Annotated in this window: 64 protein-coding genes and 2 pseudogenes (1 of these 66 only partly in view); 25 read left to right on the forward strand and 41 right to left on the reverse strand. The window is 66.7% G+C overall.

The features are described from left to right. The 11 genes and pseudogenes from CHB74_RS10550 to rpsL form a co-directional block, all read right to left on the reverse strand. Positions 1-114: pseudogene (locus CHB74_RS10550) on the reverse strand (50S ribosomal protein L22); the annotation flags it as partial. Then, positions 80-388, reverse strand: a complete 309-nt coding sequence (rpsS, locus tag CHB74_RS10555) for a 30S ribosomal protein S19 (protein WP_089219614.1) — start codon at positions 386-388, stop codon at positions 80-82. The gene rpsS and the pseudogene CHB74_RS10550, both read right to left, overlap by 35 nt. Positions 389-391: 3 nt before the next feature. Then, entirely contained in the window at positions 392-1,228 is an 837-nt protein-coding gene (gene rplB / locus CHB74_RS10560; protein WP_089219615.1) for a 50S ribosomal protein L2, read from the reverse strand. 4 nt (positions 1,229-1,232) lie between these two features. Continuing rightward, complete coding sequence (locus CHB74_RS10565) at positions 1,233-1,547, reverse strand: 50S ribosomal protein L23 (protein WP_089219616.1); 315 nt, start codon at positions 1,545-1,547, stop codon at positions 1,233-1,235. Then, positions 1,540-2,166, reverse strand: a complete 627-nt coding sequence (rplD, locus tag CHB74_RS10570) for a 50S ribosomal protein L4 (RefSeq protein WP_089219617.1) — start codon at positions 2,164-2,166, stop codon at positions 1,540-1,542. Before rplD ends, CHB74_RS10565 begins: the two co-directional genes overlap by 8 nt. Before the next feature lie 2 nt (positions 2,167-2,168). Then, complete coding sequence (rplC, locus tag CHB74_RS10575) at positions 2,169-2,921, reverse strand: 50S ribosomal protein L3 (RefSeq protein WP_089219618.1); 753 nt, start codon at positions 2,919-2,921, stop codon at positions 2,169-2,171. Positions 2,922-3,198: 277 nt separating this feature from the next. Continuing rightward, positions 3,199-3,510, reverse strand: coding sequence for a 30S ribosomal protein S10 (rpsJ, locus tag CHB74_RS10580; RefSeq protein WP_011952197.1), 312 nt, complete (start codon positions 3,508-3,510; stop codon positions 3,199-3,201). Positions 3,511-3,629: 119 nt separating this feature from the next. Then, positions 3,630-4,820 (reverse strand): elongation factor Tu, encoded by a 1,191-nt coding sequence (tuf, locus tag CHB74_RS10585; protein ID WP_089219619.1) that lies wholly within the window; start codon positions 4,818-4,820, stop codon positions 3,630-3,632. Between the two features lie 77 nt (positions 4,821-4,897). Then, positions 4,898-6,865, reverse strand: a complete 1,968-nt coding sequence (gene fusA / locus CHB74_RS10590) for an elongation factor G (protein ID WP_089219620.1) — start codon at positions 6,863-6,865, stop codon at positions 4,898-4,900. 86 nt (positions 6,866-6,951) lie between these two features. Further along, complete coding sequence (rpsG, locus tag CHB74_RS10595) at positions 6,952-7,422, reverse strand: 30S ribosomal protein S7 (protein WP_089219621.1); 471 nt, start codon at positions 7,420-7,422, stop codon at positions 6,952-6,954. A gap of 76 nt (positions 7,423-7,498) precedes the next feature. Beyond that, the gene (rpsL, locus tag CHB74_RS10600; protein ID WP_089219738.1) at positions 7,499-7,870 is read right to left on the reverse strand and encodes a 30S ribosomal protein S12; all 372 of its coding nucleotides are present in this window, start codon (positions 7,868-7,870) and stop codon (positions 7,499-7,501) included. Positions 7,871-8,138: 268 nt separating this feature from the next. Here rpsL and CHB74_RS10605 point away from each other — a divergent pair, with 268 nt between their 5' ends. Further along, positions 8,139-8,969 carry a sialate O-acetylesterase gene (locus tag CHB74_RS10605; protein WP_089219622.1) on the forward strand — a complete coding sequence of 277 codons (831 nt, stop codon included), beginning with the start codon at positions 8,139-8,141 and terminating at the stop codon, positions 8,967-8,969. A gap of 19 nt (positions 8,970-8,988) precedes the next feature. Here the strand turns inward: CHB74_RS10605 and CHB74_RS10610 are convergent, their stop codons facing one another. The 5 genes from CHB74_RS10610 to CHB74_RS10630 form a co-directional block, all read right to left on the reverse strand. Next, positions 8,989-10,137 carry an acyltransferase family protein gene (locus tag CHB74_RS10610; protein ID WP_089219623.1) on the reverse strand — a complete coding sequence of 383 codons (1,149 nt, stop codon included), beginning with the start codon at positions 10,135-10,137 and terminating at the stop codon, positions 8,989-8,991. 88 nt (positions 10,138-10,225) lie between these two features. Next, a complete protein-coding gene (locus CHB74_RS10615) occupies positions 10,226-11,515 on the reverse strand; it encodes a Xaa-Pro dipeptidase (RefSeq protein ID WP_089219624.1) in 1,290 nt (429 codons plus the stop codon). Positions 11,516-11,557: 42 nt separating this feature from the next. Further along, entirely contained in the window at positions 11,558-12,010 is a 453-nt protein-coding gene (locus CHB74_RS10620; protein WP_245842822.1) for a phosphatase PAP2 family protein, read from the reverse strand. Positions 12,011-12,083: 73 nt separating this feature from the next. Then, positions 12,084-13,478 carry a dihydrolipoyl dehydrogenase gene (gene lpdA, locus CHB74_RS10625; protein ID WP_089219626.1) on the reverse strand — a complete coding sequence of 465 codons (1,395 nt, stop codon included), beginning with the start codon at positions 13,476-13,478 and terminating at the stop codon, positions 12,084-12,086. Between the two features lie 48 nt (positions 13,479-13,526). After that, positions 13,527-14,801, reverse strand: a complete 1,275-nt coding sequence (locus CHB74_RS10630; protein WP_089219627.1) for a pyruvate dehydrogenase complex dihydrolipoamide acetyltransferase — start codon at positions 14,799-14,801, stop codon at positions 13,527-13,529. 132 nt (positions 14,802-14,933) lie between these two features. Between CHB74_RS10630 and CHB74_RS10635 the strand changes: the two genes are divergently transcribed. Beyond that, the gene (locus tag CHB74_RS10635) at positions 14,934-15,389 is read left to right on the forward strand and encodes a universal stress protein (protein ID WP_089219628.1); all 456 of its coding nucleotides are present in this window, start codon (positions 14,934-14,936) and stop codon (positions 15,387-15,389) included. 6 nt (positions 15,390-15,395) lie between these two features. Here the strand turns inward: CHB74_RS10635 and CHB74_RS10640 are convergent, their stop codons facing one another. The 4 genes from CHB74_RS10640 to CHB74_RS10655 all read right to left on the reverse strand — a co-directional run bounded on the left by CHB74_RS10640 (position 15,396) and on the right by CHB74_RS10655 (position 17,500). Further along, entirely contained in the window at positions 15,396-15,881 is a 486-nt protein-coding gene (locus tag CHB74_RS10640; RefSeq protein WP_089219739.1) for a GAF domain-containing protein, read from the reverse strand. 65 nt (positions 15,882-15,946) lie between these two features. Continuing rightward, complete coding sequence (arfB, locus tag CHB74_RS10645) at positions 15,947-16,360, reverse strand: alternative ribosome rescue aminoacyl-tRNA hydrolase ArfB (RefSeq protein WP_089219740.1); 414 nt, start codon at positions 16,358-16,360, stop codon at positions 15,947-15,949. Then, positions 16,347-17,015, reverse strand: coding sequence for an RluA family pseudouridine synthase (locus CHB74_RS10650; protein ID WP_089219629.1), 669 nt, complete (start codon positions 17,013-17,015; stop codon positions 16,347-16,349). The genes arfB and CHB74_RS10650 overlap by 14 nt, the downstream gene beginning before the upstream one ends. 86 nt (positions 17,016-17,101) lie before the next feature. Further along, the gene (locus CHB74_RS10655) at positions 17,102-17,500 is read right to left on the reverse strand and encodes a hypothetical protein (RefSeq protein ID WP_089219630.1); all 399 of its coding nucleotides are present in this window, start codon (positions 17,498-17,500) and stop codon (positions 17,102-17,104) included. Positions 17,501-17,655: 155 nt separating this feature from the next. Between CHB74_RS10655 and CHB74_RS10660 the strand changes: the two genes are divergently transcribed. The 8 genes from CHB74_RS10660 (at position 17,656) to CHB74_RS10695 (ending at position 24,099) form a co-directional block, all read left to right on the forward strand. Beyond that, on the forward strand, positions 17,656-18,270 hold the full coding sequence (locus tag CHB74_RS10660) for a YqiJ family protein (RefSeq protein WP_089219631.1): 615 nt from the start codon (positions 17,656-17,658) through the stop codon (positions 18,268-18,270). Further along, positions 18,271-19,983 carry a flotillin family protein gene (locus CHB74_RS10665; RefSeq protein ID WP_089219632.1) on the forward strand — a complete coding sequence of 571 codons (1,713 nt, stop codon included), beginning with the start codon at positions 18,271-18,273 and terminating at the stop codon, positions 19,981-19,983. A 109-nt stretch (positions 19,984-20,092) separates the two neighbouring features. Next, complete coding sequence (gene argB, locus CHB74_RS10670) at positions 20,093-20,998, forward strand: acetylglutamate kinase (RefSeq protein ID WP_179220810.1); 906 nt, start codon at positions 20,093-20,095, stop codon at positions 20,996-20,998. Positions 20,999-21,220: 222 nt separating this feature from the next. Further along, a complete protein-coding gene (locus tag CHB74_RS10675; RefSeq protein ID WP_089219633.1) occupies positions 21,221-21,523 on the forward strand; it encodes a YggT family protein in 303 nt (100 codons plus the stop codon). Positions 21,524-21,567: 44 nt separating this feature from the next. Then, positions 21,568-21,852, forward strand: coding sequence for a DUF167 family protein (locus tag CHB74_RS10680; protein WP_089219634.1), 285 nt, complete (start codon positions 21,568-21,570; stop codon positions 21,850-21,852). Further along, positions 21,849-22,739 carry a bifunctional methylenetetrahydrofolate dehydrogenase/methenyltetrahydrofolate cyclohydrolase FolD gene (folD, locus tag CHB74_RS10685; protein ID WP_089219635.1) on the forward strand — a complete coding sequence of 297 codons (891 nt, stop codon included), beginning with the start codon at positions 21,849-21,851 and terminating at the stop codon, positions 22,737-22,739. Before CHB74_RS10680 ends, folD begins: the two co-directional genes overlap by 4 nt. Beyond that, entirely contained in the window at positions 22,736-23,485 is a 750-nt protein-coding gene (locus CHB74_RS10690) for a hypothetical protein (RefSeq protein ID WP_089219636.1), read from the forward strand. The genes folD and CHB74_RS10690 overlap by 4 nt, the downstream gene beginning before the upstream one ends. Continuing rightward, entirely contained in the window at positions 23,482-24,099 is a 618-nt protein-coding gene (locus CHB74_RS10695) for a MarC family protein (protein WP_089219637.1), read from the forward strand. The genes CHB74_RS10690 and CHB74_RS10695 overlap by 4 nt, the downstream gene beginning before the upstream one ends. A gap of 69 nt (positions 24,100-24,168) precedes the next feature. Here CHB74_RS10695 and CHB74_RS10700 read toward each other — a convergent pair whose 3' ends face one another. Further along, the gene (locus CHB74_RS10700; protein WP_089219638.1) at positions 24,169-25,941 is read right to left on the reverse strand and encodes a hypothetical protein; all 1,773 of its coding nucleotides are present in this window, start codon (positions 25,939-25,941) and stop codon (positions 24,169-24,171) included. Between the two features lie 50 nt (positions 25,942-25,991). Between CHB74_RS10700 and CHB74_RS10705 the strand changes: the two genes are divergently transcribed. Continuing rightward, on the forward strand, positions 25,992-26,408 hold the full coding sequence (locus tag CHB74_RS10705) for a GtrA family protein (protein ID WP_089219639.1): 417 nt from the start codon (positions 25,992-25,994) through the stop codon (positions 26,406-26,408). A gap of 24 nt (positions 26,409-26,432) precedes the next feature. Here CHB74_RS10705 and CHB74_RS10710 read toward each other — a convergent pair whose 3' ends face one another. Continuing rightward, on the reverse strand, positions 26,433-27,395 hold the full coding sequence (locus CHB74_RS10710) for a threonine ammonia-lyase (RefSeq protein WP_089219640.1): 963 nt from the start codon (positions 27,393-27,395) through the stop codon (positions 26,433-26,435). Between the two features lie 15 nt (positions 27,396-27,410). Continuing rightward, positions 27,411-27,725 carry a DMT family transporter gene (locus CHB74_RS10715; RefSeq protein ID WP_089219641.1) on the reverse strand — a complete coding sequence of 105 codons (315 nt, stop codon included), beginning with the start codon at positions 27,723-27,725 and terminating at the stop codon, positions 27,411-27,413. A gap of 44 nt (positions 27,726-27,769) precedes the next feature. Between CHB74_RS10715 and CHB74_RS10720 the strand changes: the two genes are divergently transcribed. Then, complete coding sequence (locus CHB74_RS10720; RefSeq protein WP_089219642.1) at positions 27,770-28,429, forward strand: DUF1345 domain-containing protein; 660 nt, start codon at positions 27,770-27,772, stop codon at positions 28,427-28,429. A 44-nt stretch (positions 28,430-28,473) separates the two neighbouring features. Here the strand turns inward: CHB74_RS10720 and CHB74_RS10725 are convergent, their stop codons facing one another. The 3 genes from CHB74_RS10725 to ispG all read right to left on the reverse strand — a co-directional run bounded on the left by CHB74_RS10725 (position 28,474) and on the right by ispG (position 31,133). Continuing rightward, the gene (locus CHB74_RS10725; protein ID WP_245842825.1) at positions 28,474-28,950 is read right to left on the reverse strand and encodes a GNAT family N-acetyltransferase; all 477 of its coding nucleotides are present in this window, start codon (positions 28,948-28,950) and stop codon (positions 28,474-28,476) included. Beyond that, entirely contained in the window at positions 28,947-29,843 is an 897-nt protein-coding gene (locus CHB74_RS10730; protein ID WP_089219643.1) for a DMT family transporter, read from the reverse strand. The genes CHB74_RS10725 and CHB74_RS10730 overlap by 4 nt, the downstream gene beginning before the upstream one ends. A 156-nt stretch (positions 29,844-29,999) precedes the next feature. Then, complete coding sequence (ispG, locus tag CHB74_RS10735) at positions 30,000-31,133, reverse strand: flavodoxin-dependent (E)-4-hydroxy-3-methylbut-2-enyl-diphosphate synthase (protein WP_089219644.1); 1,134 nt, start codon at positions 31,131-31,133, stop codon at positions 30,000-30,002. A 153-nt stretch (positions 31,134-31,286) separates the two neighbouring features. Here ispG and CHB74_RS10740 point away from each other — a divergent pair, with 153 nt between their 5' ends. The 3 genes from CHB74_RS10740 (at position 31,287) to CHB74_RS10750 (ending at position 34,031) form a co-directional block, all read left to right on the forward strand. Continuing rightward, positions 31,287-32,405: an acyltransferase family protein gene (locus tag CHB74_RS10740; protein WP_245842844.1), complete on the forward strand. Its 1,119-nt coding sequence runs from the start codon at positions 31,287-31,289 to the stop codon at positions 32,403-32,405. Then, entirely contained in the window at positions 32,402-33,340 is a 939-nt protein-coding gene (locus CHB74_RS10745) for an isoaspartyl peptidase/L-asparaginase family protein (RefSeq protein WP_089219646.1), read from the forward strand. The genes CHB74_RS10740 and CHB74_RS10745 overlap by 4 nt, the downstream gene beginning before the upstream one ends. A 172-nt stretch (positions 33,341-33,512) precedes the next feature. After that, a complete protein-coding gene (locus CHB74_RS10750; RefSeq protein ID WP_089219647.1) occupies positions 33,513-34,031 on the forward strand; it encodes a hypothetical protein in 519 nt (172 codons plus the stop codon). A 127-nt stretch (positions 34,032-34,158) separates the two neighbouring features. Here the strand turns inward: CHB74_RS10750 and CHB74_RS10755 are convergent, their stop codons facing one another. Together CHB74_RS10755 and CHB74_RS10760 are read right to left on the reverse strand one after the other, a co-directional pair. Further along, the gene (locus CHB74_RS10755; RefSeq protein WP_089219648.1) at positions 34,159-35,256 is read right to left on the reverse strand and encodes an aminotransferase class V-fold PLP-dependent enzyme; all 1,098 of its coding nucleotides are present in this window, start codon (positions 35,254-35,256) and stop codon (positions 34,159-34,161) included. Then, positions 35,253-36,017, reverse strand: coding sequence for a tryptophan 2,3-dioxygenase family protein (locus CHB74_RS10760; RefSeq protein WP_089219649.1), 765 nt, complete (start codon positions 36,015-36,017; stop codon positions 35,253-35,255). Before CHB74_RS10760 ends, CHB74_RS10755 begins: the two co-directional genes overlap by 4 nt. Positions 36,018-36,174: 157 nt before the next feature. Here CHB74_RS10760 and CHB74_RS10765 point away from each other — a divergent pair, with 157 nt between their 5' ends. Next, complete coding sequence (locus tag CHB74_RS10765) at positions 36,175-36,630, forward strand: Lrp/AsnC family transcriptional regulator (protein ID WP_089219650.1); 456 nt, start codon at positions 36,175-36,177, stop codon at positions 36,628-36,630. 25 nt (positions 36,631-36,655) lie between these two features. Here CHB74_RS10765 and CHB74_RS10770 read toward each other — a convergent pair whose 3' ends face one another. After that, positions 36,656-36,997, reverse strand: coding sequence for a hypothetical protein (locus tag CHB74_RS10770; RefSeq protein ID WP_089219651.1), 342 nt, complete (start codon positions 36,995-36,997; stop codon positions 36,656-36,658). Between the two features lie 225 nt (positions 36,998-37,222). On the opposite strand from CHB74_RS10770, the gene rpmG reads away from it, so the two are divergent. Continuing rightward, on the forward strand, positions 37,223-37,390 hold the full coding sequence (rpmG, locus tag CHB74_RS10775) for a 50S ribosomal protein L33 (RefSeq protein WP_015459131.1): 168 nt from the start codon (positions 37,223-37,225) through the stop codon (positions 37,388-37,390). Between the two features lie 178 nt (positions 37,391-37,568). Here rpmG and CHB74_RS10780 read toward each other — a convergent pair whose 3' ends face one another. Continuing rightward, entirely contained in the window at positions 37,569-37,931 is a 363-nt protein-coding gene (locus CHB74_RS10780) for a response regulator (protein ID WP_089219652.1), read from the reverse strand. 40 nt (positions 37,932-37,971) lie between these two features. Here CHB74_RS10780 and CHB74_RS10785 point away from each other — a divergent pair, with 40 nt between their 5' ends. Beyond that, positions 37,972-38,241, forward strand: a complete 270-nt coding sequence (locus CHB74_RS10785) for a DUF3572 family protein (protein WP_089219653.1) — start codon at positions 37,972-37,974, stop codon at positions 38,239-38,241. Further along, a complete protein-coding gene (locus CHB74_RS10790) occupies positions 38,238-38,861 on the forward strand; it encodes a hypothetical protein (RefSeq protein WP_089219654.1) in 624 nt (207 codons plus the stop codon). The genes CHB74_RS10785 and CHB74_RS10790 overlap by 4 nt, the downstream gene beginning before the upstream one ends. A gap of 61 nt (positions 38,862-38,922) precedes the next feature. Here CHB74_RS10790 and CHB74_RS10795 read toward each other — a convergent pair whose 3' ends face one another. From CHB74_RS10795 to CHB74_RS22435, 3 genes are all read right to left on the reverse strand, one after another. Continuing rightward, positions 38,923-39,624, reverse strand: coding sequence for a PEPxxWA-CTERM sorting domain-containing protein (locus tag CHB74_RS10795; RefSeq protein ID WP_144033769.1), 702 nt, complete (start codon positions 39,622-39,624; stop codon positions 38,923-38,925). Positions 39,625-39,725: 101 nt separating this feature from the next. Then, positions 39,726-40,478: a TorF family putative porin gene (locus CHB74_RS22430; protein ID WP_245842827.1), complete on the reverse strand. Its 753-nt coding sequence runs from the start codon at positions 40,476-40,478 to the stop codon at positions 39,726-39,728. Next, positions 40,475-40,900, reverse strand: coding sequence for a hypothetical protein (locus CHB74_RS22435; RefSeq protein ID WP_245842829.1), 426 nt, complete (start codon positions 40,898-40,900; stop codon positions 40,475-40,477). The genes CHB74_RS22430 and CHB74_RS22435 overlap by 4 nt, the downstream gene beginning before the upstream one ends. Before the next feature lie 283 nt (positions 40,901-41,183). Between CHB74_RS22435 and CHB74_RS10805 the strand changes: the two genes are divergently transcribed. The 4 genes from CHB74_RS10805 to CHB74_RS10820 are packed head-to-tail and all read left to right on the forward strand — an operon-like array spanning position 41,184 to position 44,452. Continuing rightward, positions 41,184-42,092 (forward strand): DMT family transporter, encoded by a 909-nt coding sequence (locus CHB74_RS10805; RefSeq protein ID WP_089219656.1) that lies wholly within the window; start codon positions 41,184-41,186, stop codon positions 42,090-42,092. Positions 42,093-42,124: 32 nt separating this feature from the next. After that, entirely contained in the window at positions 42,125-42,592 is a 468-nt protein-coding gene (locus tag CHB74_RS10810; protein ID WP_089219744.1) for a RidA family protein, read from the forward strand. Then, entirely contained in the window at positions 42,564-43,325 is a 762-nt protein-coding gene (locus CHB74_RS10815; RefSeq protein ID WP_425442265.1) for a glycerophosphodiester phosphodiesterase family protein, read from the forward strand. Before CHB74_RS10810 ends, CHB74_RS10815 begins: the two co-directional genes overlap by 29 nt. Further along, positions 43,322-44,452 (forward strand): GNAT family N-acetyltransferase, encoded by a 1,131-nt coding sequence (locus CHB74_RS10820; RefSeq protein WP_089219658.1) that lies wholly within the window; start codon positions 43,322-43,324, stop codon positions 44,450-44,452. Before CHB74_RS10815 ends, CHB74_RS10820 begins: the two co-directional genes overlap by 4 nt. Before the next feature lie 53 nt (positions 44,453-44,505). Here the strand turns inward: CHB74_RS10820 and pal are convergent, their stop codons facing one another. From pal to ruvB, 8 genes and pseudogenes are all read right to left on the reverse strand, one after another. Next, the gene (gene pal, locus CHB74_RS10825) at positions 44,506-45,033 is read right to left on the reverse strand and encodes a peptidoglycan-associated lipoprotein Pal (protein ID WP_089219659.1); all 528 of its coding nucleotides are present in this window, start codon (positions 45,031-45,033) and stop codon (positions 44,506-44,508) included. A 77-nt stretch (positions 45,034-45,110) separates the two neighbouring features. Further along, a pseudogene (tolB, locus tag CHB74_RS10830) lies at positions 45,111-46,409 on the reverse strand (Tol-Pal system beta propeller repeat protein TolB); the annotation flags it as partial. A 64-nt stretch (positions 46,410-46,473) separates the two neighbouring features. Next, a complete protein-coding gene (locus CHB74_RS10835) occupies positions 46,474-46,890 on the reverse strand; it encodes a hypothetical protein (protein WP_089219660.1) in 417 nt (138 codons plus the stop codon). Continuing rightward, a complete protein-coding gene (locus CHB74_RS10840; protein ID WP_089219661.1) occupies positions 46,887-47,729 on the reverse strand; it encodes a hypothetical protein in 843 nt (280 codons plus the stop codon). Before CHB74_RS10840 ends, CHB74_RS10835 begins: the two co-directional genes overlap by 4 nt. Next, on the reverse strand, positions 47,726-48,169 hold the full coding sequence (gene tolR, locus CHB74_RS10845) for a protein TolR (protein WP_089219662.1): 444 nt from the start codon (positions 48,167-48,169) through the stop codon (positions 47,726-47,728). The genes CHB74_RS10840 and tolR overlap by 4 nt, the downstream gene beginning before the upstream one ends. Positions 48,170-48,215: 46 nt before the next feature. Continuing rightward, entirely contained in the window at positions 48,216-48,902 is a 687-nt protein-coding gene (tolQ, locus tag CHB74_RS10850; RefSeq protein WP_089219663.1) for a protein TolQ, read from the reverse strand. Beyond that, a complete protein-coding gene (locus tag CHB74_RS10855; RefSeq protein ID WP_089219664.1) occupies positions 48,899-49,363 on the reverse strand; it encodes a YbgC/FadM family acyl-CoA thioesterase in 465 nt (154 codons plus the stop codon). Before CHB74_RS10855 ends, tolQ begins: the two co-directional genes overlap by 4 nt. A 60-nt stretch (positions 49,364-49,423) precedes the next feature. Continuing rightward, entirely contained in the window at positions 49,424-50,452 is a 1,029-nt protein-coding gene (ruvB, locus tag CHB74_RS10860) for a Holliday junction branch migration DNA helicase RuvB (protein WP_089219665.1), read from the reverse strand. 226 nt (positions 50,453-50,678) lie between these two features. Here ruvB and CHB74_RS10865 point away from each other — a divergent pair, with 226 nt between their 5' ends. Then, a complete protein-coding gene (locus CHB74_RS10865) occupies positions 50,679-51,803 on the forward strand; it encodes a dipeptidase (RefSeq protein ID WP_089219666.1) in 1,125 nt (374 codons plus the stop codon). 990 nt (positions 51,804-52,793) lie between these two features. Continuing rightward, positions 52,794-53,370, forward strand: the 5' portion of a protein-coding gene (locus CHB74_RS10870) for a 2-hydroxyacid dehydrogenase (RefSeq protein ID WP_245842831.1). It continues 338 nt past the right edge of the window; 577 of the gene's 915 nt are visible here — the first part of the coding sequence; the start codon lies at positions 52,794-52,796; the stop codon falls past the right edge of the window.

Consider the following 53,370-nt stretch of genomic DNA (forward strand, 5'->3'; position numbering starts at 1 on the left):
GTTGCGGATCAGCGCCGCAACCAGGTTCAGCTTCTGCGGCGAGCCGCGGACGGTGGTGGCCACCGCCAGCGCTTCCTTCTCACCGACCTTGCGGGGGGATGCAGGCTTCGACATCAGCGCTTGCCCTTCTTTCGGCGGCGTGGCCGGGGAAATAGCGCGTCGGCGCGAATTCACCCAGCTTGTGGCCGACCATGTCTTCATTCACCGACACCGGCACGAACTTGCGGCCGTTGTAGAGGTTGAAGGTCAGGCCGACGAACTGCGGCAGGATCGTGGAGCGGCGCGACCAGGTCTTGATCGGAGCGCGGGCGCCCGATTCCTGAGCCGATTCGGCCTTCTTCAGCAGATGCAGGTCGACAAACGGACCTTTCCAGACGGAGCGGGCCATCGCTTACCTCTTCTTCTTCGCGTGACGCGAACGGATGATGAACTTGTCCGTGGACTTGTTCGAACGGGTGCGGGCACCCTTGGTCGGCTTGCCCCACGGGGTGACCGGGTGACGGCCGCCCGAGGTGCGGCCTTCACCACCGCCGTGCGGGTGGTCGACCGGGTTCTTGGCAACGCCGCGGGTGAGCGGACGCTTGCCGAGCCAGCGGTTGCGGCCAGCCTTGGCAAGGTTCTGGTTGGCGTTGTCGGGGTTCGACACCGCGCCGACCGTGCACATGCAGTCCGAACGGATGTAGCGCTGTTCGCCCGAGTTCAGGCGAACCATCACCATGCCCTTGTCGCGGCCGACGATCTGCACATAGGTGCCCGCCGCACGCGCGATCTGACCGCCCTTGCCGGGCTTCATCTCGACGTTGTGGACGATCGTGCCGACCGGAGCCTGGCCGATTTCCATCGCGTTGCCCGGCTTGGTGTCGGTCTTCTTGCCCGCGACCACCACATCACCGGCAGCGAGACGCTGCGGCGCGAGAATGTAGGCGAGCTCGCCGTCCTCATACTTGACGAGGGCGATGAAGGCCGAACGGTTCGGGTCATATTCCAGACGCTCGACGGTCGCGGGCATGTCCCACTTCCGGCGCTTGAAATCGACGAAGCGATACTTCTGCTTGTGGCCGCCAGCGATGCCGCGCGCGGTGGCGTGGCCCTGGTTGTTGCGGCCACCGGACTTGCGCTTACCTTCGGTAAGCGCCTTGACCGGCTTGCCCTTCCACAGCGCCGACTTGTCGACGAGGATCAGGCCGCGGCGGGCCGGGCTCGTCGGGTTATAATGCTTGAGCGCCATGGCGTCAGATCCCCGTGGTCACGTCGATGGACTGGCCTTCGGCCAGCGTCACGATCGCCTTCTTCACGTCCGAACGGCGGTACGGAGCGCCCTTCCAGCGCTTCGTCTTGCCCTTCTGGACGATCGTGTTCACGCCCGTCACCGAGACATTGAACAGCGCTTCGACAGCGGCCTTGATTTCGGGCTTGCTGGCGTCGCCGGCGACCTTGAAGACAACCGCATTATGCTCGGAGAGCAGGGTCGTCTTTTCGGTGATGTGCGGCGCGAGCACGACGTCGTAATGACGCAGCGCCACCGCTTCGTTCTGCTTCTTAGCCATTGAGGCGCGCCTCCAGCTTTTCGACGGCGGCGCGGGTCAGCACCAGCGTGTCGTGCTTCAGAATGTCATAGACGTTCGCGCCGATCGCCGGCAGCAGGTTGACGCCCTTGAGGTTGCTCGAAGCCAGCGCGAAGCTGACATTGAGCGCGTCACCGTCGATGACCAGCGCCTTCGTGCCGAAACCGAGCTTGGCGAGCTGGCCCGCAAGCGTCTTGGTCTTGCCTTCGGCGACGTCGAGCGCATCGACGACGATCAGGTTGCCGTCCTTGGCCTTGGCCGACAGCGCCATCTTCAGGCCGAGCGCACGAACCTTCTTGTTCAGCGACGGGTTGAAGTCGCGAAGACGGGCACCGTGGGCCTTACCACCGCCGATGAAGACGGGGGCGCGGCGATCGCCGTGACGGGCCGTACCGCCGCCCTTCTGGCGACCGAACTTCTTGCCCGAACGCGCAACGTCCGAACGCTCGCGGGTCGCGCGGGCGGTGCCGCGGCGCTTCTCGAGCTGCCAGGTGACGACGCGATGCAGGATGTCCGCGCGCGGCTCCAGGCCGAACACTTCGTCCGCGAGATCGATGTCGCCCGACGCCTTCGCGTCGAGGGTCTGAACCTTGACCTTCATGCTCAGCCCTCCTGGCCTTCAGCGGCTTCGGCAGCGACTTCGGCCGGAGCCTCGGTCTGCGGAGCGCTATCGTTGCTGACGGCCTTCTTCACCGAGGCCGGATAGGGCGCATCGGCGTGACGCGCGACCTTCACCGAGTCCTTGACGATCAGCCAGGCGCCCTTGGAACCGGGCACCGAACCCTTCACGAACAGAAGCCCGCGCTCGACGTCGGTCGACACGATCTCGAGATTCTGCTGCGTGCGCTGGCGATCACCCATGTGACCGGCCATCTTCTTGTTCTTGAAGACCTTGCCCGGATCCTGGCGGTTACCGGTCGAACCGTGCGAACGGTGCGAGACCGAAACACCGTGGGAAGCGCGCAGACCGCCGAAGCCCCAACGCTTCATGGCGCCCGCGAAACCCTTACCCTGGGTCTGGCCAGCAATGTCGACCATCTGGCCCGGCACGAAATGGTCGGCGGCGATCTCCGCGCCAACCTCGAGCACGGCGTCATCGGCCACGCGGAATTCCACGAGGCGCGCCTTGGGCTCGACTTCAGCCTTGGCGAAATGCCCACGCTCGGGCTTCGAGATATTCTTGACCTTCGCGGTGCCCGCGCCGAGCTGCACGGCCACATAGCCGTCGCGCTCCTTGTCGCGGACCGAGACGACCTGATTCCCTTCCAGGGAAAGGACGGTAACCGGAACGTGCCGGCCGTCTTCCTGGAACAGGCGGGTCATCCCCATCTTCTTTGCGATCACGCCAGTGCGCATGATCCGTTCCTTCCAACAGAGGCTCCCGTTAGCGGGGAGCGTGCCAACGAAAAAGGCCCCGACGAAACCGCCGAAGCCCAGCCCAATGAACCCTTGCCCCCGTCAGGGCCATCATTTCCGCTTCGTCAAAAGCGAAAGACGGGGACTCGGTCGCCAGCGCGGAGGCTGGCCGGTATCCCTACTCTTCCGTCACGCGATGCCGGTGCCGAAACACCGGGGCCGAAACCAAATCGCGTGAGGCGCCGGAGCCGATTCGGCTCCAGCGGGAAGCGGCCTCTTAGGCCAGTTTGATCTCAACATCAACACCCGCGGCGAGATCGAGCTTCATCAGCGCGTCGACGGTCTGCGGGGTGGGCTGAACGATGTCCAGCAGGCGCTTGTAGGTGCGCACTTCGAACTGCTCGCGCGACTTCTTGTCGATGTGCGGGCCACGGTTGACCGTGAACTTTTCGATGCGCGTGGGAAGAGGAATGGGGCCGCGGATAAGCGCGCCGGTGCGTCGGGCGGTGTCGGCGATGTCGCCGGTGGCCTGATCGAGCACGCGATGGTCGAACGCCTTCAGGCGAATGCGGATGTTCTGCGTTTCCATTTCTCTACCGATGCGAAAGAGCCGTGTCCCTGGGCTTCAGCGAATCGTTCGGCCGAATCCGTCAGGACGAAAAAATACCGGCCGGCTCCCTAGTGGAGCCGGCCGGCTCATGCAAGCAATTACTTGGTGATCGTGCCGACGACGCCGGCGCCGACCGTACGGCCACCTTCGCGGATGGCGAAGCGGAGACCCTGGTCCATGGCGATCGGGGCGATCAGCTTCACGCCGAGCGACACGTTGTCGCCGGGCATCACCATCTCGGTGCCTTCCGGCAGAACCACTTCGCCCGTCACGTCGGTCGTGCGGAAGTAGAACTGCGGACGGTAGTTGGCGAAGAACGGCGTGTGACGGCCACCTTCGTCCTTCGACAGGACGTAGACTTCGGCGCTGAACTCGGTGTGCGGGGTGATCGTGCCCGGCTTCGCGAGCACCTGGCCACGCTCCACCTCTTCACGGCCGACGCCGCGGATCAGCGCACCGATGTTGTCGCCGGCCTGGCCCTGGTCGAGCAGCTTGCGGAACATTTCGACGCCCGTGACGGTGGTCTTGCGGGTGTCCTTGATGCCGACGATTTCGACTTCTTCGCCCACCTTGACGATGCCGGTCTCGACGCGGCCGGTCACCACGGTGCCGCGGCCCGAGATCGAGAACACGTCTTCGATCGGCATCAGGAACGACTTGTCGAGCGGACGCTCCGGCTGCGGGATCCAGCTGTCGACGGCGGCCATCAGCTTCATGACGGCGTCACGGCCGATTTCCGGGGTCTTGTCTTCGAGGGCGGCAACGGCCGAACCCGCGATGATCGGAATGTTGTCGCCGTCGAAGTCATACTTCGAGAGCAGCTCGCGGATTTCGAGCTCAACGAGTTCCAGGATTTCGGGATCGTCGACGAGGTCAACCTTGTTGAGGAAGACGACGAGCTGCGGCACGCCGACCTGACGGGCGAGCAGGATGTGCTCGCGGGTCTGCGGCATCGGGCCGTCGGTGGCCGAAACGACGAGGATCGCGCCGTCCATCTGGGCGGCACCGGTGATCATGTTCTTCACATAGTCGGCGTGGCCCGGGCAATCGACGTGCGCATAGTGGCGGTCGTTGGTCTCATACTCGACGTGGCTGGTCGAGATGGTGATGCCGCGCTCGCGCTCTTCCGGCGCCTTGTCGATGTTGTCGTAGCTGGTGAACGTGGCGCCGCCCGACTCGGCGAGCACCTTGGTGATCGCAGCCGTCAGCGAGGTCTTGCCGTGGTCGACGTGACCGATGGTGCCGATGTTGCAGTGCGGCTTCGTCCGCTCGAACTTAGCTTTCGCCATTGTATCCTACCTTCTTCTCAAACCGTTTTCCGGGCGCGCCGCCCAATGCGGACGCGCCCATAACCACAAATTCAGCTTTACGCCAGCTTCGCCTTGACCTCGTCCGCCACGTTCTGCGGAACTTCGTCATAATGCGAGAACTGCATCGTATACTGCGCACGCCCCTGCGTGAACGAGCGAAGCTGGTTCACGTAGCCGAACATGTTGGCGAGCGGCACCATCGCCTCGACAACCTGGGCATTGCCCCGGCTGTCGGTGCCCTGGATCTGGCCACGACGGCTGTTCATGTCGCCGATCATGATTTCGAACGCGAGCGCCGACGAGTCGACGTCGTGATAGGCACCGTCGGTCAGCGTCACGGTGAAGTCGATGATCGGGAAGCCGATCAGCGAACCCGTGGCCGCCACTTCGCGAACGCCCTTTTCCACCGACGGGATGTATTCGCGCGGAATGTTGCCGCCCTTCACCTCGTCGACGAAAATGATGCCCTGGCCGCGTTCACCCGGCTCGACCGTGATCTTCACGCGACCGAACTGGCCCGAACCGCCCGACTGCTTCTTGTGGGTATAGTCGATGTCGGCCTTGCGGGCGAGCGACTCGCGATACGCCACCTGCGGCGCACCGACATTCGCTTCGACCTTGAACTCGCGCTTCATGCGATCGACGAGAATCTCGAGGTGGAGTTCGCCCATCCCCTTGATGATCGTCTGGCCCGATTCGTGATCGGTCGACACGCGGAACGAGGGATCCTCGGCGGCCAGGCGGTTGAGCGCGATGCCCATCTTTTCCTGGTCGGCCTTGGTCTTCGGTTCCACCGACAGCTCGATCACCGGCTCCGGGAATTCCATGCGCTCGAGGATGATCGGCGCGGCCGGCGCGCACAGCGTGTCGCCGGTCGTGGTTTCCTTGAGGCCGGCGATGGCGACAATGTCACCCGCGAAGGCTTCTTCGATGTCTTCACGGCTGTTCGCATGCATCAGCAGCATGCGGCCGATCTTTTCCTTCTTGTCCTTCACCGAGTTCAGGACCGAGCCCTTTTCGAGCTTACCCGAATAGATGCGCGCGAAGGTGAGCGAGCCGACGAACGGATCGTTCATGATCTTGAACGCAAGCGCGGACATCGGCGCGGCGTCGTCGGCCGGGCGCTCGTCCGGGGTTTCGCCGTCGAGCTTGACGCCCTGCACGGCCGGAATGTCCAGCGGCGACGGCAGATAGTCGACGATCGCGTCGAGCAGCGGCTGCACGCCCTTGTTCTTGAACGACGAGCCGCACAGCACCGGCACGAACGAGAAGTTCAGGGTGCCCTTGCGGATCAGCGCCTTCAGCGTGTCGGCGTCGGGCTCATTGCCCTCCAGATACGCTTCCATCGCGGCGTCGTCCTGCTCGACCGCCATTTCGATCAGTTCCGAACGGAACTGCGCGGCGTCGTCGGCATATTCGGCCGGAATGTCCTGATATTCGAACTTCGCGCCCAGCGACTCATCGAGCCAGATGATCGCGCGGTTGTTGACCAGATCGACGAGGCCCTTGAAGCCGCCTTCGATGCCGATCGGGATATAAAGAACGGCCGGACGCGAACCCAGGCGATCCTTGATCATTTCCACGCAGCGCAGGAAGTTCGCGCCGGTGCGGTCAAGCTTGTTGACGTAGCACATCCGCGGAACCTTGTACTTTTCCGCCTGGCGCCACACGGTTTCCGACTGCGGCTCAACGCCGGCAACGCCGTCAAACGCGGCAACCGCGCCGTCGAGCACGCGCAGCGAACGCTCCACCTCGATGGTGAAGTCGACGTGGCCGGGCGTGTCGATGATGTTGATGCGGTGGTCGTTCCAGAAACAGGTCGTCGCGGCCGACGTGATCGTGATGCCGCGCTCCTGCTCCTGCTCCATCCAGTCCATCGTGGCGGTGCCTTCATGCACTTCGCCGATCTTGTAGGACTTGCCGGTGTAATAAAGAATACGCTCGGTCGTGGTGGTCTTGCCGGCGTCGATGTGCGCCATAATACCGATATTGCGATATTTGGCGAGCGGGTGGCTGCGGGCCATGGTCTAGTCTCCGATGTCGGGGATCGGAGCGTCCGCTCCGTCCCCGACGATATGGGAAGGTTATGTGACTCTTTCGAGTCTGCCTTTTACCAGCGGTAGTGCGAGAAGGCGCGGTTCGCTTCCGCCATGCGGTGCGTGTCTTCGCGCTTCTTGACGGCGTTGCCGCGGTTGCTGGCGGCGTCGAGCAGTTCGCCCGACAGACGCGCCGACATCGTGTTCTCGCTGCGCGCACGGGCGGCCGAGATCAGCCAGCGGATCGCCAGCGCCTGCGAACGCTCCGGACGAACTTCGACCGGCACCTGGTAGGTGGCACCGCCGACGCGGCGGCTGCGGACTTCGATGCCCGGCTTGATGTTGTTGAGCGCGTCATGGAACACGCCAATCGGATCCTTCTTGGCGCGCGCTTCGATCGTGTCCAGCGCCGAATAAACGATGCTTTCCGCGACCGACTTCTTACCGTCGAGCATGACGGAGTTCATGAACTTGCTGAGCACGATATCCCCGAACTTCGGATCGGGCAGGATTTCGCGCTTTTCGGGACGACGACGACGAGCCATCTCGTTACTTCCTTATCATTCGCCCGGGGCCATCAAGGGCCACGCCGGGCAGACCAAACCGGCTAGCTGTGCCAGCTTACTTCGGACGCTTGGCGCCGTACTTCGAACGGCTCTGCTTGCGGTCCTTCACGCCCTGCGTGTCGAGCACGCCGCGCAGCACGTGGTAGCGCACGCCGGGAAGGTCGCGCACACGGCCGCCGCGGATGAGCACAACCGAGTGCTCCTGCAGGTTATGGCCTTCGCCCGGGATGTAGCTGATCACTTCGCGCTGGTTGGTCAGGCGGATCTTGGCGACCTTGCGGAGAGCCGAGTTCGGCTTCTTCGGGGTGGTCGTGTAGACGCGCGTGCAAACGCCCCGCTTCTGCGGGTTCTGGTCCATCGCGGGGACCTTCGACTTGGCCTTCTGAGGCTCGCGACCCTTGCGGATCAGCTGATTGATCGTCGGCATGAAGCCCTTCACCTTTTGTTGCCGGAAAAACCGGCGGTTACTTTACCGATGCCCGAATTGCCCTGCTCACCCCCAAACGGGGGATTCATGGAACGCGTAAAGGCCCCGGCGGCCGAAAGCCGACCCGAGCCATTGCGTGCATCAGCAATGTTCAAGCTGTCCGCCCGCCGGGAATCCGGAGAACGAACCGCGGCGCGCTATAATGAGAGAGTCGTTCAGGGTCAACGGGGGTGCGGTCCGGCCGCCTTGGCGCTAGGTTCGGCCGTCTATGGCCCGGCTCCGATCGCCCCGCATCCTCTCCGCCGCGCTCGCCGGCCTGCTCGCGCTCTTCGGCGCGGCATGGGCGACGCAGCTCTTCGCAGAAGGCAGCGTGCCACCGCACATCCATGATCTGCCGGGGGATCGCAAGCCCCTGCCCTGCCCCGACAATGCGCTCGTCATCGTGCTTTTCGGCCAGTCGCTGTCCGCCAATAGCGGCACGCGCCTGTTTCGCCCGGCGTCGGAACCGACCGTTCCGCCCGCCTATAATTATTTCGCCGGCCATTGCTATCCGTTGCGCGATCCCATGCTCGGCGCGGCGGGAGATGGCGGGTCGATCGGCACCCCGATGGCCGGCTATGTCTCGGCGGCGCTCCGCCGCCCGGTCGTGCTGATCGCGGGGGGAATCGGCGGCACCTCGATCGTCCAGTGGACGGCGCGCGATTCGGCGATGCGCGATCTGCTGCTCGATCGTATCGCCGATGCCCGCCGCGCGGGCCTGCGCCCCGCCATCCATGTCTGGGTGCAGGGCGAGGCCGATGTCGCGATGCCGGCGGCAAGCTATGCGAACGAACTGGGTCGCCTCCATGCGCGCATGCCGGCGGCGCCGTGGATCGTCACGTCCAACTCGGTCTGCCCCCCCAGCGCCCGGCGCAGCGCCTCGCTGGATCAGGCCCGGAGCGCCTTCGCCAGCCGCACGCCCGGCATCCACCTCGGCGTCGACATGGATGCGCTCGGCCCCGCTTTCCGCCAGGCCGACGGCTGCCACCTGAACGGCGACGGGCAGGAACGGGTGGCCCGGATGATCGCCAGCGCCGTCGTACAGGCGCTCGGCGGCTAACCGCGGCGACAGCGCGCGCTCAGCGCGATTCGGCCGCCGGCTGCTCGAACCCCTGCGACGTTTCCTGTCGCTCGCCATGTTCGCGCCGCGATCGCGGCAGGAACCATTGCTCGACGCAATACCAGCTCGCCATGCCCGCGATCAGCGACAGCGCCAGCACCGTCGGCACATAGAGGAAAAACGGCATGGCGACGCCAAAGGCCGCCATCACCATCTGCTGGATCGGGAAGCCGTAAAGATAGGTGCCGTAGGAATAATCGCCCCGCCGCGCGACATCGGGCAGACGCACGCTGCGGCTGAACCCCAGATGGAACACCATATAGGCGGTCGCCGGCGGGAACAGCAGCCCGCACAGGATCTGCGATGCCAGCGGCGATACCGGCAGATGGGCGGCGATCAGCAGGGCCAGGAGCAGGCCGGCAAACAGGGTCCGGCTGCGCGGCAGCCGATCACGATAGAGATAGACGCTCATCCCCGCCAGAAAGCAGGGCGCGACGGCGAACCACAGATAGGGCCAGCCGATGATATCGCCGATGATTCCACCGCCGGGCTTGCGTCCGGTCAGGTCCAGCCAGGCGCGGACCAGCATGATCAGCACCATCAGCAACGGCACGGCGATCCGCTTGCGCATCGCGCCCGCCGCGCCCAGCGCGGCGAGGCCGAGATAGCACCAGAATTCGAACGGGATGCTCCACAAGGCGCCGTTCACCGCCTGCACCGGGTTCGCGGCGAAGGCGTCCGACGGCGGCATGTGCCCCTGTAGGAGGATGTTGAGGCCGATGGTCCGTGCCACTTCCGCCGGGCTCAGCACCGCGAAGCCCTGGCTGGAAAAGAGCGGCACCACCAGAAACGCGCAGATCGAGGTGGCCGCGATGAAACCCGGATGGATGCGCGCGACGCGGCGCTTAAGATAGGTCCACAGGTCAGGCGACCGCACATAGCTATGGCTGATCAGAAAGCCGCTGATGATGAAGAACACCCAGACGCCAACATTGCCGGCATTGTAATGCCCACCCAGTAACCGCGACACGGGCTCGTTCGCCTCGCTGCCATGATAGATGGCGAAGCAGTGCGACCAGATGACAAGCAGCGCCATGCCGAGGCGAATCGCGTCGAAATTGTTGCGACGCATCGCCCCGGCTTCGGCGGGAATCAGCAACCCGCTCATCAGGCGTATGGATGGTTCATCATGCGCTTAGCTGGCACCAACCCGCCGCCTGAGTCCACCGCATTCGGGGTTCAGCGGCGAACCGGTGTCAATTCGCGGCCTTCACCACGTCCCCGCCCTTCATGACGAAGGGAATGGTTTCCAGCAGCCGCACGTCGCGGGTCGGATCGCCCGCCACGGCGATGATGTCGCCATAGCGGCCCGCCGCGATCGAACCGACGGTGGCGTCGCGGCCCAGCGCGGCGGCGGCATTCACCGTCGCGGCCTGGATCGCCTCGGCCGGGGTCATCCCGTAACGCACCATGATCGCGAACTGGCCGCCGGCGGTGGCGTGCGGCATCACCCCGGCGTCGGTGCCGAACACCAGCTTCACGCCGGCCGCATGCGCCTTGCGGAAATTGTTGCGCTGGATGTCGGCCACTTCGCGATCCTTGCGAAGATTGTCCTCCATCACGCCATTCCTGGCGCCTTCGGCCTGGGTATATTCGGTGTTGAAGATGTCCATCGACAGATAGGCGCCGTGATCGCGCGCCAGCTTGATGCCTTCATCGTCGATCAGGCTGGCATGTTCGATCGTGTCGATACCCGCGCGGATCGCGGCCTTGATGCCCGCCGCGCCATGCGCGTGGGCCGCCACCTTCAGCCCCCACATATGCGCCTCGTCGGCAATGCCCTTCAGTTCCGCCTCGGTCAGCTGCTGCTGGCCGGGCTCGGTGTTCCGCGAAAATACGCCGCCCGTCGCGCAGACCTTGATCACCTCGGCGCCATATTTGCGCTGCTCGCGCACGCGCTGGCGCAGTTCGTCGATCGAATCGCCCACGGCCTCGCCCTTGGCGTGGAAGGACGGCGGCAGATAGGTCTCGTCACAATGGCCGCCGGTCGCGCCCAGCGCATGCGCTGCGGGCACGATGCGCGGCCCCGCGATGAGCCCCTCGTCGATCGCCTGCTTCATGCCGACATCGTTGTAATTGCTGGAACCGACATTGCGGACCGTGGTGAACCCCGCCTCCAGCATCGCCTTGGCATTGGCAGTGCCCTGCATCGCCCAGAAGCTGTCGGTGAACTGCAGGCCGGTATAGCCGCCATAGATCGGGTTCGAATCGAGATGGACGTGCATGTCGATCAGCCCCGGCAGGATCGTCATGTCGCCCAGATCGACGCGGCGCGCATCCGCCGGAATCACCGGCCGCGCAGCCCCGCGCGTGACGACCGACTGGATCCGCCCGTCGGTGATCACCACCACGGGTTCGTCGACGATCCGTCCGGCCTTCGCGTCGAACATCCGCGCAGCGGTGACGACAACCGTTTCCGCCGCCGCCGGCATGGCGCAGACGGTGCTCAGCAGCAGCGCGGCAAGCGCGCCAAGTCCGTTTCTCATTCATTCCCCCCTTGGGTAGGACCCCAGTCGTAACCGCCGCGATCAGCGCCGACAACCGCTCCGGCGCGCCAGCGCGAAACAACCGCAAACCCACGACAATCCGATCAGCCAGCCAACCACCACGTCGCTCGGCCAGTGCACCGCCAGCATCACCCGCGAAACCCCGATCGCCGCCGCCAGCAGCAGCGCCGCGACGGCGGGCCAAGGCGCTGGCGACCAGGCCCGCGCCGCCGCCAGCCAGACGATCAGATTATTGGCGGCATGGCCGCTCGGCATGCTCGCCGATGTCACGCTGTCGAGATGGGGCAGCAGATCGGGCCGGGGCCGCCCGATCGCGGATTTGAGCAGCGCCACCAGCGCCGCGCCGGTCATCACGATCGCCACGAACAATGCCGCCGTCCGCCAGCCGCGCCGCCAGCCCAGCAGGCCGGCCAGCAGCGGGATCAGGATCATGCGGGTGCCGGCATCGCCCAGCCGGGTGAAGGCCAGCGCCACCGTCGCGGCGGCCGAGCCAGGCTCGACCGCCAGCGCGTGGAGCAGGCTTGCGTCGACGTCCGTCGCGAACGTCCTAGAAGTGGAGCGCGCGGCCGTAGGCCGAAAGCACGCTTTCGTGCATCATTTCGGAAAGCGTGGGGTGCGGGAACACCGTGTCCATCAGCTCGGCCTCGGTGGTTTCAAGCTGCTTGGCCACGGTATAGCCCTCGATCAGCTCGGTCACTTCCGCGCCCACCATGTGCGCGCCCAGCAATTCGCCGGTCTTGGCGTCGAACACCGTCTTGATGAAGCCTTCCGCCTCGCCCAGCGCGATCGCCTTGCCATTGCCGATGAAGGGGAATTTGCCCACCTTCAGCTCATAGCCGGCTTCCTTCGCCTTGGCTTCGGTCAGTCCGACCGACGCCACCTGCGGGCGCGAATAGGTGCAGCCCGGAATGTTGCGCACATCCATCGCGTGCGGATGCTTGCCGGCGATCGCCTCGGCCGCGATCACGCCTTCGTGGCTCGCCTTGTGCGCCAGCCATGGCGGCGCGGTCACGTCGCCGATCGCCCACAGGCCCGGCACGCTGGTGCGCCCCATCGGATCCGTGTCGATATGGCCCCTGGTCGTCTTCACGCCCAGCGCCTCCAGCCCGATATTCTCGGTATTGGGGAGGATGCCGACGGCGACGATGGCATGGCTGAACTCGGCCGTCTCGACCTTGCCGTCCTTGGCCTTGATCGCGGCGGTGACGCCCTTGGCGGTCGCTTCCAGCTTCTCGACGCCCGCCCCGGTCAGGATCTTCATGCCCTGCTTGGTCAGCGCCTTTTCCATGAAGGCGGAGACTTCCTCATCCTCCACCGGCAGGATGCGCGGCAGCATCTCGACGATCGTCACATCGGCGCCCATGTCCGAATAGAAGCTGGCAAATTCGACACCGATCGCGCCCGATCCGATGACAAGCAGCTTGGTCGGCATTTCGGCCGGCACCATCGCGTGGCGATAGGTCCAGATCCGCTTGCCGTCCGCCGGCGCGAAGGGCAGGTCGCGCGCGCGCGCACCGGTGGCGATGATGATGTCCTTGGCGGCAAGGTCGGTGGTCTTGCCGTCCTTCTCCACCTTCAGCTTGCCGGCCGCGACGATCGTGCCATTGCCTTCGACAACGGTGATCTTGTTCTTCTTCATCAGGCCCTTGACGCCGGCATTGAGCTGGCCGGCGACGCCGCGCGAACGCTTGACCACCTTGGCCAGATCGAAACCCGGCTTCTCCGCCGACAGGCCATAGGCGTCGGCGTGCGTCATATAGTGATAGATTTCCGAGGTGCGCAGCAGCGCCTTGGTGGGGATGCACCCCCAGTTCAGGCAGATGCCGCCCAGATTTTCGCGCTCAACGATCGCGACCTTGAGGCCAAGCTGGCTCGCGCGGATCGCCGCGACATAGCCGCCGGGGCCCGAGCCAAGGACGATGAGGTCGTAGGTGTCAGCCATGGATGCTCCGTTCGAGCCTTGATTTGAAAGATTGGCGATGCCGGCCGATCAGGCCAGCATCCCCAGCGGCTTTTCCACCAGCCGCTTGAACGCCGCCATCAGCTCGGCGCCGACCGCGCCGTCAATGGCGCGATGGTCGAAGCTGCCCGTGGCGGTCATCACCGTCGCCATCGCCAGCGCGTCGTTCACGACATAAGGCCGCTTCTCGCCCGCGCCGACGGCCAGGATCATCCCCTGCGGCGGGTTGATGACCGCATCGAACTGCTTGATGCCGTACATGCCGAGGTTGGAGATGGAAGCGGTGCCGCCCTGATATTCTTCCGGCGCCAGCTTGCCGTCGCGGGCGCGGGCGGCGAGGTCCTTCGCCTCGGTCGCGATCCGCGACAGGGGCTTGTTGACGACATCGGTGATCACCGGCGTGATCAGCCCGCCCGGGATCGCCACCGCCATCGAAATGTCCGAACGCTGGAACTTGACCAGCGTGTCGCCGGCGAACTGGACATTCGCATCGGGCACTTCGGCCAGCGCGACGCCGAGCGCCTTGACCAGCAGATCGTTGACCGAAAGCTTGATGCCGCGCCCTTCGAGGCCCGCATTGAGCTCCCCACGCAGCTTGAGCAGCGCATCGAGGTTGCAATCGATCGTCAGATAATAATGCGGCACCGTCTGCTTGGATTCGGTGAGGCGCTTGGCGATCGTCTTGCGCATGTTGGAAAGCTTGATCGTTTCCGACGGGATACCCGCAGGGGCGGCCGCCGGCGTGGCGATCGGCGCCGCCGGCGCCTGCGCGGCCGGTGCGGCGGCTGCGGCGGGCTTGCCGCCTTCGACGTCGGCCTTGACGATCCGGCCATTGGGGCCGGTGCCAGCGACGGACGCAAGATCGATCCCCTGCGCCTGCGCGATCCTGCGGGCGAGCGGGGTCGCCTTCACGCGATCGTCGGTGGAGGCCGGGACCGGGGCGGCGGCGGGAGCAGGCGTCGGCGCGGCCTTGGCCGCAACCTCCGGCTCCGCCTTGGGCGCCGGAGCGGCCGGCTTCTCGGCCTTTGGCGCGGGCGCGGCGGCAGCGGCGGACGCATCCTCGCCCTCGCCGGCGATCAGCGCGATCACCGCGCCAACCTTCACGCCATCCGTGCCTTCGGGAATCAAGATCTTGGCGATCGTGCCTTCGTCGACGGCCTCGAATTCCATCGTCGCCTTGTCGGTCTCGATCTCGGCCAGCAGATCGCCCGATTTCACCTCATCGCCTTCCTTCACCAGCCACTTGGCCAGCGTGCCCTCCTCCATCGTCGGGGAAAGCGCGGGCATCTTGAGCTCGATGGGCATAAACTGGCCTCAATTAGAAAGTCCGGGACAGGCGCCCGTCTCTCGGCCAAGCGGCTGGCCCGGTCAAGGCCCGCATGCTTGCGCGGCGGGCACTTATCACTCATGTCTGCCGCCAACAGGGAGAGATGAGCGATGCGCACCTATCTGGTGGTGATCGACGACAATGACGAATCGCGCGTGGCGCTGCGCTTCGCCGCGCGGCGCGCGGCCAAGACGGGCGGCGCGGTGGAAATCGTGGCGCTGATCCCGCCGCCGGAATTCGTCCAGTGGGGCGGCGTCCAGGCGGCGATGGAGGAAGAAGCCCGGCTACGCGCCGATGCGCTCGTCGCGCAGGCAGCCGGCGAACTGATCGAGGAAACCGGCCTGCGCCCGTCGATCACGGTCAAGGTCGGCGAACCCGTGGCCTCGGTCCGCAACATGCTCGCCGAACGGCCCGACACCGCCGCCCTCGTCCTCGGCGCCGCCGCCACCGGCGCGCCCGGGCCACTGGTCGCGCACTTTTCCGGTCAGGACGCGGGCAAACTGCCCTGCCCCGTGATGATCATCCCGGGATCGCTCAGCGACGAGGCACTCGACCGGCTGAGCTGAGGCCAGCTAGCCGATCCGATCCGCCAATATCCCGGCCAGCCGGGTGATACCGGCCTCGTCCTCGGCATCGAAGCGGCCCGGCGTGGGGCTGTCGAGATCGATCACCGCGATCACGCGGCCGTCGCGGATTACCGGCACCACCAGTTCCGATGCCGATGCCGCATCGCAGGCGATATGGCCGGGGAAAGCGTGGACATCGGCCACCAGCTGCGCGGTGGCGCTCGCTGCAGCCGCCCCGCATACGCCCTTGCCGAACGGGATGCGGATGCATGCCGCCTTGCCCTGGAACGGGCCAAGCACCAGCACCTCACCCTGCGCGCGATAAAAACCCGCCCAGTTCAGATCGGGCAGATATTCCCACATCAGCGCGGCGGCATTGGCCATGTTGGCGATGCCGTCGGGCTCGCCCGCGGTCAGTGCGTCGAGCGCCTCGGCAAGCGCGCGGTAGAAAGCCGGCTTGTCCTGATTCTCGGCGATAGCGAACTGGTACATATGGTCTTCCTGATCGAAACTCATCCGGCCTGAATGCCGGCCTGATCGCCAGCCTGATCGTCAGCCTAGTCGAACGTCACCCGGCCGCGCCCGCGCTTGATTTCGGAACGCTGCGACTTGCCTTCAAGCCTGCGCGCCTTGGCCGCCTTGCCCGGCTTGGTCTTGATCCGCCGTTCGGGGCGGACATGGGCCCGCGCGATCATCTCGCCCAGCCGTTCGCGTGCCTCTGCCCGGTTCGCCTCACGCGTGCGATGTGTGCGGGCGACCAGCACGATCTCCCCCTCGGCGGTGAAGCGGCTGCCGGCCAGTTCCTTCAACCGGCGATAGACATCGGGCGCCAGTCGCAGCGCGAACACGTCGAGCCGGATCTGCACGGCCGTCGCCACCTTGTTGACATTCTGGCCACCCGGCCCGGTTGCGGCGAGAAATTTTTCCTCGATCGCGTCTTCGGGGATCGGCCAGCGTTCAGGCTGGGGCATCGGCCAGCCGGGCGTGCGCGGCAAAGCGGCCGAAGCTGGCCGGCGGCTCCGCCGTCGCCTCGATCGGCGCCTTGTTGGGCCGGGGCAGGCTGAGCGCGCGGGCATGGAGCAGCATCGGCCCGTCGCCCTTCCCGTAAACCGGATCGCCGACGATCGGCGCGTTGAGGCCCGATGCGGCATGGACGCGGATCTGGTGGGTGCGCCCGGTCTCGGGCGTGAACTCGATCAGCGCACGGCCATCGGCCTCGGCCAGCTTGCGCCAGTGGGTGCGCGATGCCTTGCCGCGCGGATCGACGATCATCCGCCACCCCGCCTCGCGCGTCGAAACCTTGTGCAGCGGCAGGTCGATCGTGCCGCCGTCGCCGGCCGGCACCGGGCTCACCACCGCCCAATAGGTCTTGGCGACCTCGCCCGCCTCGAACGCCGCAGAATAGCGCTTGAGCGCCTTGGGGTTGCGCGCCAGCAGCAGGCAGCCGGACGTGTCGCGATCGAGCCGATGGACGATCGCCGGCCGCCGCTGAAAGCCGAAGCGCAGCGAATCGAGATGGTTCTCGACGCTCAGAGAGCCGTCACGCACCTCGGTCACAGGCAGGCCGGCGGGCTTGTCGACCACCAGCGCCTCGGCATCGATGAAAAGAACGCGATCGGATAGCATCCGCCCGCTCTGTCACGGAGCGCGGGCGGGCGCAACTTTGGTGGGCACGGTGGCGCACAGAAGGCGTCGCCTTTCTAGTTGATCCGCTAGTGCTCACCCTTGCGCTCGAGCCAGATCAGCAATCCCCCGATCGCGGCGGCGCCAACGGCGAGATAGAAAGCGACAAAGACCAAAGCGACCGACGCCGTCGAACTGCTCGCGAGATCGACACCCGCTAGGAACAGCCCATACGCGCCGACCATCAGGGCCGACAAACCGACAAAGACAGCCTTCAGAACCACGGTGCTGCTCTTGACCGTCAGCACCAGCATGATGATCTGCGGGGCGCCCAAGATTATCGCGGCGGGCAGCAACGTGATCGGCGCCGTTAGAATCTCGTACCAGCCTATACCCTTCCATAGGCCATGCATCATCAAAGCAACGATGATATTTACAGGGCATAAAGTGGCCGCTGCCTTTGAGGCAAAATCCCAGTTCTTCCACATTATCTTCAAACTTAATCGAAAAATGCGCAGCTCGCAAACGATCAATCTGATTTTGTACTAGCGGTTAGCGGGGAACTTTCGTTAGGGCACACATATCTCGACGACCGCCCATCTGCCCGCTAGCCTTGTATCCCGGGCAGGGAGGAATCGAAGACTTGCTGGAATTTCTGGGGGCCGGCGAAAATCTTGCATTTGCGGTCGCACTTGCGGTGATGCTGCTGATCGGCGCGGTGGAAGCCGTCGGCCTGTCCGCCGGGATGGCCGGCCATGAGATCGATCTCGACGGCGATGGCGACTGGCTGGGCTGGCTCGGCGTCGGCCGCATCCCCCTGCTCATGCTGCTCTGCGTCTTGCTCGCCTGCTTCGGCCTGATCGGGCTGATCGGCCAGCAGATCGCGCTCAGCACGGTCGGCGCGCTCCTGCCCGGCTGGATCGCGGCACCTGCCGCCGGCGTGGCGGCGCTGCCCGTGACCGGTCTTATCGCCCGCGGCCTCGGCCGCATTCTGCCGCAGGATGAAACCACCGCGATCGACATCGGCGAGCTGGTCGGGCTTTCCGCCACGATCGTCGTCGGCCGCGCCGCGCAAGGCTCGCCCGCCAAGGCGCGGGTGCGCGATTATCATGGCCTGACCCATTACGTCATGGTCGAACCCGACAATCACGGCCACAGCTTCGGCGAGGGCGAGGAGATCCTTCTCGTTCGCCGCGAAGGCAATGTCTTCCGCGCCATCGCCACCGGCCGCCCCTCACCCCTCCAGCTGGATCGATAGATGAACGACATCATATCCGTGAACGAACAGGGCAATTCGTTGATCAGCATCGGCATCTATGCCGGCATCGCGCTCGCGCTGATCCTCACGCTCGGCTTCATCATCGCCCGGCTTTACAAGCGGGCGTCGAAGGAAATTGCCTTCGTCCGCACCGGCTTCGGCGGCGAAAAGGTGGTGATGAACGGCGGCGCGCTGGTGCTGCCGGTGTTCCACGAAACCATGCCGGTGAACATGAACACGGTGCGGCTGGCGGTGGAGCGCAAGAATTCCGACGCGCTGATCACGCTCGATCGCCTGCGCATCGACGTGAAGGCCGAATTCTATGTGCGCGTCCGTCCCGACCGCGAAGCGCTGGCCACCGCCGCGCAGACGCTTGGCATGCGGACGATGAACCCCGATGCCCTGAAGGAGCTCGTCGAAGGCAAGTTCGTCGACGCGCTGCGCTCCGTCGCCGCCGGCATGACGATGAACCAGCTGCACGAACAGCGTTCGGATTTCGTGCAGAAGGTGCAACAGGTGTCGTCGGCCGATCTGGCGATGAACGGCCTCGAACTGGAATCGGTCTCGCTCACCGGGCTCGATCAGACGTCGATCGAACATTTCAACGCCAATAACGCCTTCGACGCCGAAGGCCTCACCAAGCTCACCGAGCAGATCGAGCTGCGCAAGAAGGCGCGCAACGACATCGAACAGGATACCCGCGTCCAGATCGAGGCGAAAAATCTCGAAGCCGCGCGCCAGTCGCTCACCATCGGCCGCGACAGCGAGTTCGCGCGGCTGGAGCAGGAGCGCGAAGTGGAGATGCGCCGCGCCGAACAGGTGTCCGAAGTCGCCCGCCAGCAGGCCGAGCGCCAGCGCGAGGCCGATCAGGCACGGATCGTGGCCAAGCAGCAGACCGACGCCGCCCAGATCGAGGCCGACCGCGCCGTCCAGCAAGCCCGCATCGCGCAGGCACAGGCGATCGAGATCGCCCGGCAGGAACAGCAGATCGCCGTGCAGAACAAGAGCCGCGAGGAAAGCCAGGCCAAGGCCGAGGCCGACAAGGCCCGCGCCGCCGCCGTCGCCGCCGAGGAACAGGTGGCGACCGCGCGCGAAACCGAGGTCGCCGAGCGCGTCAAGCGGATCGAGCTAATCGACGCCGCGCGCGAGGCCGAACGCGCCGCGATCGCCATCAAGGTGCAGGCCGAGGCCGAAAAGCAGGCCGCCGCCGATCGCGCCGAAGCGCTGCGCGCCGGTGCGGAAGGCGAGGCGGAGGCGGAAAAGCTGCGCGCGGATGCCGCCCGCGTCCGTTTCGAGGTCGAGGCTGCCGGCCAGCGCGCGATCAACGAAGCCGCCAACCTGCTCTCCTCCGACCAGATCTCGCTCCAGACCAAGATGGCGCTGCTCAAGGTGCTACCCGAGGTGATTCGCGAGGCGGCGAAGCCGATGGAGGCGATCGACAGCATCAAGATCGTCCAGGTCGATGGCCTGACCGGTGGTAGGTCGGGTGCGGGCGATGGCGCCTTCGTCCCGGCCAATGACGGCAATCTCGCCGGTTCGGCCGTGGCGGCGGCGCTGCGCTATCGCGCGCAGGCGCCGGTGATCGACGGGCTGATGAAGGAACTGGGCTTCGACGGATCGACGCTCGATTCGCTCGTCGCCGGGGCCGCCCGCGCCGACGCGCCCAAGGTGCCGGCGCCCAAGCCCCCCGCAAAGGTCGCCAAGGCGGATTGACCCCGCAAACCGGCCCCGCACCATGCCCGTACGGGGCTGGCGCGGGGCCGGCGCGGCCGCGATGCACTCAACCCGTGACGAAGCCGGCGGATGCCGCTATGGGCGCGCCATCATGACCGACCACGCCATCGATCCCGCTTTGCTCCTCAAGGCCGAAACGCTCGTCGAGGCGCTGCCCTATATGCAGCGTTATGCCGGCGAGACCTTTGTCGTGAAATATGGCGGGCACGCCATGGGCGACCCCGAAGCCGCGCGCGATTTCGCCGAGGATGTGGTGCTGATGAAGGCGGTGGGCATCAACCCGATCGTCGTTCATGGCGGCGGCCCGCAGATCGGCGCGATGCTCAAGACGCTGAATGTCGAGACGCGCTTCGTCGATGGCCTGCGCGTCACCGATGCGGAAACCGCGCGCGTCGCCGAAATGGTGCTGTCGGGTTCGATCAACAAGGAAATCGTGTCGTGGATCGGCCGCGCCGGTGGCCGCGCGGTCGGCATTTCGGGCAAGGACGGCCGGCTCGTCACCGCCGAAAAGGTGCGCCGCACCCAGCGCGATCCCGATAGCAATATCGAACAGGTGGTCGATCTCGGCTTCGTCGGCGAACCATCCGACGTCGACACCCGCCTGATCGAAACCATCTCCAAATCGGGTATGATCCCGGTGGTCGCCCCGATCGGCGTGGGCGCCGACGGCGAAACCTATAATATCAACGCCGACACCATGGCCGGCGCGATCGCCATCGCCACGGGCGCCGCGCGCCTGTTCCTGCTGACCGACGTGCCCGGCGTGCTCGACAAGCAGAAAAAGCTGATGTCCGATCTCAGCCCGGCGCAGATCGGCACGCTGCGCCAGGACGGCACGATTTCGGGCGGCATGATCCCCAAGCTCGAAACCTGCGTCCACGCGGTGGAAGGCGGGGTCGATGCCGCCGTCATCCTCGATGGCCGCGTGCCGCATGCCATGCTGCTCGAAATCTTCACCAAGCGCGGTGCCGGCACGCTGGTCCGCGCGGGCTGAGCTCGTCCCGCAAGCCCGTCATTTCCGCGCAGGCGGGAATCCGTAAACTCCGGATCTCTCGATCGCGCCGCGCAGGTGGACCATTTGGAACCCCGCCTGCGCGGGGATAATGATTTCCGGAGGGAAGCCCCCTCCCATTCCGCCAGCCGGCTCCATATGTTGCCCGCGCGCCCGCGTCCCGCTAATCGGGACATCCACCAGCGGGCTTGAGGAAAAGACCAGATGTATCTCGTAGGGGCGCTGCTCAGCGTCATCGATCTCCTGATCAACATCCTGGTGGCGATCTTCATCGTCCAGATGGTGCTGTCGCTGCTGGTCGCGTTCAACGTGATCAACACCTATAACGAATTCGTCCGCCGGCTGATGTATGCGCTCGATCGCGTGACGGAGCCGCTGCTCCGCCCGATCCGCCGCTTCATGCCCGATCTCGGCGGGCTCGATTTCTCGCCGATGGTGCTGATCCTCGGCCTCGTCATCGTGCAGAAGCTGCTCGCCGGCATGGCGATGCAGGTCTACGCGGGCTGAACCCGACGCAGGCGCCACCCGCCTGGAAGCCCGTCGACGGCGGTATCGAGCTTGCCGTCCGGGTCACCCCGCGCGGCGGGCGCGATCAGGTGGCGGGGCTGTGGCGCGATGCCGCCGGGCGATGCTATCTGGCGGTGAAGGTGGCCGCGGCCCCGGCCGACGGCGCCGCCAATGATGCGGTGCGGGCGCTGCTCGCCAAATGGCTGGGCGTGCCGCGCGGCGCGGTGGCGCTGCTCCATGGCGCAGCATCGCGCGAAAAGAGATTCCGGCTGGCGGGTGATCCGGCGGCCCTGACGGCGAAACTGGAAGAACTGGAACAGGCGGCATGAGCGCGGATCGGATCGACGGCAAGGCCTTTGCGGCGGGGCTGAGGGAAAGGCTGGCCGCCGCCGTGCCGCCCTTCCAGGCGAAGACGGGGCGTGTGCCCGGCCTGGCCGTCGTGCTCGTCGGCGAGGATCCGGCCAGCGCGGTCTATGTCCGGTCGAAGGGCAAGGCCACGATCGAAGCCGGCATGGCGAGCTTCGAACATAAGCTGCCCGCCGATACCAGCCAGGCCGATCTGCTCGCCGTGGTCGAACGGCTCAACCGCGACGATGCGGTGGACGGCATCCTCGTCCAGCTGCCGCTGCCCAAGCAGATCGACGAACAGACGGTGATCGCCGCGATCGACCCGGATAAGGATGTCGATGGTTTCCACGTCGCCAATGCCGGCCGGCTTGCCGTGGGCCAGCAGGGCTTCGTTCCCTGCACGCCGCTCGGCTGCCTGATGCTGCTCAAGGACAAGCTGGGCAACCTGTCGGGCAAGGAAGCGGTGGTCATCGGCCGCTCGAACATCGTCGGCAAGCCGATGGCGCAATTGCTCCTCGGCGAAAACTGCACCGTCACCATCGCCCATTCGCGCACCGCCGATCTCCCCGCCGTCGTCCGCCGCGCCGATATCGTCGTCGCCGCCGTTGGCCGGCCGGAAATGGTGAAGGGGGATTGGCTCAAGGCCGGCGCGGTGGTGATCGATGTCGGCATCAATCGCGTGCCGGGTGCGGAAGAAGGCAAGACGAAGCTGGTCGGCGATGTCGATTATGCCAGCGCGGCCGAAGTCGCCTCGGCGATCACCCCGGTCCCCGGCGGTGTCGGCCCGATGACGATCGCGGTGCTGCTGCGCAACACCGTCGTCGCCGCCTATCGCCGCGCCGGCCTGCCCGCGCCGGAGGGTCTGTGATCCTCGCCGCGCTGCTGCTGGCAGCCGCGGCCCCATCCCCCGCCACCGCCGAAGACGCCGAACGCGCCTTCGCGGCCATGGCGCAGCGCGACGGGCAGTGGACGGCTTTCCGCTCCTTCGCCGCGGCGGACGCGATCATGTTCGCGCCCGATCCGGTCAACGCGCAGGCCCATCTCAAGGGGCGGAAAAACCCGCTTATGCCGGTGATGTGGTGGCCGTCGACCGCGATGGCGTCGTGCGACCGCAGCCTCGCCATCTCGACCGGGCCGTGGCGGCGCGATGGCGGCAAGGCGCATGGCAGCTTCACCACCGTCTGGCAGCGCCAGCCGGGCGGCGACCACAAATGGCTGCTCGATCATGGCCGCGACACGCCACGCCCGCTCGCCGCTGGTGAAAAGGCCAAGCGCCGCGACGCCTCCTGCCGCAACCTCGCGGCGCGCAAGAACGAAATCCACGGCTTCGCCGTCGCCGGACCGGTCCGCCTGTCGACGCTCACCGCCAATGCCGCGCCCGATCTGATCGTGCAGGAAGACGGGCGGATGCCGGCCAGCAAGCCGGCGGCCGATCTCACGCTCGAACTGGGCGACAGCATCGCCGGCGGCTCATCGGCCGATCGTTCGCTGATCTGGGACGTGCAGACCATCGTCGGCGGGGCCAAGGGCGCCCATATCCTCACCGTCCGCCGCTGGGATGGCGAGGATTGGCGGCTTGCCCTCCTTGAAATCACGGGCGCGCCGCAACCATGATCGAACTGTTCGTCTCCGCCTTCGTCACCTTCTTCGTGGTGATCGATCCGCCCGGCTGCGCGCCGATCTTCGCCAGCCTCACGTCCGGCGCGGCGCCCGCGCACCGCCGCGCGATGGCGATCCGCGCCGTCGGCGTCGCGGCGATCATCCTCCTCGTCTTCGCCTTGTTCGGCGAGGATTTTCTGCGCGCGCTGGGCGTCAGCCTCGATGCCTTCCGCATCGCGGGCGGCATCATGCTGTTCCTGATCGCGCTCGAAATGGTGTTCGAAAAACGCACCCAGCGCCGCGAGGATCGCGCCGAAAAGGTGAAGGCCGAACATGTCGAGGACGTGTCGATCTTCCCGATGGCGATCCCGATGATCGCCGGCCCCGGCTCGATCGCCTCCGTCATGCTGGCGGTCGGCAAGAGCGACGGGTGGCAGGAAGGTCTGATCGTGCTCGCCGCGATGGCGTCGATCCTGCTGCTCACGCTCGGCGCGCTGCTCGCTTCCGGCTCGATCATGCGCTTCGTCAGCCAGAATGTCGAAACCGTCATCACCCGGCTGCTCGGCGTCATCCTCGCCGCGCTGGCCGCGCAGTTCGTGATCAACGGTATCCACGGCTCGTTCGGCTGATCTGCTGTTCGCCTGTTCCGCGCGCCATGCCGGCCACCACCGGCCCCACCGCCGGCATGGCGCGGCCGGTCAGTCGCGCACCCGCCACAATTTGAACGGCGATCCCTTGGGCAGCGCCACCGGCTCCAGCCATGCCGGCGCCCGGTTGTCGCGCAGCTGCGTGTAGAAGCCAGTCTTCGCCTCGGCCGCATAGATGGTCGATTCGGACATGCCGGGGCAGATCAGCACCATCGACGCGCCATGACGCAGCATGATCGCGCGGGCATTGTCCTCCGTGCCGCGAAAGGCGTGCTGCACGTCCAGGATCGCCGCGCCGTTGCGGTGATAGGGGCCGGCGATCGCCTTATGCTTGGTGGTCGCGATCAGCCGGGGGCCGAAATCGACGAAGGTCAGGATCGTCGCCGGCGGCAGCTTGGCGATCGGTGCCAGCGCCGGCAGCGTCGGGCAGCGCGCGTTCGCCGTGCGGATCGACTTGCGATATTTGGTCGTGGGCGCGGCGGGGATGGCATCGACGATGATCCGCGCGGCAACCCCGGTCGTCACCAGCAGCAGCAGCACCGGCCCTGCGATCCGCACCGCCAGTTCGCGATGGCGCGCCACATGCGGCAGCAGCGCCCAGCCGAGCGCCACGGCCCCCGGCAGCGCCAGCAACTGGGCGGCAGCGGCGGCGCGCAATTGCCACAGCAGCAGTGCATCCGCCGTCAGCGCCAGCAGCGCCACGCCCAGCCAGGGCAGGAAACGGGGCGTGCGCTGCGTCTGCCACAATGCCCAGCCGGTTCCGATCAGCCCGATCAGCGGCAAGGCGGCGGTCGGCACCGCGACGCGCCAGCCATGGCTGTAGATCGGTCGCGCCTCGCGGACATGGCTGAGCCATAGGGTATCGAGTTCGGGCGACACGCCTTCGGGGCGCGACAGGCAATGCGGCCAGGCAAAAGCGAAGCCGCCCAGCACCAGCACGCCGGCGCCCGCCGCCAAAGCCAGCCGCACCCGCCAGTCGCGCGCGGGGATCATCGACAGGCCGACGAGCAGCGCGCCACCGCCGAGCGCGGCGGACAGCCAGACCGGCGACAGCGCGTCGCATACGGGGCCGCGATTGGCGTGGGATGCGAACAGCAGGAAGCCGATCGCGCAGCCGGCGGCCAGCGCCGCGCCATAGCCGCGCAGCCGCGCCGCCTCACTCTCGTCGGCCACCCAGCGCAGGCCGGTGATGCCGGCGGCCAGCGCCAGATAGGGAAACATCTCCAGCCCGATCGTCAGCGACAGCGCGGTCGCCGCACCCAGCGTCGCGCCGCCGCGCCCGCGCGCCGGATCGGCGATGCCCGCCAGCGCCAGCGCCAGAAAGGCGAGCTGCCAGCCATGATGATCGATCCTGAGCGGCATGAACATGCCGATCACATTGGCCGCGCAGGCCAGCGTCAGGATCATCAACGGATAAGCGGACGGCGCCACCAGCCGGCGCGCGGTGAGCGCCAGCGCCACCATCGCCGCGCCCAGCGCGATCAGGGGGGCGATCGCCACCGCCCATTTTTCGGCCAGCACGCCGCCGAAAAAGGGTTTGATCGCCAGGATCAGCCCGGCGATCGGCAGGTCCACCAGCCGCGACCAGTGGATGTTCGCCCCGCCCGGCGGATCGAGCTTATATTGCCGAAGATCGAACCAGCCCTGCCCCTGCAGCCAGGCGCGTACCTCGGCGATGCGCAGATTGTCGTCGGTATCGCCCAGCGCGAACCAGTGGATCGCCCCCCATTTCCAGGCGATCAGCATGAAGGCCGCGACGGCCCAGAACAAAAGCAGCCACCTCAGCCAGAGGCGGCCGACCGGATCGTCGTGCGTGCTTCCCATAACCAGCATCCGCCATTAGTGGCTCTCCGCCGAAGAGCAAGCGGACAGAGATGAACGGAATCAGCGGGCGTTTCGCCCATCATCGCGAATTGCTGGGGCAGCTTGTGCGCTACGGGATCAGCGGCGGCCTCGCCTCACTGGTCCATCTCGGCCTTTATTGGGGGCTGGCGGAACTCGCGCATGTCGCGCCGCTCGTCTCCAACGTGCTGGGTTTCATCTGCGCGCTGATCGTCGGCTACGTCATCCACAGCCACTGGAGCTTCCGGGGCCATGGCCGGCGCGGCAACCTCGCGCGCACCGGCGGCCGCTTCGTCGCGGTCAACCTTGTCGGGCTGGCGCTCAACAGCCTGTGGGTGTGGCTGCTCGTCGAACGGCTCGGCGGGCCGACCTGGTGGCCGATGCCGCTGATGGTGACGGCAACGCCGCTCGCGGTGTTCTGGCTCAACCGCAAATGGGTCTTCGCCTGAACGGCCGGCGCGCCGCGATCGGGATCAGCCGGCCTGCCAGGGCAATTGATCGAGATCGACATTGCCGCCGGTCAGGATCACGCCCGCACGGGCACCCTTGAGGTCCACCTTGCGTTCGAGCAGCGCCGCCACCGGCACCGCCGAGCTTGGTTCGATGACGATCTTCATCACCTCCCACACCAGCCGCATCGCCTCGACGATCGCGGCCTCGCTCACTGTCGCGAAATCGTCGAGCAGCGCGGTCAGGATGGTGAAGCCGTTGCTGCCCAGCATGGTGCGCAGCCCGTCGGCGATCGTGTTGGGCGGGTCGCCTGCCAGCCGCTCGCCCGCCTGCCATGACCGGAAGGCATCGTCGGCCTGTTCGGGTTCGCTGGCGATGATGCGGATCGCCGGCTGCATGTGGCGCGCCACCACGGCGGTGCCCGACATCAGCCCGCCGCCGCCCACCGGCGCCAGAATCGCGTCGAGCGGACCAACCTCGTCGAGCAGTTCCATCGCCGCCGTGCCCTGCCCGGCGATCACCAGCAGATCGTCATAGGGGTGGACCAGCGTCGCCCCGCGCTCGGCGGCGATGGCATCAGCCATCGCCTCGCGCGCGGTGATCGTCGGCGCGCAGAACTGCACCTCGCCGCCCAGCCGCCGCACCGATTCGACCTTCGCACGCGGCGCATTCTCCGGCATCACGATGAAGGCGGGAATGCCGCGCGTGGCGGCGGCAAGGCTCAATGCCGCCGCATGGTTGCCCGACGAATGGGTGACGACCCCGCGCGCGGCGGCCGCATCGTCCAGCGCCAGCACCGCATTATGCGCGCCCCGCGCCTTGAACGCGCCGATGCGCTGCATATTCTCGCACTTGAAGGCGATTTCCGCGCCCAGGATCGCATCCAGCCGGCGCGATCGCAGCACGGGCGTATGGTGCACATGCCCCTCGATCCGCACCGCCGCGAGGGCGATATCGGTAAAGCTGACGGGAAGATCCTGGCTCATCGCCTTATCCTAGCATCAATGGGCGAGCTTGAGGCCCGCGATGCAGCCGACCAGCGCCACGATCAGGCCAAGGCGCAGCGCGTTGATCGGTTCGCCGAACCAGATGATGCCGACGATCACGGTGCCGAGCGCACCGATGCCGCCCCAGACGGCATAGGCCGTGCCCATCGGGATCGAGCGCGAGGCGACTTCGAGCAGGCCCATCGACAGCGAGACCGAAACCAGAAATCCCGCCGTCCACGGAATATTCCGAAACCCGTCGACAAAGCGGAGGCAGGTGGTGAAACCCACTTCGAAAAAGCCGCCCAGAATAAGCCAGAACCACGCCATTGATTTCACTCCTCCAACTTCGCGACCTGCGATATGCTGCGCCCATGGCAAAGGCGGGGGCCAAGGGCAAATTGGGGATCGGCAATCGCGTGGCACCGCCGCGCTTTCTGGTCTTTCTGCTGCTCGCTTTGTCCGGCGGCATGGCCGCGACCGGGCTAGGCGACGATTGGCGCATGGCGGTGATGCTGGGCTTCGACGGCGCTGCGCTGTTCTTCCTTTTATCCTGCATCCCGCTGTTCGGGCGCGAGGCGGACGAAATGCGCGCGGCCGCGAAGGAAAATGATGCCAATCGCGTCGGCCTGCTGGTCATCACCGGCCTCGTCATGCTGGTCATCCTCGTCGCCATCGCGGCGGAACTCCGGCTCGGCGCCGAATCGGGCCTGATGGTCGCCCTGATCATCGCCACGCTGGCGATCGCCTGGCTGTTCAGCAACTTCGTCTTTGCCATGCACTATGCGCACATGTTCTACAGCGAGGCGCCGGGCGGTGGCGATGCCGGCGGGCTGGGCTTCCCCCGCGTCGAGGAGCCCGATTACTGGGATTTCGCCTATTTCGCCTTCACGCTGGGGATGACCTTCCAGACATCCGATGTCGACGTCGTCGACCGGCTGTTCCGCCGCACCGTCCTCCTCCACAGCATCGCCGCCTTCGTCTTCAACATCGGCGTGCTGGCATTTTCGATCAACGTGCTGGGCGGCGGCTGACCGGTCGGTCCGCCACCCGGCATCGCCGGTCCAGCCCTGTTCGTTCAGCCCTGCAATGCGGTGAGCGCCGCGCCGTCGATCCGCCAGGGTTCCCAGCCGGTCGAATGATGGCCGCCGATCGATCGGTAGAAACGCTTGGCATCCTCGTTCCAGTCGAGCACCGCCCAGTCGATCCGCGCGCAGCCGCGCACCTTCGCCTCGGCCGCGAGCGCGCGGAACAGCGCGCCGGCCACGCCCGCGCGGCGCACCTCGGGATCGACGAACAGATCTTCCAGATAGATGCCGTGGCGGCCGGTCCAGGTCGAAAAGTTCAGGAACCACACGGCCAGTCCTGCCGCGCGGCCATCCACTTCGGCGACATGGGCGAACACATTGGGGGTGCCGCCGAACAGCATCTCGGCAAGCGATTCAGGCGTCGCCTTCACCGCGTCCGGCTCGCGCTCATAAACGGCCAGCGCGCGGATCATCCGCAGGATTTCAGGGACGTCGGCGACATTCGCCGGGCGCACGATGGTGGTCACGTTGCTCCTTCCAGATTGCCCATGGGCACGGGTTTGCGGCGCGCTGCCATCAAACAGCCACCGGCGATCAGAAGCGCCCCGGCCACGGTGAGCGGGCCGACGCGTTCGTCGAACACGAGATAGCCGAGGATGCTGGCCCAGACGAAGGCGGTATATTCCACCGGCGCCAGATAGCTCGTCTCGGCGCGGCCATAGGCCCAGGTCAACAGGAACAGCGACAAGGTGGCGAGCATCGCCGCACCCAGCAGCGCGGGGGCATGTTCCGCATCGGGCACCACCGCCAGCACGGGGGCCGCCAGCGCGAGGAACAGGCCGACCGTGACGTTCTGGTAAAAGGCCACTTCGCGCCCGTCCGCCACCAGCGCCTGCCGCCGCATCAGGATGATGTTATAAGCATAGCAAACGGCCGAAAGCAGGATGGCGATCGCGCCGGCGAACGCCTCGCGGCCCAGTTCCATCCGCGCCTGCCCGGCCAGGATCAGCAGCACGCCGGCGAATGCGATCAGCGACGCGACGATCGCCCGCCGGTCGATCCGCTCCTTCAGCAACAGCCCGGCCAGGAAGATCGCGATCAGCGGCGCGATGAAGGTGAGCGCGATCGCCTGCGCCATCGGCACGCGGGCAAGGCCCCAGAAGAACAACAGCGCCATCGCCGTCGCCACCAGCCCGCGATGGAAATGCAGCCGCAGCGTCGATGCCGCCGGCCGCGCCGGCCCGCGCGCGAAATGGAACAGCGCCCCGATCAGCGCGCCCGCCAGTGACCGCCACAGCATGGTGTTGTAGGCGCCGATCGCGATCGTCAGCCCCTTCATCAGCGCGTCCATGCAGGAAAAGACGGCAATCCCCAGCGTCGCCACGGCAAAGGCGATGCCGGGTGGTGTCGGGCGGCTCATGGCCAACCTGCCGTCGTCAGCCCTTGCCTTGCCACCCTTCCCTCCGTCATCCTGACGAGCGTCAGGATCCATGCGCGCTAAGCCAGATTTCCGGGCAGGCCGTGGATGGATGCCGAAACCGGTTCGGCATGACCATCGCCTATCGGGGACGCGCTCTTATTCCGCAGCCTCTGCCGCTGCCTCGGCGGCGGCATTGGCGGCTTCGATCTCGGCCGCCTTCGCCTCGACCAGCTTCACGATATGCTCGATCATGCCGGCATCCTCGACATGGTGGTCGGTGACGCCCGACAGATAGACCATGTGGCGGCCATTGCCGCCGCCGGTGATGCCGATATCGGTTTCGCGCGCCTCGCCCGGCCCGTTGACGACGCAGCCGAGCACCGAGAGCGACATCGGCGTCGAGATATGCTTCAGCCGCTCCTCCAGCTTCTCGACGGTGCGGATCACGTCGAAGCCCTGCCGCGCGCAGCTGGGGCAGGAAACCACGCGCACGCCGCGCGTGCGGATGCCGAGCGATTTCAGGATTTCGTAGCCGACGCGCACTTCCTCTTCGGGCTCGGCCGAAAGCGAGACGCGGATCGTGTCGCCAATGCCCGCCCACAGCAGGTTGCCGATGCCGATCGCGGATTTCACCGTGCCGCCGATCAGCCCGCCGGCTTCGGTGATGCCAAGGTGCAGCGGGCAGTCCACCGCTTCGGCCAGCTGCATATAAGCGGCGACGGCAAGGAACACGTCCGATGCCTTCACCGCCACCTTATAATCGTGGAAATCGTGATCCTGCAGCAGCTTGATATGGTCGAGCGCGCTTTCGACGAGCGCCTCTGGGCAGGGCTCGCCATATTTTTCGAGCAGGTCTTTTTCCAGGCTGCCGGCGTTCACGCCGATGCGGATCGCGCAGCCATTGGCCTTGGCGGCGCGCACCACTTCGGCCACGCGGTCGTCGGACCCGATATTGCCGGGGTTGATCCGCAGGCAGGCCGCGCCCGCATCCGCCGCTTCCAGCGCGCGCTTATAGTGGAAGTGGATATCGGCGACGATCGGCACCTTGGCGGCGCGCACGATCTCGCGGAAGGCCGTGGTCGATTCCACATCGGGGCACGACACCCGGATGATATCGGCGCCGGCCTCCTCGCAGCGGCGGATCTGGTCGATCGTCGCCTTCGCGTCGGACGTGGGAGTATTGGTCATGGTCTGGACGGTGACGGGCGCGCCGCCGCCCACCGGCACCTTGCCGACCATGATCTGACGGGATTCTCGACGCGCGATATCGCGCCATGGGCGAATGGACATGGACCCGCCTATAGCGGCTGGCGTTGACGACTCAAAGAACCACGGTCGCGGTTCGTTCCAGCAAGGAGCATCACCATAAAGCGTCATCCTCCGCCGCTGCCGCAGCGGCATTACGGGCTGGACTGGCTGCGCATCGCGGCCTTCGCGCTGCTCATCCTCTATCATGTCGGGCTGATGCTCTCGCCATGGGACTGGCACGTGAACGCCGAACATCCTGTCGCGTGGATCGTCTATCTGCTGATCGCGATGAACCCGTGGCGGATGATGCTGCTGTTCCTCGTTTCGGGCTATGCCGCGCGCGCCATGCTCGCCCGCGCGCCCACGATCGCCGGCTTCGCCCGGTCGCGCACCGCCCGCCTCGTCATCCCGCTGCTGTTCGGCGCCACCTTCATCGTCGTTCCCCAGGCCTGGGTCGAACTGCAGCAGAAGCTCGGCTATCCGCACGGGCTGATCCATTTCTGGCTGCACGATTATTTCGGTTTCGGCGCGCGCGATTATCACGCCTTCGGCTTCTTCCACCTGTGGTTCGTCGCCTATATCTTGGTCTATTCGCTGCTCGTCGCCGTCGCTGCGGCACTCCTTTCCGAATCCGCCACCGCGCGGCTGCAGGCCGGCTTCGCCCGCGCCTTTTCGGGCTGGCGGCTCATCCTGTTGCCGATCGCGTGGCTGCTGCTCGTCCGGCTGGTGCTGCTGCCCGGCCTGATGCCCACCAACCGCGTTGCCGATGATCTGCCCGGCCATCTCGTCTATCTGCCCGCCTTTCTGTTCGGCTTCGGACTGGCGCGCGGGGATGCGCTCTGGCCCGATATCCGGCGGCTGTGGCGGCCCGCGCTGGCGCTGGTGATCGCCGGCTATGCGCTGCTCGCGTGGCGAATGGCGGGCAATCCCGGCGCCGAATCGCTCGCCAGCTTCTATGGCGGCGAACTCGGCCCCGCCTCGCTGATGGGCTGGGGCGCGATCATCCTGCTGCTCGGCCTGGCCGATCGACGCTGGAACCACGACCATCGCTGGCGCGCGACGCTGACCGAGGCGGTCTTCCCCGTCTATCTGATCCACCAGACGCTGATCGTGCTGATCGGCTGGTGGCTGGTCCGCCATCATTGGGGCGCGGGGCCGGAATTCCTCGTCCTCATCGCCGGCACCGCGCTCGGCTGCTGGCTCTTTTACGCGCTGGGTCGCCGCAGCGGGCCGTTGCGGCCGCTGATCGGCCTTCCCCGCGATGGCCGCAAAAGTGTAGGGGGGCCACAATCACCAATCAGGAGCATCCCATGACCGCCGCCGCCGACGCGCCTCGCTGGACCATCGTCATCCATGGCGGATCGGGATCGATGCGGCGCGGGCATCTGCCCGATGACTATGATGCGGGCGGCCGCGCCGGCCTCAAGGCCGCGCTCGATGCCGGCACCGCGATCCTCGCTGGCGGCGGCACCGCGCTCGATGCAGTCGAAGCCGCGATCCGCGTGCTTGAGGACGATCCCCATTTCAACGCCGGCCGGGGATCGGTGTTCACCGCCGAAGGCCGCATCGAATGCGATGCCGCGATCATGGACGGCGCCACCCGCAATGCCGGCGCCGTCGCCGGCGTGCGCACCACGCGCAACCCGATCACACTGGCCCGCGCGGTGATGGACCAGAGCCATCACGTCTTCCTCGCCGGCACCGGGGCGGATGGCTTCGCCCGCGCCCACGATATCGAGGCCGCCGATCCCGCCTGGTTCGAGACGGCCGAACGCCGCCGCCAGCTCGACGAGATTCTCGCCAACCCCGACGCGCCGTTCGATTCGGCGATGAAATATGGCACGGTGGGCGCCGTCGCGCTGGACAGCCACGGCCATGTCGCCGCCGCCACCTCCACCGGCGGGCTGACCGGCAAGAAATGGGGCCGCGTGGGCGATTCGCCACTGATCGGCGCGGGCACCTATGCCGATGACCGCGCCTGCGCGGTTTCCTGCACCGGATCGGGCGAAATGTTCATCCGGCTGGGCGTCGCGCACGAAATCACGGCGCGCGTCCGGCTGGCGGGCGAAAGCATCGAGGACGCCGCCGACGAACTGATCGCCGAACTGACCGAAATGGGCGGCAAGGGCGGTGTGATCGTCGTGTCCGCCGACGGCTCGGGCGGCTGGGCGTTCAACACGCCCGGCATGTACCGCGCCATCGCCACCCATGATTCCCCGCCCGAAATCGCGATCTACAGCGACGAATAAACCCGTCCTCCACGCCCTCGCTTCGGGGAAGCTCGATCCGGGTGGCGTGGACAAATCCGGCCGCCGGGATGGTGCAGGCTCAACGGCCGATCATCGGTCGTTCCGGCCAAAAACCAAACGGTCTGAACCCGCCGACTTTGCGGACATGTGCGTGGGGATCTAAACATGCTGCATGATTGAGCTTGATGATCCCCGCTGGGCGACCCTCACCCACGCTTACGGAAGTGCGACTGATATTCCCTCGCTTCTTCGCCAGCTTGCCTTGGGGACTGGGCCAAAAGAGGGCTACCAAAGCGAACCTTGGTTCACGTTGTGGTCAAGCCTCTGCCATCAAGACGATGTGTTTGACGCTTCCTATGCGGCTGTGCCGCATATTGTGGATATAGCCTGCAGCGCCCCCGGCCCGATAGATTTCGGCTTTTTCCAGCTGCCTGCCGCAATTGAAATCGCGCGTTTTAACGGAAGGGGCGCCGAGCTGCCGCCTGACATGGCCGGCGCTTACAGCGACGCGGTAAGCCGCCTGACAGACTGCGTTGCTCTACGCCGGCACGACGATTGGGACGAGCCGACCATGTTGTCGGCCATCTGCGCCCAGGCAGTAGCAAAAGGACATCATCGGATTGCCGAAGCGATTATGAATCTTGACGATGACCTCATCGGAAGACTGATCAACCTCGATTTTGGCGAATAGCGTATTGTCCGCTCCCCCGACTTTCCAGACCTCCCGGTCCACCTTTATCTCGCCTGACAGCGGACGGGTACGAACGCCGGATGTGTCGACGCAATCTGGTTGAGACGGCTCCCAACCCGACGCCCGCTCAAAGCCCCGCCAGCACCTGACCCACCAGATCGGCCTCGGCCTCGTCATTATAGATGTGGAACGACAGGCGCAGCACCGGTCCGCGCCGGTCGATCCGGCATCCCGCCGTGCGCAGCGCCGTCTCCACCGCTTCGTCCGCTGCGATGCAGAGCGTGCCGCCAAAGCCCGTCCGGTCAGGCGCGAACCAGCGGTCACCGGTGCGATCGGCCACTTGGGCGATCAGGCGGCGGTTGTGCGCCAGCACCTCGCTTACGCCGATTCCGCCGATCGTCACGATCGCCGCCGTCGCCAGGGCATAAGGCGCGATCGAGGGGGTCGCGCCCCAGAAGCGCCGGGCATCGGGCGCATAACGGAAATCGCGGATGTCGAAGGCGAAGGGGTCGGCATGGCTGAACCAGCCCACTTCGATAGGCTCGGCCCGCTCGGTCAGCGCCGGATCGGCCCAAAGCCAACCCGCGCCGGGGCCGCCACACAACCATTTTACACAGGATCCGATCGCCGCGTCGACACCCCAGCCGGGCAGGTCGATCGGCAGGATGCCCACCGATTGCGCGACATCGACAATGCTGATCGCGCCCGCCGCCTTCGCCTGCGCTGCGATCTCCCCGATCGGCGCCACCACCCCGCTGTTGGAATGGACGTGCATCGCCACCACGGCGGCGACACCGGGGCGAATCGCCTGCGCCCAGGTGGCGATCGCGCCGGGATCGCCGGGCACCAGTTCCAGCCGATAGCCCAGCCGTTCCAGCGCACCCATCGCGAAGCCGATCGACGGAAAGCTCTGGTCGGACGCCAGCAGGATATCGCGCCCCGGTTCCGGCGGCAGGGCGGAAAGCAGGCGGAACAGCCCGGCGGAAAGATTGGGCTGCGGGCAATAATCGGCCATCCGGCCGCCCATCAGCCCGGCCAGCACCGCGCGGAAATCGTCAATCGCGCCCAGCCAGTCGCCCCAGGCGTCCGATCCCTTCGTCGCCCAGGGATCGAGCACCGCCGCCGCCAACCGCGCACGCGCCGCGCGCGGCAGCGCGCCCACCGAATGGCTGAGCAGATAGGGCCCGCCCTCCGGCAGCTCGAACAACGCGGCGGCGGCCGTCATGCCGCCTGGCCTTCCGGCCCCGCCGGCTGGCTGGATAGGCTGTCGCGCACCCGGCCATAATCGCCACCCCAGGCGTCGGTCATCGCCACACGCACGTCCCACAATTCGGGGAAGAAACGGTGGCGGGCGCCCGCCTGCAGCAGATCGACCGAACGGCCCTTCAGCGATGCCGATCCCATGCCGATCGAACGGTGGATCAGGAACAGATGGTGCCAGCGGAACTTGCCGAACAGCTCGTCGAACTCGATCAGCGCCTCGGCCACCACATAGGCGTCGTCATGGGCATAGCCATCGTCATAGATCGACCGCACCGTGCGCCCCTCGGGTTCCAGATAGGCCGCGACGAAGCTCGTCCACAGATGCGGCGGCATTTTCAGCAGCGTGCGGAAGCCGGGCGATTCCTGCCCGCTGCCATTACCCAGCTGCAATCGGATCTGCTGATATTCCTTGGGCGACATGGTTTCGAGCAGGTCGAGCTGGCTGGTCATCAGCTTCATCAGCCGGTGCGCGCGGCCCATCAGCGTCACCACCCGGTGGGTGTTCCGTGCCTGCAGATATTCGTCCACGTCGAGCAGCGTGTAGGCGATCAGCTTCATCCACAGCTCCTCCACCTGGTGGACGATCTGGAACTGCAGCTCATCATGGTTGATGAACGCGTCGAAGGCCTTCTGGCAGGCAAGCAGGCGTTCGGTGTTGATATAGAGTTCGTAATCCAGCGCCGCGGGCGCGTTCATCATGTCGTAAAAGGCCTGCCGGTCCATCGCATCCTCATATCTCGCTCAAGCGGCCAGCCTAGCAGGCGCGGGCGCGAACATTGTTCGCGAAGCGACGCGACGGACAGCCACCGCGCGACGATCGTCCTCGATATATCCACTCATGGATGCAAACGTGCTACATGGTTCGAGCACAGGAGGCCGAATGGACCGCATCGACCATCACTTGCTCGCCCTGCTCGAAGAAGACGCGCGCCTGTCCTTCGCCGATCTCGCCGATCGCACCGGGCTGACCAAGACGCCGTGCTGGAAACGCGTGCAGGCGCTGGAGGAGACGGGCGCGATCCGTGGCTATCGCGCCGTGGTCGATCCCGCCGCGCTGGGGTTGGCGACGAGCGCGTTCATCCGCGTCACCGTCGCCTTCGACCGGCATGACGCGTTCGAGGCCGCCGTGCTTCGCCACCCGCTGATTCTCGCCTGCCACGCCACGGTGGGCGAGACCGATTATCTGCTGCACGTGCTGGCGCGCGATCTCGCCGCGCTCGATGATTTCCTGCGTGGCCAGCTCTGGCGGCTGCCCGGCGTGGAGCGATTCTCCACCACCATCGCCACGCGGGAGATCAAGGCGTCCGGATCGATCACCGCCTGCGCCGGCGGTTAGTATCGTCTATCCCGGCGCGGTGGCTTCAGGCGTGGCCGATCAGCCGCAGGTTGATCTGCGCCAGATAGGCGCGTGCGGTTTCCTCATCCTGATGCGCGCAGCCGGCGGCGTCGCGCATCCCTTCCAGGAAAGGCAGCACGCTCGGGCTGCGGCCGCCCTGCGCCAGCGTATCGCCAAGGCCTGCGGCCAGCCGGCTCACCGGCTCCATCCCGTTGGCGCGCGCGATCTGGCGGATCGCATCTACCCGGTTGCGCAGCTCGCCCACCGAAAGCAGGCGAAAGTCGCGGTCGAGCTGCGCGATCCGCGCGCAGATCTCGTCCTGGACCGGCGGGTGAGCGGGCGATTCGATTCGGTGCGATACGGCCATGAGCAACCTCCTGCCCCCGATCATGCCCATCGCGGATTAGCGCCAGATTAAGCAGGCCGCCGCCGATCACCCTATCCGGGGGCGCTTCGGCTTGACTTTCGCGCCCGCCTGCCCCAATGCCCGCCGCGGATGGAATCGGGCGGCGGTGACGTCGCCTTATTTTTTCGTGGGCGGATCGGCATCGTGCCGGAGCCCGCAGCAGCAGCATTCGAAGGATCAAGGGTCATGGCCAAGCCGACCACCGTCAAGATCAAGCTCGTCAGCACGGCCGACACCGGCTTCTTCTACGTGACCAAGAAGAACCCGCGCACCCAGACCGAAAAGCTGAGCTTCCGCAAGTACGATCCCGTCAAGCGGGCGCACGTCGAGTTCAAGGAAGCCAAGATCAAGTGATCCGTCGGGCGCGTTCGCGCGCCTGATCGCTTGCGGCTTCGGCCCGGCTTCCGGGCCAGCATTTGCGGCAGTATTTGCGGTCGTCGCCCTGGGGCACCAGGGCGGCGGCTTTGCTTTTGGCGTGTCTGAACGGCGTCAAGCGGGACGGCTCCGATCGGGGCCAATCACGCGGTGCGGCTCAGATCAACGCCTCGACGGCCTCGACAAAGCGCATCACCGAAATCGGTTTTGACACATAGGCCTCCGCCCCCGCCGCGCGGATGCGTTCCTCGTCGCCCTTCCCCGCATAGGCCGTCACCGCCATGATCGGTATGGCGCGCAGCGTCTCGTCCGCCTTCAGCTGTTCGATCAGGTCGATGCCGCTGACATGCGGCAGCTGGATATCCATGATGATAAGATCGGGGACGAAGGCGCGCGCCACGTCCACCGCCTCGCGCCCATCGCGAACCGGCTCGGCTTCATAATCATGCGCTCTCAATAGGTCGCAGAATAACTTCAGGTTGAGTTCGTTATCCTCGACAACGAGCACTTTCTTGGACACAGCCGTCCCCGGATACGCTACACCTTCGTCCCTGTAGACCATGCCGAGACCGGAAACAAACCACGACCCCGCAACCATCGCCCTCCAGGCGCTTGCCTGGATCCTCGGCGATTCGGCACGGGCCGATCGGCTGCTCGCCCTGACCGGCATCGCCCCCGATGAATTGCGCGCGCGGCTGGGCGATCCCGCGCTGCTCGCCGCCGCGCTCGGCTTCCTCGAAGCACATGAACCCGATCTCGTCGCCTGCGCCGAGGCGCTGGCCGTCCCCCCCGAGGCGCTGGTCCGCGCCCGCATGGAAATGGATGCATGAACCGCCCGCTACTGATCACCGATTGCGATGAAGTGCTGTTGCACATGGTGTCCCATTTCGCCGCCTGGCTGGATGAGGCGCACGACATCCACTTCGCGCTCGACCGGCACGATTTCTCCGACGCGTTGACCGCGCGCAGCGATGGCGCGCCGGTGCCGCCCGATCGCGTCTGGCCGCTGCTCGACGGCTTCTTTCATACCGAAATGCACCGCCAGACGATCGTGCCCCATGCGCGTGAGGCGCTGGGCGCGATCGGCGCGGTCGCCGATATCGTCGTCCTCACCAATCTCGGCGATCATTTCCACGCCGGCCGCGTCGCCCAGCTCGAAGCCGTCGGCATCCGCCACCGCGTCGTCTGCAACCAGGGGGGCAAGGGCCGCCCGGTGGCGCGCCTGATCGAGGAATTCGCCCCCAGCGCCACCGTGTTCGTCGATGATCTGCCCCAGCACCATGAATCGGTGGCCAAATATGCCCCCGATGTGTGGCGCCTGCACATGGTCGCCGAACCGCTGATGGCCGGCCATATCCCCGCCGCGCCCCACGCTCATGCCCGCATCGACGATTGGTCCGCCGCGCAGGCCTGGGTGCTCGATCGCTTCGCGATTCCGGCGATCGCCTGACGAGCATGACGCGCCGGCGGGCTGCTCCGCCGGCGCCGTTCACCCCGGCGCTTCCGCGGCCTCAGGCGCGGGCTGCCGTCCGCACGCCCCGCTGGCGGCGCAGGGCCGATCCGACCAGCCCGAACCCGGCGATCATCATCGCCCATGCCGCCGGTTCCGGCACGGCTGGCGGCGCGGTCGGCCGGGTCGAAATCGCGCCCACCGCGTCGATATCCGCGCCCACGGTGGCGCCGCCCGTGCCGCCGCTATTGGCGATATCGGTCAGCCGCACGAAGGAGAATGCGTCGCTCAGGCCATAGCCGAACGCGTCGATATCGATACCGCGCTGCGATCCGCCGATCGCGCCGATCGAAACCCAGTCGATCCCATCGGTGCTAAGGTCGATGATCGTGCCTTCCACATCGGGCCCAACCTCGAAGATCCACAGATCGTCGGCATCGCTGCCGCTGCCGGTCAGCACATTGTCGGTGAACCGGACGATCAGCTGGCCGCCCACGCCTAGGCTGACGAAGGTGCAATCGGCCTGCGACGCACAGCTATTGTCACCGGCATAATCGGGCACGCCCAGCGCATTGAAGGCGCCCTGATGCGCCAGTGACGGGCTTGCGCCCTCCAGCCCCGGCGTAAAGGAAATCACGCTGTCGGCGAAGGACACCGCACCCTGCGGAAAATCGACGCCGCCGATGATCTCGGCCGAAGCCATTGTCGGGACGAACAAAAACGATGTGGCTGTGATCAGCGCCAGCCCGGACAGACGCGCCATATCCTGCTCCCATCCCTGCGGTAAGACGAAGATTATGGACGACCTTGGGGTGGAGGGTCTCACCTTAGGCCGATTCGCGCAAATCGGCGGCGCGCCCTACGTCAGAACGTGAAGGCCGCGCGGGCGATCAGGCGTGAACCGGCATGGCGCGCGTCCGCATCCCCGCCCCTATCGCCGTCCGCATTGATCGTCGTATCGCTGTAACGCACGCCCAGCGTCAGCGGACCGCGCACATGGTCCACGCCCAGATGATAATCATGGTATCGCCCATCGGGCCGCAGCCGGGCGGCGCGGACCGGATCGTCCACCGATCCCGATGATCGGCCAGCGCCCGCCACCAGCGTCAGCGGCGTGCCGGGCACCGCCACCGTGGCGCGGGCCGCCAGATAGAGATTATCGCCGCCGATCGCATCCTGCGACGGCGCATAGCTCGCCGAAAGGTCGATCTGCGCAGGCCCGATCAGCAGGCCCGCCCAGGCACCCGCCTCGGCATAGCCGAGCCCGGATTCGCCGGGAAAGACATGGCCCGCCACGCGCATGCCGAACGACCATGGCCCGCTGATATGGCGATAGCCCAGGTCCAGATCGATCACGGCGTCGGCGCCGTCATGGCGCGGGCTGCCACGCAGGCTGGCCACGCCCAGCCCCGCCTCCAGCCCTTCGGCCACCGGCACATAGGCATTGGCGGCCAGCGCCGCCTTGCCGTCGCTCCAGCTGATGCCGCGACGGCGAAGATCGGTCGTGGCTTCGATCGAGATTTCGGTGCCGGCCAGCGGCCGGGCCTGAACGGGCACGGCCGTGGCGATCAGGGCGATCGCCACGGCCAGCCCGCCGACGCGCGGCAAAGTGCTCAATTGAGCGCGAGCGCGCGGGCGGTATCGATATCGGCCAGCAGGGCGGGCCGGTCCTCGGCCGCCACCTGCCGCAAATAGCTCTGGATCGACGCGGTCTTGGCTTCGATCTCGCGCCCGATCGCCTTGCGGCCGGCATGGCAGTTGCCGGCGCGGTCGCCGCGAATTTCCTTCTCGCCGGGCAGCGCGCGGTTCAGGCCGCTCTTGCCGCCGGCCTGCACGTCGCGCTCCACCGTCACCACGGCGGTCCAGCGGCAACGCTCGGGGCCGATCCGCGTCGGCGGCACCATCGAAACCGTGTGCATCCGGGTCTTCACCTCGGCGGTATAGGTCACCGCCAGCGGCGATCCGCCATGGTCGATCGAAACGGTGTGCGAAAGGGGGGCGCTGGCCGCGGCCATCGCCATCAGAAACGCAATGCTCATGAACTCTCCGCAATATGTGGGCGGACCGGGCGACGCTCATGGGGGGGAAAGGGAGGGGGTCGCCACGGCCCGCCGTCTCGGGGGGTGTGCAAGCGTTAGAGCGGCGGCGGATTGCTCGGATGTTTCCGGCCGATGCTATTTTGTAACCCGCCCGCCGCCTCCCACGCCGGCCTGTGCCGCAACGGCCGCGACTCCCACGCATTTCCGTCGGTTACACGCCGGCAAAGGCTTTTGTATCATGCTGTTGCTGGCCTGCCGCGCGCCGCGCGGCTAGATGCGGGGGATGACAGATCGTCGCCCCGCCGTCCGCGCCTATATCATGCTGGCCTTCGTCATGCTGTTCTGGGCGGGTAATGCCATCGTCGGGCGCGCGGTGCGGGATGATATCCCGCCCTTCACCCTCGCCTTCGTGCGCTGGACCGGGGGCTTGCTGCTTCTGCTGCCCTTTGCCTGGGGCCATCTGCGCCGCGACTGGCCGAAACTGCTGGCCGGGTGGAAGCCGGTGCTGCTGCTCGGCCTGATCGGCGTCGCCGGGTTCAACGGCTTTCTTTATTGGGGCCTGCATTACACCACCGCCACCAACGGCCTGCTGTTCCAGGCGGCGATTCCCGCGCTGGTGCTGGGCTTGGGCGCGCTGGCCTTCGGCGATCGGGCTGGGCCCTGGCAGATTGCCGGTGTCGTCTTGTCCACCATCGGCGTCGTCCTCGTCATCGTCCGCGCCGATCTCCACGTGCTGACCGGGTTGCGGCTGGGCTTCGGTGATGCGCTGATCCTGTGCGGCGTGCTGTGCTGGGCCTTCTACACCAGCATGCTGCGCACCCGCCCGGCAGTGCACCCATTCAGCTTCCTCGCCGCCACCTTCCTGATCGCGGCGCTGGCGATGCTGCCGCTCTCGATCAGCGAAGCCCGCGCCATTGCCGTGATCGACTGGCGGCCCGATGTGCTCGGCGCCTTCGCTTATGTCGCAATCTTCCCTTCGGTGATCGCCTATTTCCTGTTCAATTCGGCGGTCGATACGATCGGCGCGGGCCGGGCGGGGCAGACGATCAGCCTGATGCCGCTGTTCGGCGCGGGCCTCGCCGCCGGCCTGCTTGGCGAACCGCTCCATTCCTATCATCTTGTCGGGATGGGGCTGATCCTTGCGGGCATCGCGATGGCGGCGCTGCTCCATCGCGCGCCTGCGGCCTCTTGACGCTGCCCGCTTCCGGGCGGAAGGAAAGGCGCATGAGCATCGAAGCGCGTATCGCCGAACTCGGCCACACCCTGCCCCAGCCCGCAGCCCCCGTCGCCGCTTATGTGCCGGCGGTGGAAGCCAACGGCCTCCTCCATGTTTCCGGCCAGCTGCCCTTCACTGCGGATGGCACGCTGATCACCGGCCGGCTCGGCGAAAATGTCGATGCCGAAGGCGGCCGCGCCGCCGCGGAACGGTGCGGCCTGATGCTGATCGCGCAGATCAAGGCGGCGCTGGGCGGCGATCTCGATCGCGTCGAACGCATCGTCAAGCTCGGCGCCTTCATCTCGTCGACCGCCGATTTCACCGATCAGCCCAAGGTCGCCAATGGCGCGTCGGAACTGATGGCCGCCGTGTTCGGCGATGCCGGCCGTCATGCCCGCTCGGCCGTCGGCGTTCCCGTCCTGCCGCTCGGCGCCTGTGTCGAGGTCGATGCGATCATTGCCGTTCGGCCTGCTTGATCGGCGGTTCGCGCCGGCACCGGCGCCCGGCCGCGTCGCCTTCCTGAAAGGCCGCCGCTTCGCGCATCGCGGGTGGCATGGCGGCGATCTTGTCGAAAACAGCCCCGCCGCTTTCGCCGCCGCGATCGCGCGGGGCGACGGGATCGAACTCGACGTGCAGGAAAGCCGCGACGGGCAGGCGACCGTCTTCCACGATTACACGCTCGACCGGCTGACCGCCGAAAGGGGCCCCGTCATCGGCCGAACGGCGGCCGAGCTCGGCCGGATCGAACTTGCCAACACCGGCACATATCTCGCCACGCTTAGCCAGATCCTCCACCTCATTGCCAACCGCGTGCCCGTGCTGGTCGAGGTGAAGAGCAAGCGGCGGCAGCCGGCTCGGCTCTGCGCGGCCGTGCGCGATGCGCTGCACGGCTATGCCGGCCCGGTGGCGGTGATGTCGTTCAACCCGGAGGTCGGCCGCTGGTTCGCCCGCCACAGCCCTGCCACGGTGCGCGGGCTGGTCGTGACGGAGGAAAATGACAAAGGCTGCCCGGGCCGCAGCCGCCGCCACCTGGCGCTTTGGCGCGCGCGCGCCGATTTCCTGGCTTATGACGTGCGCGACCTGCCATCCCCCTTCGCCGCCGCGCAACGCGCGCGCGGGCTGCCGGTGCTGAGCTGGACGGTGCGCAGCGACGCCGATGAGGCGACCGTCGCGGTTCACGCCGACGCGCCGATCCACGAACGCCCATGACCGGCGTCACCGCCCGCATGGCCGATGGCGTCGCCGCGATTGCCGCCGCCGACTGGGATGCCTGCGCCGGCACGGCCAATCCCTTCGTCAGCCATGCTTTCCTGTCGGCGCTGGAGGAATCGGGCAGCGTAGGCCCGCGCACCGGCTGGCAGTCGCTGCCGATCGTAATCGACGGGGCCGATGGCCGCCCGGCCGCGATCGCCCCGGCATATGCCAAGGCGCACAGCCAGGGCGAATATGTGTTCGATCATGCCTGGGCAAATGCGTGGGAGCGCGCCGGCGGGCGTTATTATCCCAAGCTGCAGGTCGCATCGCCGTTCAGCCCGGTGCCCGGCCCCCGGCTGCTGCTGCGTGATGCCGCGCTGGCGCCGGCGCTGATCGGCGCGATCGAGACGGTGGTGCGGCAGAACGGCCTGTCGTCGGCCCACGCGACCTTCGTCGCGCCCGATCAGGTGCCGCTGTTCGAGGCGGCGGACTGGCTGATCCGCGCCGACCGCCAGTTCCACTGGACCAATCAGGGCTATGCCTGCTTCGACGATTTCCTCGGCGCGCTGGCCAGCCGCAAGCGCAAGGCAATCCGCAAGGAACGCGCGGCGGCGATCGCGGGGCTCGATATCGTCCATCTCTGTGGCGCCGACATCCGCGAGGCGCATTGGGACGCCTTCTGGGGCTTTTATCAGGATACCGGCGCGCGCAAATGGGGCCGCCCCTATCTGTCGCGCAGCTTCTTTTCGCTGATCGGCGATCGGATGGCCGATCGCGTGCTGCTGATCTTCGCGCTGCGCGATGGCCAGCCGATCGCCGGCGCGCTCAACCTGATCGGCGGCGATACGCTCTATGGCCGCTATTGGGGCGCGTTGGAGGAGGTGCCCTTCCTCCATTTCGAACTCTGCTATTATCAGGCGATCGAGGCGGCCATCGCACGCGGCCTGCTGCGGGTGGAGGCGGGCGCGCAGGGCGAGCACAAGCTGGCCCGCGGCTATGAGCCGGTCGCCACATGGTCCGCCCATTTCATCCCCGATGCCGGGTTCCGGCGGGCGGTGGCCGATTATCTGGAAGCCGAGCGCGCGGCAGTGGCGGACGAGATCGGCATGCTGGCCGATCTGGGGCCTTTCCGGCGCGGCTGAAAAGGGGGGGGGGGGAGGAAGGAACCGCCGGCCCCTTCCCCACCGCTGCCGGCTTACATGCCGGTGATGACGACCGTCACGGCGCGACGGTTCTGCGCCCAGGCGCCTTCGTCCGAACCCGCCACTTCCGGGCGTTCCTTGCCATAGCTGACCGTCGAGATGCGGCCTGCGTCGATCTTGGTGGCGAGGTAGTTCTTCGCGGAATTGGCGCGGCGATCGCCAAGCGCGAGGTTATATTCGCGCGTGCCGCGTTCGTCGGCATGGCCTTCGATCGTGATCCGCACGTTCGGATATTTGGCGAGCCATGCGGCCTGCGAGTCGAGCGTGGCGCGCGCTTCGCCGCTCAGATCATATTGATCGGTGGCGAAGAGCACGCGGTCCGAACCGACCTGCTGGAGGAAATCTTCCTTCGAACCCGGAACGACCGTCGAACCAACCGGGCCGGTCGGCTGGCTGGTTTCCGGCGCCGGCGTGGTTTCGGTCGGCGGCGGCGGCGGCAGCTGCTCGGGCGCCTTCTTGGCGCAACCGGCCACGGCGACGAGCGCTGCGGCGGCGAGCAGCTTGGTCGTCAGGTTCTGCATGTCGTTCTCCTTGATATTAGCGACGAGGCGTTATTTTTACACGATGAAATGAAAGTATGTGCCGGGTCAACCCCGTTTCAGGGAAGCAACGGTCCCCACGCCGGATCGGATCCATCCAACGGCGTCGGCACGCGCTTCTCATTGACCCCGGTCAAATCCACCGACCAGAGATCGGCCTTGCCCGAGCCCTGCGCGGTGCGGAAGAACATGATCACCCGGCCATTGGGCGACCAGCTCGGCCCTTCGTCCTGCCAGGCGTCGGTCAGCGTCTTTTCGCCCGAACCGTCAGGCGCCATGATGCCGATGCGGAAGCCGCCACCGATCTTGGTGAAGGCGATCAGATCGCCCCTGGGGCTCCACACCGGGGTCGCGTAGCGGCCCGATCCGAAGCTGATCCGCTGCTGGCCCGATCCATCGGCGCTCATCACATAGATTTGCTGGGTGCCGCCGCGATCGCTTTCGAAGACGATGCGGCTGCCATCGGGCGAATAGCTGGCGGCGGTGTCGATGCCCGGCGATGTCGTCAGCCGCTGCGCCGCGCCGCCGGTCGCCGGCACGCGATAGATGTCGGTATTGCCGTTCACCGCCATCGAAAAGACGATGAAGCGGCCATCGGGCGAGAAGCGCGGCGCGAAGGTCATGTTCGCCTGATCGAGCACCAGCCGCTGCCGGCCCGACCCGACATCATAGACATAGACGCGCGGCCGATCGTTGACGAAAGACATGTAGACGATCGTCTGCTGGTTCGGCGCGAAACGCGGCGTCAGCACGATATTCTGGCCGTTGGTCAGGAAGCGGTGGTTGGCGCCGTCCTGATCCATGATCGCCAGCCGCTTGATCCGCTTGGTCTTGGGCCCGGTTTCGGAAACATAGACGACGCGGCTGTCGAAATAGGGGCCTTCGCCGGTGAGCCGAGTATAGACGGTGTCGGCGCATTTGTGAGCGGCGCGGCGCCAGTTGGCCGGCGATACCACGAAGCCCTGACGCGTCATCTCCGTGCCGGCGAACACATCATAAAGATAGCAGCCGACGGTGATCGTGCCGTCGCCATTGGCCTGCGCAAAGCCCTGCACAAGCGCCTGTGCGCCGGTGCCCACCCAATGCGGGAAATCCGGCGCCGTCACCTGCGCGAAGCTGACCTGGCCGAGCGCGCTCGGCCCGATCGGCTGGAACAGGCCGGAGTTGCGCAGGTCGTTGGTGATCACTTCGGCCACCTGCCGACCCAATGCGGCGGTATCGCCGGCCGGCGTCGGCGCGATCGCCGGCGTCGGCATCGACGGGATGGCGATCGGCATGGGGGATGAAATGCCCCCGGTGATGTCGACGGTGATCGACTGCGCCAACGCCGGCAGCGGCGCGGCGCTCGCGGCCGCCGCGATCAGCAAGGTGCGAAACAGCTTCATCATCGTCTCCCTTTGGCTTCCCGCCCCGGTTGCGGTCTCATGCCGCGCCCCCGGGGCTGAAGGTCAGTTCGAATTCGTCCCAGCCGCGCGCATGCAGTTCGGGCGGCAACTGGATAGGCTGGCAGCGTAGCACCGCCATGCTGGCGGCTTCGGCCATGCGGCCGGCCTGCACGGCATTGTCCGGCGTCACGCCCGATTGCCGGGCGACGGCGGGCAGGCCGACCAGCGTGCCATCGGCCGCATAGCGCACGACGAGCGTGGTGCTGATCGCCCGCGCCGCGCGGATCACCTTGGGATGGCGATAGCAGCGCCGCACCTGTTCCGCCGCGGCCTGCGTCGCGCGCAGCACGGCCGCGCGATCGGGGCCGGGCGCCACCGCCACCGGGTTCGACGGCGTGGCGCAACCGGCAAGCAGCGCCGACAGGCCAGGGATCAGGGCGCATCGCCGCTTCATCCCATCTGGCTCGGGATGAAGCGCAGCTGGAAGTCGTCCCAGCCGCCTTCATAAAGATTGGCGGGCAGCTTGACCGGCGTGCAGCGCAGCACCGCGCGGCGGGCGACGTCGCTCATCTGCCGCGCGTAGGAACGGTTGCCGTCGTTGATGCCGGTCTGCTCCACCACTTCGGGCGCGACCGCGACGCTGCCGTCCGCCTTGTAGCGCAGGCGCAGCACCGTCACGATGCTCATCGCCGATGTGCCCTGCAGCGATCCCAGTTCGTAACAGGGCTTGAACTGGCGGGCGAGCGCGGCCGCCAGCCCCTGCATCGCAGCCCCACTCACCGCGGCGCGCGGCGTCTTCGCCGTGCCCTTGGGATCGTCGCCAATGCCGTTCAGGAAATTGGCGCCGAGCCGCGATCCTGCCGGCTTTTCCGCTTTGCCCTTGGCATCGCGATCGGGGCGACGGCGGTCGCCCATGTCCTGCTCTTCCTTCTTGGGCGTCGGCTGCGGCTTTTCGGCCGGCTTGGGCTTGTCGGCGGGCTTGGGCACCTGCGGCACGTCCGACGCCTTGGGCTTGGCCGCCGGCTCGGGTGCGGGGACAGGCTCGGGCTCGGCCGGCGCGGGTTCTTCGGGCACGCCCAGTTCGGGCGCTTCGGACGGGGCCGGCGCCTCGACCGAGGGTGTCGGGAAAGCGGAACGCAACCCCACCTCGTCGGTCAGGATCACGTCCATCGGTTCATTGACCAGCGGCGGCAGCTTGGCGGTCGAGACGAGGCCGAGCGAGAGCAACGCGAACAGGGCGGCATGCCCCGTCAGCGCGATCCCGAAACCGGCTTTCTCGGCACGATCGATCACGGTTGCTCTTCACCCGCGGTAACGAGCGCGACCTTGTTGAGCCCGGCGCGGTTGAGTTCGCCCATCACCCGCATCACCCGGCCATAATCGAGCGTGCGATCGGCGCGCAGGAAGATCTGCGGCCCTTCCTTGCCCTTGCCGCGCGTCGCCGCCACCTGCGCCAGCCGGTCGGCCAGCGCGGCTTCGGCCACTTCCTGATCGTCGAGAAACACCTTGCCGGTCCCGTCGAGCGAGATCTGGATCGGCTGTTCCTTCTGGTCGAGCGCGCCGGCCCGGCTGTCGGGCAGGTTCACCGGCACCCCGGCGACAAGCAGCGGCGCGGTGATCATGAAGATGATCAGCAACACCAGCATCACGTCGACCAGCGGCGTGACGTTGATCTCCGCCATCGGCGTGCGCCGGCCGTTGCGGCCGCGCTGCTGCACGGGGCCCATCGCCATCAGACGCGGCCCGGCAGGCGCGAAGCGCGGTTCGTCCAGCCGCGCATCAGGCTTCCACTTCCAGTTCGCGGCTCAGCGTCGCGTGGAAGCCGTCGGCGAAGCGGTGGAGGCGCGCCTCCACCTTGTTCAGCACATGGGTCAGCCGGTTATAGGCGATGACCGCGGGGATCGCGGCGAACAGGCCGAGCGCGGTGGCGAACAACGCCTCCGCGATGCCCGGCGCCACCACGCCGAGCGAGGTGTTCTGCTGCGCGGCGATGTCGGTGAAGCTCTTCATGATGCCCCACACCGTGCCGAACAGGCCGACGAACGGCGCGACCGAACCGATGGTGGCGAGGATGTTGAGCCGGTCGGACAGCTTGTCCACCTCGGCGGCGACGGCGGCGCCCATGGTCGTCGCCAGCCGCGCGCGCGTACCTTCACGGTCGACGGCGCGGCCCTTGGTCGAACGGCGCCATTCGGCAACGCCGGCCGAAAACACCTTGGCGCTCGGCAGGTCGGCGCGGCCGGGGCCGTCGTAAAAGCGGTCGATATCCTCCGCCTTCCAGAAATCCCGCTCGAAGGCCTCATTGGCCTTGGCGATCTTCTTCAGGCGCATGCCGTGGGCCAGGATGATCGTCCAGGTCCAGATGCTTGCCAGCACCAGCCCGATCATCACCGCCTTCACGACAAAATCGGCCTGCATGAACAATGTGACGGGGGACAGCAGCGATTCCGTCGGCGCGATGGTCATGATGGTATCTGATTCCCTTTCAGCCGTTCGAATATTTCGATCCAGCCACGCGGCTGCCGCCGTGGCCGACCATCGGGGGAGAGGAAGGCTGCGGTGACATCCGCTTCGGCCACTACCTCATCACCGCGCATGACTCTCTGATGAATGACGCAGGATGCTGCGCGAATTTCCCGCACGCGGGAGAGGATCAGCAGCGCATCGTCCAGTTTTGCCGGCCGGCGATAGCGGATCGCGAGGTCGGCGACCGCATAATAGCCTTCATCCCCTTCCTGCGCGGCGCGCTGGTCGATCCCGGCGACGCGCAGCATGTCGCTCCGCGCGCGTTCCATGAACCGCAGATAATTGGCGTGATAGACCACGCCGGTCAGGTCGGTATCCTCGAAATAGACGCGCAGCGCGAAGCGATGCTCGCCATCCACGAAGCGCCCTGCGAACGGCCGATCCTCTGCGTCCTTAACCATCGACCGGGGTCTAACCGCTCCGATTCACCATCGGAACCCCAAAGATGGCCTTGGCGGCGCCTATTTGGCGTCGAACAGCCCCGCTTCGGCGCCAGGCGGTGGGTTGAGGCCGAGATGCTTCCAGCCGAGCGCGTTCAGGCAACGACCCCGCGCCGTCCGCGCGATCAGGCCGAGCTGGATCAGATAGGGCTCGATCACTTCCTCGATCGTGTCGCGCGGTTCGGAAAGGCCCGCCGCCAGCGTTTCCACCCCCACCGGCCCGCCGCGATAGATGTCGGCGATCATGTGGAGGTAGCGCCGGTCCATCGCGTCGAGGCCGAGATGATCGACCTCCAGCCGGTTGAGCGCGCTATCCGCCGCCTTGCGATCGACGACGGCGGCACCCGCGACATCGGCGAAATCGCGCACCCGGCGCAGCAGCCGGCCCGCGATACGCGGCGTGCCGCGCGCGCGCCGGGCGATTTCCGCCGCGCCGTCGGGGGCGATGGCAAGGCCCAGCAGCCCGGCCGCGCGCGTCACCACGCGTTCCAGTTCGTCCACCGTGTAGAATTGCAGGCGGACGGGGATGCCGAAGCGATCGCGCAGCGGCGTGGTGATCAGCCCCTGTCGCGTCGTGGCGCCGACCAGCGTGAAGCGCGGCAGATCGATGCGCACCGATCGCGCCGACGGCCCTTCGCCGATCATCAGATCGAGCGCACGATCCTCCATCGCCGGATAGAGCACTTCTTCCACCGCCGGATTAAGCCGGTGGATCTCGTCGATGAACAGCACGTCGCCATCTTCGAGATTGGTGAGCAATGCGGCGAGATCGCCGGCCTTGGCGATCACCGGGCCGGACGTCGCGCGGAAGCCCGATCCCATCTCCTTGGCGATGATCTGGGCGAGCGTGGTCTTGCCCAGCCCCGGCGGGCCGAAGAACAGGACATGATCGAGCGCATCGCCGCGTGTCCGCGCCGCCTCGATAAAGACGCGCAGATTTTCGCGCGCGGCCTTCTGCCCGACGAAATCGTCGAGGCTCTTGGGACGCAGCGCCGCATCCACATCCTCGGGGCGGCGGGCGGCGGTCAGGATACGGTCGCTATCGGTCACGCTGCTGCCGTAGCGGGCCGTGGCGCGGCTTGTCGAGGGCGATGCGCGTCGCGCCGGCCGACGAGGTTGAGGAAGTTGAGGATTGCCATCCGCTTCGTTGCGGGGGCACACATGGCCGGCCGGAACGGATGCGGGCAAAGGCGCGTCGGATTGTCACCACCGGCACGCTGCCACGCCAAATCCAACATTGCCAGTGGCGGCAGGGCGCAAGAGGGGGGAGCAAGCGATGGAGATCACGCGACGCGACATGCTGGCGGGTGCCGCCGCCTTCGCCCTCGCATCCCGCGCAGGGGCCGCGCCGCCAGCGGGCATCCCCGACAAAAGCTATCGCAGCGCCTTCGTGATCGACGGGCTGGGCGCGATCAGCGATCCCGATTTCAAGCCGGGCATGACCCGCTTCACCCCGCGCGGGCTGGCCGAGATGCGCGCATCGGGGCTGACCGCGGTGCACATGACGGTCGCCAATCCGGGCAATGAGGCGACGCTGGAACAGGCCGTGCAGGAAATAGCCGGCGGCGACCAGATCATCGCCGACAATGCCGACATCCTGCTCCACGCGCGCACCGTGGCGGATATCCGCGCGGCCAAGGCGTCGGGCCGGATCGCGATCGTCTATGGCCTGCAGGACAGCGCGTTGATCGGCCCGATGCTCGATCGCGTCAGCCTGTTCAGGGGGCTCGGCATCCGCGTGATCCAGCTCACCTATAATCTGCGCAACCTTGCCGGCGATGGATCGCTGGAACCGGCCAATGGCGGCCTGTCAAAGCTCGGCCGCGCGACGATCGAGCGGATCGAGGCGGAAAAGCTGCTGCTCGATCTGTCGCATGGCGGCCAGCGGACGATCGCCGAGGGGATCGCTGCGGCCAAGCGCCCGCTGACGATCAGCCACACCGGCTGCCGATCGCTGCACGACAATCCCCGCAATGTGTGGGACGCCGAACTGAAGGCGCTGGCCGACAAGGGTGGCGTCGCCGGCATCTACTGGATGCCGTTCCTGGTGCCCGGCGGCAAGGCGAGCGGCGACGATCTGGTGCGCCACATGGCGCATGCGGTGAACGTCTGCGGCGAAGATCATGTCGCGATCGGCACCGATGGCATGCTGTCCGCCACCGTGATCGACGACAAGGCCCGCGCGGCGCAGAAGAAATTCTACGAAGACCGCGCCGCCAAGGGGATCGCGGCGCCCGGCGAAGGCGCCGACATCTTCAACATCGTCCGCGATTTCGACACGCATATGCGCTTCCGCCAACTGGCCGACGCCCTCGCCCGCGCCGGTTGGCCAACCACGCGGATCGAAAAGGTGCTGGGCGCCAATCTGATGCGGCTTTATGGCGAGGTATGGGGCGCCTGAACCGCCCGGACCAAGCCGGATCACGCCGCTATCCGGTCTTGGCCCGCAAATCCTGACGGTCAGGACACGCCGACGTTGCGGACATTAGCTTCTGGTCCCTAGTCGGCCCGACGCCACCACAGTGCATCTACGCGGACGCTAAGAGGCGGACGGTCGCAGAACACGAGGTCGAGTTGGTCACCCCTCAGCGCCACTTCGCTTATCCAGCCGCCAGTCGCGGCACTCGGCGCATCTTCTGTGATAGGAAATCCCTCTACAACTAAGGTGCCGGGTGCTGCCTGCCCTTCAGGTTGACTGATGCCTCGCTCGTTCACCCATTCATCATCGAACGCAATTTCGAGATTTGACCCCACTGCTCGCACATCGAGCACGCGAGCATCGTGAAGGCCGCCTCGCTCGCATAGCCACTCCGACGTAACTGATTGCATGATGAGCCTCCGCCACGCCGTTCTGCCATGAGTTTCCTAATGTCCGCTTTCCCCGACTTTGCCGCCGTCAAGCGGCGTGACTGGGCCTCCGGTTTCCCGACTGTCAGCTTTCCGAGACCGGACAGGCAGATATCGGCCAGCGATTTCTGCCTTTGTCGGGACACTCGCACTTTGCGGTCGTCGTTTACTGAACTTCCACCTCGTCACCCCGGACTTGTTCCGGGGTCCACCTTGCAGCACACATCGCCATCGATGATCGAGCGGGACAATCTGCCATGGAATGACCTGGCGGGGTCTTTCGGGTTGGAGCTGCTGGCGGCAGCGCCTGCGTGGCGGTGGACCCCGGAACAAGTCCGGGGAGACGAGACGAAGCTGGTCCACTTTTCCCGACTAAGCCGCCGCCGGGACGTCGCCAAACACCCCTTCCAACCCGACTGTCGTTAAGCGTCGGCGCTTGCCCGCGAGGGCGGATGAAAATACCGGTCAGGCTGGCGCTTGCAGAGCCGCCGCGCCTGAACCAGGTTGCCAGCGGCACCAACTGGTATCGGTGAAAGCGCTTCCCTTGCCCCATAAACCCCGCATCCTCTGCCTCGTTCGTGATCCCGCGCACTGGCTGCTCGACAATCTTGCCGACCATTTCGCGCTTTGCGACGAACCCGCGCCGGGCATCGAGGTGGTGATGACCGGCGGCAGCGAAGGCATCGACGCGGCGATGATCGATCGCCTGCCCGATCTGAAGCTGATCGCGGTCTGCGCGGTCGGCTATGACAAGGTGGACGTGGCTTATGCGCAGGCGCGCGGCGTGGCCGTGACCAATACGCCGGACGTGCTGACCGACGACACCGCCGATACCGCGATCGCGCTGATGTTCGCGGTCTATCGCCGCGTGCCGCAATATGATCGCTATCTCCGCGATGGCCGCTGGGTGGCGGAGGGTGCGCCGCCGCTGACGCGGAAGCTGACCGGGCAGCGGATCGGCATCCTCGGCCTGGGACGGATCGGCAGCGCGATCGCGCGGCGCTGCGAACCCTTCGCAGGAGAGATTGCATATCATTCGCGACGCGAGGTGGCGGACGCGCCCTATCGCTATGCACCGAGCGCAGTCGCGCTGGCGGCCAGCGTCGACCTGCTGGTCGTCG

This window comes from Edaphosphingomonas laterariae (genome assembly GCF_900188165.1).
In the GTDB taxonomy this organism is placed as follows: domain Bacteria; phylum Pseudomonadota; class Alphaproteobacteria; order Sphingomonadales; family Sphingomonadaceae; genus Sphingomonas_E; species Sphingomonas_E laterariae.

Excerpts from the sequence above, each read along its gene's own strand:
- CHB74_RS10730 (WP_089219643.1), bottom strand. The coding sequence starts at position 29,843 with ATGAGCCGCCCGACACCACCCGGCATCGCCTTTGCCGTGGCGACGCTG.
- pal (WP_089219659.1), bottom strand. The coding sequence starts at position 45,033 with ATGCAGAACCTGACGACCAAGCTGCTCGCCGCCGCAGCGCTCGTCGCC.
- rplD (WP_089219617.1), bottom strand. The coding sequence starts at position 2,166 with ATGAAGGTCAAGGTTCAGACCCTCGACGCGAAGGCGTCGGGCGACATC.
- tuf (WP_089219619.1), bottom strand. The coding sequence starts at position 4,820 with ATGGCGAAAGCTAAGTTCGAGCGGACGAAGCCGCACTGCAACATCGGC.
- CHB74_RS10605 (WP_089219622.1), top strand. The coding sequence starts at position 8,139 with ATGGCCCGGCTCCGATCGCCCCGCATCCTCTCCGCCGCGCTCGCCGGC.
- CHB74_RS10815 (WP_425442265.1), top strand. The coding sequence starts at position 42,564 with ATGCGATCATTGCCGTTCGGCCTGCTTGATCGGCGGTTCGCGCCGGCA.
- CHB74_RS10640 (WP_089219739.1), bottom strand. The coding sequence starts at position 15,881 with ATGTACCAGTTCGCTATCGCCGAGAATCAGGACAAGCCGGCTTTCTAC.
- CHB74_RS10630 (WP_089219627.1), bottom strand. The coding sequence starts at position 14,801 with ATGCCCATCGAGCTCAAGATGCCCGCGCTTTCCCCGACGATGGAGGAG.
- CHB74_RS10855 (WP_089219664.1), bottom strand. The coding sequence starts at position 49,363 with ATGGTTAAGGACGCAGAGGATCGGCCGTTCGCAGGGCGCTTCGTGGAT.
- CHB74_RS10745 (WP_089219646.1), top strand. The coding sequence starts at position 32,402 with ATGACCGCCGCCGCCGACGCGCCTCGCTGGACCATCGTCATCCATGGC.
- rpsG (WP_089219621.1), bottom strand. The coding sequence starts at position 7,422 with ATGGCTCGTCGTCGTCGTCCCGAAAAGCGCGAAATCCTGCCCGATCCG.
- CHB74_RS10720 (WP_089219642.1), top strand. The coding sequence starts at position 27,770 with ATGGCAAAGGCGGGGGCCAAGGGCAAATTGGGGATCGGCAATCGCGTG.
- lpdA (WP_089219626.1), bottom strand. The coding sequence starts at position 13,478 with ATGGCTGACACCTACGACCTCATCGTCCTTGGCTCGGGCCCCGGCGGC.
- rpsS (WP_089219614.1), bottom strand. The coding sequence starts at position 388 with ATGGCCCGCTCCGTCTGGAAAGGTCCGTTTGTCGACCTGCATCTGCTG.
- rpmG (WP_015459131.1), top strand. The coding sequence starts at position 37,223 with ATGGCCAAGCCGACCACCGTCAAGATCAAGCTCGTCAGCACGGCCGAC.
- CHB74_RS10705 (WP_089219639.1), top strand. The coding sequence starts at position 25,992 with ATGAACGGAATCAGCGGGCGTTTCGCCCATCATCGCGAATTGCTGGGG.
- CHB74_RS10675 (WP_089219633.1), top strand. The coding sequence starts at position 21,221 with ATGTATCTCGTAGGGGCGCTGCTCAGCGTCATCGATCTCCTGATCAAC.
- tolR (WP_089219662.1), bottom strand. The coding sequence starts at position 48,169 with ATGGCGATGGGCCCCGTGCAGCAGCGCGGCCGCAACGGCCGGCGCACG.
- CHB74_RS10655 (WP_089219630.1), bottom strand. The coding sequence starts at position 17,500 with ATGTGGAAGAACTGGGATTTTGCCTCAAAGGCAGCGGCCACTTTATGC.
- rpsL (WP_089219738.1), bottom strand. The coding sequence starts at position 7,870 with ATGCCGACGATCAATCAGCTGATCCGCAAGGGTCGCGAGCCTCAGAAG.
- CHB74_RS10865 (WP_089219666.1), top strand. The coding sequence starts at position 50,679 with ATGGAGATCACGCGACGCGACATGCTGGCGGGTGCCGCCGCCTTCGCC.
- CHB74_RS10755 (WP_089219648.1), bottom strand. The coding sequence starts at position 35,256 with ATGACGGCCGCCGCCGCGTTGTTCGAGCTGCCGGAGGGCGGGCCCTAT.
- CHB74_RS10615 (WP_089219624.1), bottom strand. The coding sequence starts at position 11,515 with ATGAGAAACGGACTTGGCGCGCTTGCCGCGCTGCTGCTGAGCACCGTC.
- tolQ (WP_089219663.1), bottom strand. The coding sequence starts at position 48,902 with ATGACCATCGCGCCGACGGAATCGCTGCTGTCCCCCGTCACATTGTTC.
- CHB74_RS10760 (WP_089219649.1), bottom strand. The coding sequence starts at position 36,017 with ATGGACCGGCAGGCCTTTTACGACATGATGAACGCGCCCGCGGCGCTG.
- CHB74_RS10665 (WP_089219632.1), top strand. The coding sequence starts at position 18,271 with ATGAACGACATCATATCCGTGAACGAACAGGGCAATTCGTTGATCAGC.
- CHB74_RS10805 (WP_089219656.1), top strand. The coding sequence starts at position 41,184 with ATGACAGATCGTCGCCCCGCCGTCCGCGCCTATATCATGCTGGCCTTC.
- rpsJ (WP_011952197.1), bottom strand. The coding sequence starts at position 3,510 with ATGGAAACGCAGAACATCCGCATTCGCCTGAAGGCGTTCGACCATCGC.
- CHB74_RS10835 (WP_089219660.1), bottom strand. The coding sequence starts at position 46,890 with ATGAAGCGGCGATGCGCCCTGATCCCTGGCCTGTCGGCGCTGCTTGCC.
- rplB (WP_089219615.1), bottom strand. The coding sequence starts at position 1,228 with ATGGCGCTCAAGCATTATAACCCGACGAGCCCGGCCCGCCGCGGCCTG.
- CHB74_RS10635 (WP_089219628.1), top strand. The coding sequence starts at position 14,934 with ATGCGCACCTATCTGGTGGTGATCGACGACAATGACGAATCGCGCGTG.
- CHB74_RS10610 (WP_089219623.1), bottom strand. The coding sequence starts at position 10,137 with ATGAGCGGGTTGCTGATTCCCGCCGAAGCCGGGGCGATGCGTCGCAAC.
- CHB74_RS10695 (WP_089219637.1), top strand. The coding sequence starts at position 23,482 with ATGATCGAACTGTTCGTCTCCGCCTTCGTCACCTTCTTCGTGGTGATC.
- folD (WP_089219635.1), top strand. The coding sequence starts at position 21,849 with ATGAGCGCGGATCGGATCGACGGCAAGGCCTTTGCGGCGGGGCTGAGG.
- ispG (WP_089219644.1), bottom strand. The coding sequence starts at position 31,133 with ATGTCCATTCGCCCATGGCGCGATATCGCGCGTCGAGAATCCCGTCAG.
- CHB74_RS10765 (WP_089219650.1), top strand. The coding sequence starts at position 36,175 with ATGGACCGCATCGACCATCACTTGCTCGCCCTGCTCGAAGAAGACGCG.
- rplC (WP_089219618.1), bottom strand. The coding sequence starts at position 2,921 with ATGCGCACTGGCGTGATCGCAAAGAAGATGGGGATGACCCGCCTGTTC.
- CHB74_RS22435 (WP_245842829.1), bottom strand. The coding sequence starts at position 40,900 with ATGAGCATTGCGTTTCTGATGGCGATGGCCGCGGCCAGCGCCCCCCTT.
- fusA (WP_089219620.1), bottom strand. The coding sequence starts at position 6,865 with ATGGCCCGCAGCCACCCGCTCGCCAAATATCGCAATATCGGTATTATG.
- CHB74_RS10700 (WP_089219638.1), bottom strand. The coding sequence starts at position 25,941 with ATGGGAAGCACGCACGACGATCCGGTCGGCCGCCTCTGGCTGAGGTGG.
- CHB74_RS10795 (WP_144033769.1), bottom strand. The coding sequence starts at position 39,624 with ATGGCGCGTCTGTCCGGGCTGGCGCTGATCACAGCCACATCGTTTTTG.
- CHB74_RS10785 (WP_089219653.1), top strand. The coding sequence starts at position 37,972 with ATGCCGAGACCGGAAACAAACCACGACCCCGCAACCATCGCCCTCCAG.
- CHB74_RS10810 (WP_089219744.1), top strand. The coding sequence starts at position 42,125 with ATGAGCATCGAAGCGCGTATCGCCGAACTCGGCCACACCCTGCCCCAG.
- CHB74_RS10820 (WP_089219658.1), top strand. The coding sequence starts at position 43,322 with ATGACCGGCGTCACCGCCCGCATGGCCGATGGCGTCGCCGCGATTGCC.
- CHB74_RS10650 (WP_089219629.1), bottom strand. The coding sequence starts at position 17,015 with ATGCTATCCGATCGCGTTCTTTTCATCGATGCCGAGGCGCTGGTGGTC.
- CHB74_RS10790 (WP_089219654.1), top strand. The coding sequence starts at position 38,238 with ATGAACCGCCCGCTACTGATCACCGATTGCGATGAAGTGCTGTTGCAC.
- CHB74_RS10565 (WP_089219616.1), bottom strand. The coding sequence starts at position 1,547 with ATGGCTAAGAAGCAGAACGAAGCGGTGGCGCTGCGTCATTACGACGTC.
- arfB (WP_089219740.1), bottom strand. The coding sequence starts at position 16,360 with ATGCCCCAGCCTGAACGCTGGCCGATCCCCGAAGACGCGATCGAGGAA.
- CHB74_RS10715 (WP_089219641.1), bottom strand. The coding sequence starts at position 27,725 with ATGGCGTGGTTCTGGCTTATTCTGGGCGGCTTTTTCGAAGTGGGTTTC.
- CHB74_RS10710 (WP_089219640.1), bottom strand. The coding sequence starts at position 27,395 with ATGAGCCAGGATCTTCCCGTCAGCTTTACCGATATCGCCCTCGCGGCG.
- CHB74_RS10750 (WP_089219647.1), top strand. The coding sequence starts at position 33,513 with ATGATTGAGCTTGATGATCCCCGCTGGGCGACCCTCACCCACGCTTAC.
- CHB74_RS10770 (WP_089219651.1), bottom strand. The coding sequence starts at position 36,997 with ATGGCCGTATCGCACCGAATCGAATCGCCCGCTCACCCGCCGGTCCAG.